Source organism: Eubacterium sp. OM08-24, assembly GCF_003438075.1.
Taxonomy (GTDB): domain Bacteria; phylum Bacillota; class Clostridia; order Oscillospirales; family Acutalibacteraceae; genus Ruminococcoides.
On the sequence record NZ_QSTA01000003.1, the window covers coordinates 1 to 57,671 of the forward strand.

A 57,671-nucleotide genomic window follows, 5' to 3' on the forward strand; every position below is an offset into this window, starting at 1 on the left:
AAAGCGTAGCAGCTAAAAGCCACTACGCTTTCAAGTCTAACTTTTGGGGGTCACCACAAAGTAAAGGGTGCGTGTTGTTTTAACTATAAATTACATACTTTCTGCGCCGGCGGTAATAGCCATCTGCAAGTGGGTAACATCTGTTACCATAACAAGTCCGTCGCCGTCCAAATCAGCCGAAAGCACCTTTAAATCCGAAAATTTATGTCCGCCTGAAATAAACATCTGCAAAATCGTAACATCGTTTACATCTATTTTATTATCATTGTTAAAATCACCGAATACAGCTTTTGTTGTGTCAAGCTCATAACTGCCCGTTGCGTTGTCGGCGCTAACATAGGCAACATATTATGTGCCGGCTGAAATATAGAATTTATCGGCAAACTTTCCTGTATGACAGCTTTCGTCCACATACTTATGCCCTGTTGCGTCATAAAACTGTATTCCGTATTTTTCAAGCGCAACGCCGACTGTAAATTCAAAATCACCCGATATGCCGATTCCGAACTTGTATTCTATTGATTGTCCCTGTCCTTCTATTTCTCCGTCATAATGCCGGCTTACAGTGCCCTCAACCGCTGCGGCAGGCACAACAGCCGCAACTGCTGTAAATACCGAAAGTACAGCTGCAAGCACAATGCTGATAATTTTCTTTTCGTAAATATTCCCCTCTTACGCTTTGTCTATATTGGTTTTTATCTGTTCAAATGTAACACCGTATTTCTTTGCAATATCTCTTGCATAGCTGCTGCCCTGCGGCGGCGAAATATAAACTCTAAACGAGCGCTCGCCATGGTCAACTCCCGTAACAAGGCTCTGCACAATGCTTTTTCCCTCGGTTTCGGTATTCATTTCATCAAGGTTTTTGGCAAGGTCGTGCATATGCGTATTGAACACAGAGCGCACACCGAGGTAGCGCATTGCACGCACAACATCTTTTGCGATAAACAAACCCTCAGAAACATTTGTGGTAGCAAGGCTTTCGTTAAGCAAAAGCATACTGTTTTCGGTTGCAACATCAAAAATCTCTGCAAGTCTTTTACTCTCCTCGCCAAGTCTGCCAAGGTCAACGGTATCGTTTTCGTCTGCCGGAAAGTGTGTAAAAATATTATCACATGGACTGAGTTTAAATTCACCGCAAGGTGCGTAAATGCCATTTTGAGCAAGCAGCACCGCAAGTCCAACTGCCTGAGTAAATGTGGTTTTACCGCCTCTGTTCGGACCTGTAAGAATATAAATTCTGCCCGACTTATCGTCAAAATCAATATCATTTGCCACAATATTAAATTCTTCGCCGTTTACACGCTTAATGCCTAACTTGAGGTTATAAACGCCCTTTGCAAAAATCTCTCGGCTTTCAGACGGCAAAATTTCAGGCTTGCACATATCAAGTCCCTTTGCCCTTATCTTATCAACAAGCTCTGCCCACCTAATGTAGAAAACAATTTCAGGCATAAGCGCCGAGAGTGTGTATCCGCTGATATTCACATACTTTGTAAGCACACTCTGAATATCACGCACTGTCTTTCTCATAATATCCGTTACCGCTTTTTTAAGACTGTCGGAAAGCGGATCTGCACCCGTAAGTCCGCTTGCGGTCACATGAGGATTTCCGTTTGTGGGAACTGCATCAAGCGTGCCGATTCCAATATCGTTTTCTTTGAATTTTGGACTTGACGGGTGGAACTTTTTAATATCGGATATATCCGTACCGAAATGAATTTCATCGTCGTTATTTGTAAATTTCAAAAAATGCTGCATAAGTCCCGACGAGGCAAAAGCCTTGTCATTCAGCGAAAGAATACCTGCGCTCTTTGGTCTTAGCAAATCATCAAGATTTACACCGATAGTAATGCTCTTTACCCTCTGCACCTTGGCAAAGGTTTCGGTAATATCCTTTTTAAGCTGCGGAAAGCCGCTGTTTGCGTAAATATCCGTTACCTCTTTTTTTAGCGTGAGCAAACCCTCAGATTTAATATCAAGACTTTCAAGGCACTCCTTGATTTTTGTAATGCAATTTACATAGCCGTCAATCTCACGCAAGCGATTGATTAACTTCCACAAAGATGACGCCTCGGTATCCTTTTGAAATCTTGAAATATCTCGCAAATCATTAAGCTCCTCAAGCAGCTCGGCAAGGGACTCCCTCAGCTTTGGAAATCTTAAAAAATCATCAAAAATATCACCCCTGTACCTAACAGTATCTGCGTCATCTGTAATCTCTGTCATAATTTTCATTATAACATTTTGTTCGTATTCACTTTTTGTAAGTGCCTTGCAAATAAAGTCGAGCGAAAGGTCATTTATACTTTCTTTTGTCAGGCTCTTAAACACCGCTTTAGAATTTTGCGGATTTAGCAAACTGATTTCAGCCATATAGTAACCACCTTTTATAAAAAATATCTATATCTTGGTAGCTTAAATTTTAATATATTGTTAAACTATTACTATATATAAAATAACATTATTTTTTGCAAATGTCAAAGATTTTTTGTGGCAGATTGCAGGATAATTGTATCTTCAAAAATATAATAAAATTATTGTGGTTTATTTGTTTGTTTTATCAGCTCGCAACCTTGCACTATTATGTTTGATTTGATATAATAAAACTTATAATCAGAATTAAAGGAGCTTTATAAATGAAGGGTATTCGATTTTTTGCGGCTCTTTACGCTGCAAAACTTGCTACTGTTGCACTCTCGGTAATGCACCGCAACGGCACTCATATGCCCGGTGTGCTTGCTATGAAAATTTGTCCCGATTTTTTGGGCAGAATGGATAAGCCGAAAACAATTATCGGCATAACAGGAACTAACGGCAAAACCACAACAGCAAATATGATTAATGATATTCTTGCCGACAACGGATATTCACCTGTAAATAATCGTGCAGGAAGTAATATTCTCGGCGGTGTGGCAACTACATTGATTTCTGCCGTTAATTTAAGAGGCAAAACAGTAAAAGACCTTGCCGTACTTGAGCTTGACGAACGCAGCTCAAGACTTATTTATCCGTATGTGCACCCTACATACCTACTCTGCACAAACCTTTTCAGAGATTCCTATAAGCGAAATGCACACTCTGAATTTATATTTGACATTCTCGACAAGCATATTCCAAAGCAGACAAAGCTTGTTTTGAACGCTGATGACCTTGTAAGTGCAAGACTGGCAAAAAGCAATGACAGAGTTTATTTTGGCATTGAAAAGCAGAGTGACGAGGTTCTTAATGAGGATACCATTATAATAGACACACCGCTTTGTCCTAAATGTGGCAGCCGACTTGAATATGACTTCCGCCGCTACCACCACATTGGCTCGGCTCACTGCACAAAATGCAGTTTCCGCTCGCCAAAGGCTGACTATGATGTTACAAAGGTAAACGAAGGTACAGGCAGAATTACAATGTCGCTCAAGGGCAAAACCGCCGACTTTAAAATGGTGGGCACTTCTGTTACAGACACCTACAACCTTGCAGGCGCAATCGCCGTTCTTTCGGAGTTCGGACTTAGCGCAGAGCAGCTCAGAAAATCGGTTGAAAAGCTCGAAATTGTAAAGAGCCGTTATGACGAGGAAAAAATCGGCGACAAGCAGGTTATTATGAGTGTGGCAAAGGGACAGAATCCTGTTGCCTGCTCAAGAGTATTTTCTTCTATTAAAAATCACAGCGGCAAAAAGTCTGTTGTACTTATGCTCGATGACCTCGGTGACGCAGAGGAAACAAGCGAAAACACAGCTTGGATATATGACACAGACTTTGAATTTTTGAATGACAACTCAATTGAGCAGGTTATTTGCAGCGGAGTTCGCCGTATGGATTATAAGGTAAGATTGCTTCTTGCAGGTGTTCCCGAGGAAAAAATCACTTGTGTTGAAAAGGAATCTGATGCAGCAATGGCGGTGGACCTTGACAAGGCAGACACAATCTTCTTTCTTTATGATGTTTACACAACCTTGTACGCTACAATTTCTAAGAACACAATCGGCAACAGAATGGCTGAAAGGAGTGCAAAGTAATGAAAATAGAAATTCTATTCCCCGAAATATGCAATCTTTTCGGCGATATGGGCAATATAAAATATCTTAAAAAATGTCTGCCGAACGCTGAGTTCGTTTCAACTGCTTTTGGCGACAAACCGTTATTCACAGACGAAGAGCCAGATTTAATTTACCTCGCACCGTCAAACGAAAAGAATCAGGAGCTTATAATAAAGGCGCTTTTACCCTATCGTGACAGAATAAATCAGCTTATTGAGGACGGCACTCCAATGCTTTTTACAGGCAATTCGGGTGAAGTGCTTTTCAATGAAATTGAGGACTATGACGGCAGAAAAATCCCTGCACTCGGCATTTTGCCATTTACCGCAAAAAGAGCGCAGTACACACGATTTAACGGTCTTAATCATGGCACAATGGCAGACGGAACAGAAATTCTCGGTTTCAGAAGTCAGTTTACATATTGGTTTGGAGACAACTCGGATTGCTGCTTTGTCAAGTGCATTAAGGGCATTGGCATTAACAAAGACTCCGACAAAGAGGGCATTATGGTAAACAACTTAGTCGCTACCGCTCAGCTCGGGCCGATACTTGTAAACAACCCCGATTTTACAAAAAGGCTTTTAAAGCTGATGGGTGCGGATAAGCCTACTCTCGCCTTTGAAGATGATGTAAAAAAAGCCTTTGAAATTCGCAAAGCAGAGTTTGAAAATCCAAAGACTAAATTTATTCTTTGATTTATATTACCGTCAATTTATATGCTGTCTTTTTCAGTGCATAAATTTTATGATGTGCAATGTGCATCAATGTAATTTACATAACTTTTTATATACAGTTTTTTTATTTGCTATATAAAAGTTTATACATAGACCTTGATACACCTTGTCATTGACGCAATTTACTAAGCTAAACTTTGTGTGATAACTGTAATTTAATACCGACACCACAAAAAGTAGGTCAACACATTTTAATGTTGACCTACTTTTTAAGTTATATAAACAATCATTTCCAATTAAATGTAATCAAGCCGTAAACATAAATAAATCCTATAAACAGAGGTACAACATATTTAAAAATGGGTTTCATCCACGACTTAATCTTAAGTCCTTTGCCCTCGTTAGCCTCTTTGATAAAGTTATCCCAGCCCCAGCCGAATTTATTGCAACAGAAAAGAGCAAGAACAAGCGAACCGAGAGGCAGAACATTTGTTGAAACCACAAAGTCCCAAAAATCGAGCCATGTTGTGCCGTCAGAGAATGGTTGAAAATGAAGTACACTGAATCCGAGTGCGGTTGTGAGTGCGAGAATAAACACTGCAATTCCGCAAATCAAACTTCCTTTGCGGCGTGACCAACCCGTTAAATCTCTAATCATTGCAAGAATATTTTCACACACACCGAGAACGGTTGACAAAGCCGCAAAAACCATAAACAGGAAAAAGAGAGTTCCCCATATGCGGCCGCCTGCCATATTATTAAACACAGTTGCCATAGTGTCAAATAAAAGGCTCGGGCCTGAATTTACTTCAACACCATAAGTAAAGCAAGCAGGAAAAATTATTACACCTGCAAGAATGGCAACAAGAGTATCCAAAGAAATTATATTAACAGCCTCGCCCATAAGGGAATGGTCTTTGCCTATGTAACTTCCGAAAATAGCCATTCCGCCCATACCTGTTGACAATGTAAAGAATGCCTGATTCATTGCCGCCACTATAACCGAGCCGTCAATCTTTGAAAAATCGGGTTTGAGGTAAAACGACATTCCCTCTCCTGCGCCTTTCAGCAACAGACTGTTTACCGCCAAAACTACCATCAGCACAAGCAATGCGCACATCATATATTTTGTTACTTTTTCAAGTCCGCTCTGAATATTGAACGAGAGAATTACAAAAGCAATAACTACCGTAACCAGCAGAAAAATAACATTTACAGACGGCTGAGAAATCATAGAACTAAAGCCGAGGTCGGCATTATTCCCTATAAGAAAATTGACAAAATAGTAGATAATCCATCCGCACACAACTGTGTAAAACGCCATCAGCGCAAGATTGCCCACAAGGCACACCCAACCAAAGCCGCCCCACTTTTGTCCCGGTTTTTCTAATTTTTTATACATATGTATCGGACTTGTCTGCGCCGCCCTGCCCATTGCAAATTCCATAATCAAAGACGGAATACCAAGCACAATAAGACATATTATGTAAACAAGCATAAAACTTCCGCCGCCATTTTGACCGCACATCCACGGAAATTTCCAAACATTTCCGCATCCGATAGCGCATCCGGCAGAAAGCATAATAAATCCAAGGCGACTGCCAAGCTGCTCACGCTTCATTAATAAAATCCCCTTTAAAACTAAACATAATGCAAATATTATTATATCAAATATTGTATCATTTGTAAAATTGATAATAATATGTTATAATAACGAAAATATCGTTTGTAAAGGAATAAAAAGCTATGGATACAAATGTACTGAAAACCTTTGTTGCGGTTTGCGAATATTCGGGATTTTCTGCCGCCGCCGAAAAGCTCGGCTACACGCAATCGACAGTATCTTCACAAATAAAACAGCTTGAAAGCGAGCTGAACACTGTACTTTTTGACCGATTTTATCATAGAATCAGCCTAACGGCAGACGGAATTATAGTGTTACAGCACGCACGAAACATTCTTGAATCGCGCGAAAAAATGCTTGAGGATTTGCGTACACCCGAAACTGTTGAGGGAAATATCCGCCTTGCTATGTCAAGCTCTGTATGCAGCCGCTATTTCAAAGATGATTTTTTGAAATTCCGCAGACTTTTTCCGAATATCCACCTTGTGGTATTTGAGAGCGGAACAGAAAAAATGTTTGATATGCTGAGGAAAAACGAGGTTGACCTTATATTCACGCTCGACAGCCATATTTACGATTCTGAATTTATCATATGTGCCGAGCACGAGGAGGCTGTGCATTTTTTTGCAGCAGCGGAGCACCCTCTTTTTCAGCAGAAAAAAATCACACTCAGCAGACTTTGCGAGGAAGACTTTGTATTGACAGAAAGCAATATGAGCTACCGAAAACTGCTTAACAACGAGCTTGCATTGCAATCGTTGGAAATTCACCCAATACTCGAAATCGGCAATCCACTGCAAATATGTTCACTTATAAAAGACAGCCGTATGGTGTCATTCCTGCCCGATTTCATAACTGAGGATTACTACCGTTCGGGCGAAATAAAGCACCTGCCGATTATGAATTTCAGCGTTTCAGTGTGGACTCAATTACTGATACACAAAAACAAATGGCGCTCCCCCGCTCTGAATGCCTTTATAGATTTTTACAGAGAGGTTATTGGGAGATAATCAGTAAATTTTAAATTGGATTTTAACTTAGTTTCAGTCAGACGATAAAGTAAAACAAATGCTAAACTTTGCGCTTTAAACACTCATCTCATCCTTTAAAAGCTCGCACTTTTCCACATCAAACACGCCTTTTGTGGTTATTCTCAATGACGGGATGACGGGCAGGCTCAGAAATGACAAGGTCATAAACGGGTCAATGCTTTTATCTGCACCAAGGCGGTATGCCTCGGCTTTTGCTTTTTCGAGTTTTTCGTTTACTGTTTCCAACTTTTCTTCCGACATAAGACCTGCAACGGGGAGTTCGAGCAAAGCCTTGACCTCTCCGTTTTCAACAACGGCTATTCCGCCCTTTGCTTTTCTAATGGCATTAACCGCAACGGCTATGTCGGTATCACTGCACCCTATGGTTATAATATTATGCGAATCGTGTGCAACAGAGGTTGCGACTGCACCCGATTTCAGCGAGTATCCTTTTACATATCCTACGCCTATATGGTTCGTGTTCTTATGGCGCTCAACGCAGGCAATCTTTAAAATATCATTTTCTACATCTGTTTTATCCGCAAAGCCAAGGTTGCGTGTGAGCAATTCACCGCCTACAAGCCCGATAAGTCCGAGCTTTCCGTCAACTTTAAAGCTATTCGGCGTAACCTCGTCAAGGTTAAAGGTATTGTGGCATTTTTCAACAAGTGTTTCATCAACAGACGGAGCGTCAAATTCCTTTACCTCGCCGTCAAATATCAGCTTTCCCCTTTTGAATACCATTTCAACATTAAAATCAGCAAAATTATCTGCCACTACAATATCGGCAAGGTAGCCGGGAGCTATTGCACCCTTGTTATTGAGCAAAAAATATCTTGCCGCATTATGCGTTGCCGCTTTGAGGGTAACTATTGGGTCTGCGCCGTTTTTCAGCGCCTGCTTTACTATGTAATCAATATGTCCGCCGTTAAGCAAATCGCTTGGGTGCTTGTCATCTGTTGCAAACATACATCGGTCGCTATACTGCTTTGTCAACAGCGGCATAAGTGCGCTGAGGTTATGCGCCGCCGTACCCTCTCTTATCATAATAAACTGACCTTTTCTCAGCTTTTCGAGTGCGTTTTCAAAAGTGGAACATTCGTGATCGGAATACACACCTGCCGCAATGTAAGCGTTTAGGTCGTTTCCCGAAAGCTCGGGAGCATGTCCGTCAATTTTCTTGTGGTGCGCCTGCGATGCAATTATTTTAGATACCACATCGCCGTCACCGTTTATCACTCCCACATAGTTCATCATCTCGGCAAGTCCGAGAACTTTTTTATGCTCAAAATACGAATCAATATCTTTGTAGCCAAGCCCTGCACCGCTTTCGTCAAAGGCGGTGGCAGGCACGCAAGACGGCAACATAAAATAAACATCAACAGGCAGATTTTGAGTGCTCTCTATCATATAATCAATGCCGTTAAGTCCCATAACATTTGCTATTTCGTGTGGGTCGGTAATAACCGTTGTAGTGCCATGAGAAATAACAGCCTTTGCAAATTCACTCGGAGTTACCATTGCACTTTCAAGGTGAATATGCGCATCAATAAATCCCGGAAGTACAATTTTTCCGTTCACATCAATTTCTTTTTCTCCCTCGTATTCGCCTATGCCTGCTATAAGACCGTTTGCAACGGCAATATCACCCTGCAAAAACTCATTTGAAAATACATTAAGATATGTTGCGTTTTTAATTACAAGGTCAGCCTTTTCCCTGCCTGCGGCAACCTCAATAATTCTTTGCTTAACCTTTAATCTTCTGTTTATTTTTTCCTCATAAGTTTCTTTCATAAAAGCACCACCTTTTAAATTTATAATAATTATTTACAGATAATTATATCATATTTATTTTATAATAAAAGCTATTTGAACTATTATTTAAGTATTTATTTCAAGAATTATATTTAAAAAAGCAAAATAATCTCATATCCTTGAAAATTTCAAAATCTGGGTTATAATAGTAGTTATGCAAATGTCAAAATAAAAAAATGTGTGGGGATTATTGATGGAAAAAGATAAATCCGAGCGACTGTCTTACATAGATGTAGCAAGAGGATTTGTGATTATTTTAATGCTTATCGGTCACGCAAACGCACCTGTCCCGCTTGTTAAAGCAATTTTCGGATTTCATATGCCGTTCTTTTTTATATTGTCGGGATTTCTGTATAACAAAGAAAAGTGGAGCAAGCTCGGTTTTAAAAATCTTATAGTTACAAAATTCAAATCGTACATTGTGCCGTATTTTATTCTTGCGTTTTTCAATCTGCTTATAAACATTCCGCTTGAACAGATAAGGGGACTTAGCGGGCAAGAGTTGTTTAACTCTACAATTAATCATCTGCAATGGATATTTTACTCGTGGGGTTCTATTGACAAAATGCCGAACTGCACACCGCTATGGTTTTTGCCCTGTATGTTCATCTGCTGTATTTGCTTTTATTTCCTCAATAAAATTAAAAGTGCAGGAATACAAACCGCAATCTGTTTATTATCCGTAATATTAGACTACATTTTATATCTTACGGTAAAAATTCAACTGCCTTGGCACATTAACATTGCGCTTATCGGTACGGTATTTATGTTCATAGGCTTAAAAATAAAAGAAAACAACACGCTTGAAAAAATCAATCACGGCATTTCGTTTGTTGTTTCTATGGTTGCCCTCGGCGCATTTTGCATAATAACTAACCCGAGAGTTGACCTCTGCAACAACACTTTAAACAACACTTTCCTTACATTTTTAGGGTCAATTACGGTTTCCTCTGCAATACTCTTTATCTGCTACAAATATGTGAATAATTTTAAATTTTTATCTTTTTTAGGTAAGAACACCATAATTATTATGGCGCTCAATTATGCAGTAAACAGCTATTCTAACCACATTTGGAGCAGTATTCCTGTATTGCAAAACATAAGCTACTGCTGGTGGATTATGACAATAGTTGACATTCTCGCCTGCTCGGGTTTTATACTTCTTTGGTGCAAGCTAAAGAAATTTTTTCCGGTACTCAAACATCTTCATATATAAAAAGCAGCTCCCGACACCGCATTAATCAGCAGTGCCGGGAGTAATTTTATACAATTAAATCGCCAAATTTTCTGTGTATTGCACAAAGCCCTCTGCCCATTACACAAACGCAACTCTTCCATAGTATAGTCAATTTTACCATTTAGCTAAACTTTTACCATTGAAAAAATTGTTGCTGAAAATACATTGTGCAATTAAAAGTTTTATTGTATTCTTATAGCACAACAAAGCTGCTATGCCGGCAAAGCGGTGCGTTGAATAATTTTTTCAAGGTGATTTTTATGCCAGATATGTTTAAAATTTTATGTGTGTCAAAGTGCGAAATTCCTGCGTTGTTATCAAAATTTGAAGCAGAACTTTATAAAGAGCTGGAAACAAACCTTTTCCCTTACAATGAAAATGCAAATGATAAAATTGTTTCGTTTAAATACAAAGGTATTAATACCCATGACAGCTTATACTTTATTCGAGATTTTAGTGAGCCATGTGCAACAGTAACATGGAAAGAAACCGGCAATGTGGTAGATGACTTTACCCTTTGTGTAGTTTTCAACGCATATACAAGTCAGCTTAACTGGTGTTCTGATTATACAGAATATTCTGCTGAATTCGCTGAAGATTTTACATCTTTCAAACGAGTAGAGCAGGCAGATATTATTGCAGAGCACTTTGATGAAAAAACTTTTTCTGATTATATCAGGGCTATTCCTTATGATGAGGATGAGCAAATGGCTTGGCTTCCGGTTGTGTTCAGGTTTGGTAACGATGAGGTTATTGAACAGGCTATAAACTTTATTTTTGATAATGAGGAATTGATTTTCCATGGCTTTACAAAAGAAGAATTTGTGGGTGCTTTGCTTTCTCTCGAAAACGAATGCCCTTTTTGGAAGCTCACCTCTGAAAAACCTTGATTTTACGGGGTTTTTCGGCTATCATTGAAAAGTAAATATCCCTTAGTTCTCTCCATCAGTTCTCTCCTTTTTCCGAGATGTTTTTGAGGGCTGATGTGAAGATAAATACACGGAGAGATGTCCGAGTGGTCGAAGGTGCGACTCTCGAAAAGTCGTGTTCCTAACGGAACCGTGGGTTCGAATCCCACTCTCTCCGCCAGAATGTTCAGTCTGCAAGCGGTTTTTACCGTTTGCAGGCTTTTTCTTTTTCTCCACTCTGGAAAGATTTTTCCGTAAGTTCTCTCCGTGATTTGAACTTAGGATATGTAGTTGGCGTATCCTTAGTGAAGCGATACGCCGCAGAAGTTATGAAATAGCCTCTAATGCGCCACTCAGACCGTTTACCATTGCGTCAGCCGATGACAGCTTGGAATTGTAATCCAAATGGGCATATACATTTGCCGTAGTTGAAAAATCGCTGTGTCCGAGCCATTCCTGTATCTGTTTCATAGGAACACCGTTCGCAAGAAGCAGCGAAGCACAACTATGGCGCAGGTCGTGGAAACGAATGTGGCGCAAATTGTTCTTTTCAAGTAGCTTTGGAAATGATGATGTGAGATAGTGCGGAGAAATCAATGTCCCCATCTCATCTACACAGATATATTCCAAATACTTTTTGTTGTAGCATCGTCCGCATACTCGTTTGTATTCTTCCTGCTGTTCCTTGAGCTTTAGCAACTTCTCTTTGAACGCAGGAACAAGGGGCAGCGTTCTCATACTCGACTTGGTTTTGGTCGTATCCTGTGCTATCTGGATATGCTTGCCATCAAGATTGCAGGAAGTAACGGTGTGTCTAATGGTAATCGTATTGTTTTGAAAATCAATAGCGTCCCATTTTAAGCCGAGGGCTTCACTTCGCCTTAGTCCATAAAACGCACCGAGAAAAATCGGTATTTCAATCAGCGTTCCTTTGGCGGCTTCAAATAGTGCCTGTACCTCGTTGCTGTCATAGAAGCTGCCGATGAACTTATCAGCTTTAGGGCGTTCCACTTTATCCGCAGGATTGACAGAAATAAGGTCAATCTTTACGGCATATTTCAAAGCCCTGTGAATAACAGCGTGATAGTGAATAACCGAATTAGCTTTTACTCGTTTCAACTGCTTCATATAGAAAGCCTGAATGTCTGTTGCCTTCAGTTCGGAAAGCGTGATTTCTCTTTCCTTGAAATACGGAATGATAACGCTCTTTGCCATACCTGAGTATGATGCGTATGTGGTAAGTGCGATAGTCGGCTTTGCGATTTCCAACCATTGAAGCAGAAAATCCGAAAACAGCATATCGTCCTTTATGGGTTTGCACTCAGGAACAAAGGTCTGCCTTGTTTCCATCAACATCTTTTCCGCTTTCTTTTTATTGCCCTTGACAGGCAATCCTGTCGGCAACCATTTCGTTTTTCTTTTTCCCGCAGCATCGGGATAGCTCAAAACCATATAAAAATAGCCTTTTTTCTCTTGCAGATGTCCTGCTACCATAAATATAACCTCCTTTGCGTAGCACCGACTTCTGCTGTTGACCATATACATTGTAGCAACTTAAGCCAAAGAAGTCGAATGTGCAAATTCTTTAATTTTCCGCATTTCGCAGACCTAACCTCAAATAAGAAAGAAGATGGGCTTTCGGTACTTTGTACGCTCTGCCCACCTTCAAGTGTTCTATTTTGTTTTCACGAAGTAATTGATAACCTGTTTTTGTGCTGACACCAAGAGCCTTGCTCATTTCATCAACGGTTAAAATGTCTGGGTATTCTTTTAAGACTAACGCATATATATCTCCAAAGTTCATAAGCTCCTCCTTTTTTCAACTCCGATACTGATGAGGAGAGGAAATTCAAGCGATTTCAAATACTGCTCATCAAGGTGTGTGAGATGTTCTTTCAAGCGGCTTTTATCAATCGTGCGTAACTGCTCAAAGAGAATGATTGAATTTGCAGGAAGCCCCTCAATTTGCCCCAAATACAAGTGTGTAGGTAATTTCTTCTTTTTGCGTACACGACTTGTTATGGCGGCAATAATGACCGTAGGACTGTGCTTGTTTCCTATATCATTGGAGATAACAAGTACAGGTCGTGTCCCACCTTGCTCCGAGCCGACAACAGGGTTTAAGTCTGCGTAGTATATGTCACCACGCTTAATTGTTTTATCCATTAGTTTGACCTCCTATCTGGATATAAGCAGGTAAGCTCTGCCTATGTAATCAGCCAAACACAAGGAAGTTTTTAAGGTCGGGAGAGCATAAACAATTCTCTGTTCCATAGACCGCCTTGTATTTGGCTTTATGATAGAAGCATCTCTATTTGTCCTCGACACCCCAAGATGCCAATGCGTTTCACGCTGGGAAGTCGCCAAACGGTCAGCAGCGAACTGACACCACGGGAGTTTCACCCCAACTGACGGTCTGCCAGAGCCGCCCTCATTGCCTGCGACGGTTTTATCACGCTCGGACTGTGACTGGACGGGAGTATCATTATCCTCTTTGTGGGTTACGGCGAAATCGGGAGCTGCCCGATATTTTGAGTAGGTAGTTATCGCTCTCCGCCTTGCGGCAGGTCGTGGCGTACCTCTCGACACGCTTATGCTTATCACAATCACAAAGAGAAGGTATTTGGCGAATGATTATTCGATTGACAAGGAACAATCCTGTTTTCGCCACACAAAGGAAAACAGGTGAAAGGGTTTTGATACCCCTTCACCTGTTTGCTCACTAAAAAAGGATTGGTGTAGTGTTAATCTTAAAAAATCCCAAAATCTTTTTTCAGCTTTTCAATAGCAATATCAACACTAAACTTGACTGCTCTTTTCGTACAGCCCTCTAAGGCTGCAATCTGCTCATAGGTCATCTCACCGAAAAAGTACAGTAACAGCCTACGCCGTTGTATTTCGGGTAGTTTTGCGATTGCCTTATGTAACAGTTCGTATTCTATATTCCTTGATACTTTTTCCTCAATGCTTTCTGGCTTACAGAATACACGGTCATTTAATGACGCTTCTGTCAGCTCCGAATGTTCAATATGCCTGCTTAGCTTGTTGAGATATGATATATCCTCAAGCTCAAAGCGGTTAAACAAACCGTACAGTATCTCGTCAATCTCAATGGTCTGCAATTCACCTCGACTGTCCTTAAAAGAAAGGTAATAACGCCCGTCTGATATAATCAAGGTGTATGGATTGTACTTGTCTTTTTTACGATTTGGATGCTTTTCACCCATTGTCTATTCCTCCTATCAATCTGAAATTTGAAAAATCCAGACTGATAGGGGCGGCGAACGGCAACCTACGCCAGATATAGGCTTGTCCTTTATTCCGACAAATAACGACAAACAAAAAACCGCAAAGGGTGTCATACCTTTGCGGTTATAAGCAATATAAACTCTATTATGTAGATATATGGCTTCTACTTTAGGGGCGTAATAGTACCACGAATAACTTAGGATTTTTTTAACAGGTTATCCTCACTTATTCGTGATGCTATGTAGGTAACTGCTGCTTCTGATAAGCAGCAAGGCGCTCAGGGCAGACCAGCGCATAAAAAATCCCTCCAAACTCAAAACGGGTTTAGAGGGCTGTGATATTTTATTCGGGCGTGACAGAGCAGCCCACCAAAGCACCGTTTTTTTTATTTGGTGGGCTTGCCATATTGATTATTTAAAAGTATCTTTAATTGCCGTTTGCTAAAATGTCATTAGCTTGCTCTTGCGTAATAACGCCACATTCAACCATTCGTGATAGAACAATTTTCATACGGCTATATGCTAAGTCAGGATTTGTATTCAGCGAATAGGCAGATGGGGCGTTAGGCAAGCCAGCTAACATTATGGCTTCATAATCACTTAATTCAGAAGGGAGTTTTCCATAATAACCTTTTGCAGCATCATAAATCCCGTAATATCCATTACCAAAATAAATTGTGTTTACATACAACTCAAATATTTCTTGTTTTGAACAATACTGTTCTAACTCAATAGCCGTAAATATTTCTGCAAATTTCCTTTCGAGCTTTTTTTCTTGTGTAAAGTATTGATTTTTAGCAATTTGCTGAGTAATTGTGCTTCCGCCTTCCACAAAAGACATTGCCTTAATATCGTTTACAACCGCACGACTAATTGCAATTAAGTCCACACCGCAATGGGTTTCAAATCTTTTATCTTCAGCCGAAATTACAGCGTCTATATAAATTGTCGGCAACTCATCGTATTCGACAAAGTTCTCTCTATTTTGGATTGATGATACCATTTGAGAAATGGGATATGCTTTTACAGCTTCTTGATACATAAAGTATCCTTTTACTCCAAATACAAGGAAAATGATAGTGGTAATGAAAAACAGGACTGCAAACAAATAAAGTACAAATTTTCTTATAAGACTTCTTGGCTTCTTTTTCATTTGACAGCTCCTTTCGCACTATTTTTGATGATTTCATTTATTCAGCTCTTTCAATGTATTTGAATATTCAATCAAAAAATCAGTTGCTTCCTTTTTGGAAAATCCGAGCCTTATCATATTGCTTAAATATAAGCAGCTTAGCTCCTTCGCTTTTTCTTCTCTCTTTTGAAAGATATACTGTTCATTTGCAATTACTGAATAATGTCTATTTGTTGGCGAAACAACCAGTTCCAAATGCTTTAGATGTGTATATGCCTTCATTACGGTGTTGGGACTAATATGTAACAATTTTGCCATTTCACGAACAGAAGGTAGTTTTTCTCCAGCAGAAAGTTGTTTGCTTAAAATTGCGTACTCGATTTTTTGAATAAGTTGCAAATAGATTGGCTCCACATCGTGGAATGCCCATTCACTAAAATTCATCTCTTTCTCCTTTTTCACACCAATAAATGATACGGTCTGTAACAGACCAAATCAAATAGATTAGTGTTGCAAGTATGCCGATGGGTATCAGCAGCAAACATATAAAAGCCAAGCTGATACCCAATACTGCATACCGAAAATAAATCTTTATTTTTTTAATTCTGCACATCTTTAACTGTTAATTCGAGGTTTCCGTTGAAATCATCACCTCTCAGCACAATATAGTTATCTCCTGAGCTGAGAGTAAATTTGTAAGTGTCGTCTGCGCTTTCTTCGCAAATGATATGTTCTTCTCCAGAACTCAGCCAATAGAGAGTGGCTTCTCCAGATGTAATTGTCAACGAATAAGTTGCTTCCAGATTGCTTCCATTGTCCCTCTCTAAAGCAGTGCCACCGAAAATAAACTCCTCGCCGTTAAAGCCGTCATACGAAGCTGTGTAACTACCTGTGTATTGGTCAATGTCATTTTCCCTTTCACCTTGAAGATTTTTATCTTTCGTAACGGCGTGTTTACTGAATGATTCCAACCAATTATTAAATCCGTTCACCAGATTGTCTTTCAGATTTCCTTCATCGTGATTAGAGCTACAACCTGCAAAACAAAGCACCATACAAAGTGCCAAAGATACAGCGACAAGCGATTTTATTTTTTTCACTTGAAATCCCTCCCATTAAGAAAACTTGGTAACTGCCATCAGAATAAAGGCACAGACACCAAATATGGCATAAAGGCTATTTACTACCAAATCAACTTTCATCAAATTGTTCTGCACTTTTGCTTTTGCATAAGAAACAATGGTAAAAATCCCGCTGAAAATCATAAATGCGGCATAGCAGGAAATCATTATTTCTGCAACAGGCGACTCTAAAGCCCAATCGAAAGTTCGCAAAGGTAAAATAGTCCACGGAACAAAAAGCATAATGGTACTGATAGCGGTCAAAATCTTGTTTTTCATAATAGTTTTATCTCCTTTCTGCCTGCCCAAAACGGAAGCAGGAAATGCACAAACAAACAATAGTGATGGCGATTGCTACGGGTATCCACGGGAAAAACTCTACCTGTGAAGTTGTGAGGTTTGTTGCAAGTTTTCCGTATTCTGAAGTAATAACGAAAAACGGATACGACATTGGGTACGCAAACCACGCTTTTGTGTTAATCATCAGAACTGACGGCACAATGGAAGCTAATCCGATGCCGATGGAAAAAATCGGAGTTTGAATACATACTGCAAGCAACCAGAAAAACGCCAACATTGGTATGGTTGAAACGGCTATAAAACCAACCTCTTTAAAAACGAATAGCGGGGACAAAATAAAATTGTAATCCTGCGTTCCTGTTACGATGGCAGCACTAATGTAGTACATTCCGACCATCATCAAAATCTGCGATGCGGCTAAAGCAAGCAACACGACAAATTTTGCCAAACAAAGTTTTACCGTGCTGATAGGCAAAGCAAGCATTTTTAAGATACCCTTATTTGTTCTTTCTGTTTGGCTTAAAAGAACAGTACCGACTACCATACTTGCAGGAAACATAAACCAAGCCATTCCCATAAAGCCCTGAATGAAAAAATTATTTTCTGGAGAAATCCCCTCGGCTTGCATATTAAAATTCATTTCAGCATTGAGGATTGACGGTATCCAAAGAATAACCGTTGCAACAAACAATATGAGGAATATCTTTGAGCGTTTTATTTTCTTGAATTCAACGCCGACGAGAGATAAAAAACTCATTCAAACGACCTCCTAACCTTTATAAATACAAGCTCTGCAATGCCGATAACAACGATTTCAATAATCGCCGCATAAACATAGTGCATTACCTGTGCCATTTCCGTATTCACAAAGACTTGAAATGGAGTGGCAAAGGGGAAAAGAGAAAGAACGAAGTTATCCGTTGGCAGCATTGTTGCAGTAAACACGCATACAACGCCAATTCCCAGAGATACCCACATATTTTTACAAGCCGATGAAATCAACAAAGATAACAGCACACAAGGTAGCATCAGCAAAAACGAATATCCGAAGCTTTTACCTAATTCCAGCCAAAAATCATTTCCAATTTCAAACCAGTATGAAACGCAAAACGCAATCGAAGCTGCTTCAATGGCAAGTACAACTACGCTCATAATCGAGGTTAAAAGAAATTTCCCAAAGAAAACTGAGCTTTCTCTGGTTGGAAGTGACTTCATTTTCTGCATTGCGTTATCAGCAAACTCTGTATGATACAACAGGCAGCTTCCCGCAACAATAAGCAAAATATTAAGCATAGCCATCATTTGCCAATTTGCTCCCATTAGGATTTGCATCGGGGAGTTTTGCTGTCCGACATACATTTCAGAACGGACTGCCATATTGACAATCGGCACAGCCGCCGCCAAAATACCGCCGCATAAAAATGCGGGGATAAATCCTGTTCGCTTTGCTTTTTTACATTCCAGAGATAGGCTCATTTTGCTGCTCCTCTCTGGCGGTTGTCTGCGTCAATCAAAGCAAGGAATGTATCTTCCAAGTTATCGGTAGGATACCCTTGTGCGGCGGCACCGTTTCTGAGCTGTTCAAGCGTTCCCTCAAACAGCAAACGCCCGTGATTTAAGATGCCGACTGTATCCGCCATCAGCTCAACTTCCGACAGCAGATGTGACGATACAAACACCGTACAATTAAATTTTTCAGGCAGAGAACGGATAAGCGTTCTTATCTCGTGAATGCCCACAGGGTCAAGTCCATTGGTCGGCTCGTCCAAAATCAAAATCGGCGGTTGACCGATTAAAGCGCTTGCAAGTCCTAACCTCTGCTTCATTCCGAGGGAATATTTTTTTGCAAGACGCTTTTTGAACTGCGTAAGCCCCACAATTTCAAGCGCTTCGGAAACGGCAGACTTTGGCAGTCCTAATATCTTACGGATAATTTCCAAGTTTTCTTCACCGCTTAAATTTCCGTAAAAAGCAGGGGCTTCAATGAATGAGCCAACTTCTTTCAAAATTTCTACTCTTGCTTCAGGGTACTTTTTTCCATCAATGGTAAATGAGCCGCTTGTGGGTTTTGTGAGTCCCAAAAACATTTTCATTGTAGTGGATTTTCCCGCACCATTCGGGCCGAGGAAGCCATATACAGCTCCTTTTGGAATATGCAGATTGACATTTGACACGGCTGTAAAATCAGCGTATGATTTTGTCAAGTTTTGAGTTTCAATGATATTCATAGTTTTTTTGCTCCTTTCTCATCATTGCAAGTTTATTCTAACTTGCCGACCTTGTGATAACCTTCTCCCCACCTTACATTTACCTTACTTTTCATTCGCACATTATAAAAAGACATATTTATATGCTATAATAAAAAGCACAAAGGGGGTGTAAAAATGGATTTTGACTTTTTAAAGCAAAAACGCATTTTGCTCGTCGATGATGAGCAGGAGCTTTTAGATATGGTTTCCTCTATCTTTGCAGACGAAGGGTTTTGCGACCTCAAAACAGCCAAAACGGTTAAAGAAGCGCTTAATATAGCGGAAGCGTTTCAGCCAGAGCTTGCAATTCTTGATGTAATGTTGCCTGACGGTAATGGTTTTGACCTTATGGAACAATTAAAAAGTAAGTCCGATTACCCTGTTCTGTTTTTGACAGCTCGTGGCGAGGACGATGACAAATTTCGTGGATTTGGACTTGGGGCTGACGATTATATTGTGAAACCATTTTTACCAAAGGAGCTTATCTATCGTGTAAACGCCATTCTCCGCAGAAGCTATAAAGGCGAAAGTCCGATTGTTAAGTTGTCGGGCAGCGAAATAGATTTTGACCGTGCTGAAGTGATTAAAAAAGGAGAGCATATTGCTCTCACAGCAAAAGAACACGATATACTTGCCGCATTATATCGAAATGCAGGACGAATTGTTACGATTGATGCTTTATGTGAAGCTGCTTGGGGCGACAATCCATATGGGTATGAAAATTCTCTAATGGCGCATATTCGCCGCATTCGTGAAAAAATTGAAATCAACCCTTCGCAGCCTGTTTCTCTGATAACGATTAAGGGATTGGGATATAAGCTCATCGTGGGAGATAAATAATATGAAAAGCGTACCAAAGTTAATTAAACGCTTTGTTGGCATTTTGATGTTAAGCTCTCTTGTTATTCTTTTTATGAATTTTATTATTTTAGCCATCATAGCTGCCACACAAGCGCCGAACGGCTCTCCGTGGAAAACGGCGGAGCAAGCCGCAGAAAGTATAAATAAAACAGAACAAGGCTATGTGATGCCCGATACAATGATTGAGGAACTGAATGCTCAAAATGTATGGGCTGTTTATATTGATAACGCAACGGGAGAATGCGTCTGGCGTTCGGACAATCTTCCCGATACCGTTCCTTTGGAATATACAGTTTCCGATATAGCTAATCTTACCCGTGGATATATTGACGGATACCCGACTTTTACGGGAGAAGGCGAAAACGGGCTGATGGTTCTTGGCTATCCCAAAGATAGCTACTGGAAGCATATGTGGCCGAGTTGGGATTATCAATTTATTGCCAACTTGCCCAAAACCGTCCTTATCGTTTTAGCTATAAATATTTTTATTGTTTTTCTCATTTATATGGCAGCAAACACCAAACTACTGAAATCTATTAAACCAATTACGGACGGTATTCAAGCATTGCACACAGGACAGCCGATTGTGCTTAAGGAAAAAGGTGTACTCTCAGAAATAGCTGCGAACATCAATCGAACTTCCGAAGTATTGCAAAGTCAAAATTATCAGCTCAGGAAAAAAGAAACAGCAAGAGCAAATTGGATTGCAGGAGTATCGCACGACATACGCACACCTCTTTCAATGGTTATGGGTTATGCAAGCCAGTTGGAAAGCAACAAACAGTTGCCAGAAGATGAACGAAAAAAGGCTGCGGTTATCGTTAAGCAGAGTCAGCGAATGAAAAATCTCATAAACGACCTTAACCTTGCTTCAAAGTTGGAATATAATATGCAGCCAACACATATTGAGCAGGTGAATGTTATTTCTGCCGTTCGGCAAGTGGTTGTAGATTTCATCAATTTGGATATTGGCGGTAAATATCCCATTGAATGGCTCACCGACAGCGACTTAAATACCCTTATCATAAATGCCGATAAAGATTTGATAAAAAGAGCTGTCAGCAATTTGATACAAAACAGCATTAACCATAATGAAAACGGTTGTACTATTTATGTTGCTGTCAAGGAAGAATACAGTAAAATCTGTAAAATAGTTGTTTCAGATAATGGCGTTGGAGCTACGGACGAACAAATCGACAAACTAAACAATTCGCCTCACTATATGGTCTGTGATGAAAACACATCAGAACAACGCCACGGCTTAGGCTTGCTGATTGTGAAACAAATTGCTGCTGCTCACAAAGGTACAGTAGAAATAAGGCACAGCGAATACGGTGGGCTTGAAGTTGAAATATGCTTACCCTTATAATTAATCCGAAGTTAAATTAACCATATAAAGAGCCGATGACTGTGATTGCTCACAAATTCATCGGCTCTGCGTCTGTGCGTCTGGCTCTTTGATGACGGTTATATGTAGTTCCTTTGCATTTATCAAAGTTTCCTGTTTACATTTCGGGCAGTAGAGAGGATAGTTCTTCAACAATGTATCCTCTCTAAGTCTGTCACGAGTTTTGCTGCCACAAACAGGGCATAATATCCATTTATTTTTCGGCATCTTTTCTTCCTAATACGATATTGTGTAATCTTATATCGGTTATAAATTTCTTCCTTCTGGGGTCACCTTCTGCACGATAAATCATTAAATTTGACAAATCAAATATAGAACTCCATACTGTTTCAAAGTCTGGCTCATCATCGTATTGACACATAAAACCATATTCACCTTTTAGCAGTTTTTGAGTTTCAACAACAGGGTCAGCGTTTTTTACATTTTTAATGCAATTATCCATAACAACAGAGTATCTTGTATAAGAATGATAATCATCCCCTTTAGCAAAGTCATAAGGCTTAAGTTCGTCCGAAATAAAACTATTAACCGTACATACCAAGTAACCATCGTCAACGCTTTTTGCTTCACGGATTTTCTTTATATTCGGTGTGCATTCAACTACCACCATTTTACCGCTTTTGTCTGCAATCAAAATATTATAATTTGACGCAATAGGTAACTGCATTAAAAGATTAAGTGCCTGCTCTGTGGTATTTGCTTTTTCAAGCAAATACCTAACCGTAAAACAAGAGTTAAAACCTGCTTTAATTTTTCCAAGTTCAGTCAGAACAAAAGTCATAGCAACAGCTAAACCGTGTTCGTTCAAACCTTCTTCACCATTGATAAAAGAAGAAGTTGTTAAATTAAATCTATTCCCGTTTTCTGGAGCATAAATTTCGCTGCTGCTACCATTTTTTAAATATGGTGGCAAATCATTATTTCTGCCATATATTACTCTATTGTCTTTAGAATATGCGAATGCCGTACACCCTCTAATTTCAACAGGAACATTTTCCTCCAAGTTGTACATACAGCACCCCATACACAGCATCCAAGAAACAAACTCAATGTAATCTACACCTATTGTTTCACTTAAACCTCGGATTTCCTCACATACCTCTGGAAAGAATTTATTTAATATTTTTTCGCTTTCCTTACCGTGTTTCATCTGAAACTCATCTAAATGCAGCGGAAAGGTTATGCCGCCTTTTTTGAATATATTTCCTCTCTTAACCCCCATCTGATAGTGATTACCTTTTAGTCTTAAATGATACATTTTTTAACTCTCCTTTGTCTTTTTTATTGCAATCCAAACTTCAGAATGCCCTTTGGTTGGTCGCCCTTCGGAAATAGGATATATCTCAATGTCTGGAAGTCCAGCGTATTCATATCCAGAAAACGGAAGAAACTCTGTTAAGAAGCGATGAAATACACTTTGTACATCTTCTTTGAATAAACCATCGTTCTCAAATACTACCCACATAGCTTCTGGAATAACAAACTCTGTTATGTCATCAAATATAGGAACATCACTTGCAACTGCTATATAATAGTAAATATCTTGTGGGTTTGTATAAACACTTACTCCCATTATTCCAGTTGGCTTTCCATTGGATAATTTCGAAAGTTTAGAAATCTGATTATTGTCTAATGCCTGTTCCCAAAACATTGGGACAATACGCATATTTTCTTCTAAATCTTCCGTTAAAGGTGTCTTAATTCCCACAATACGGATATTCTCTTTTTTCTCAATGTGATACGACATTTCTTCTCCTCCTGTTACTTTAATTGAAAATTTGATTGGTGGATATGCACTTAGTGTGCAGCCCATATTTTTAGCCAACATAGGTGTTATTCCGTGAACATTTTGAAATGCACGATTAAATGAAGTAGGAGAAGAGTACCCGTATTTCAAAGCAATATCAATTACTTTACTTTCTGTTCTTTGAAGTTCAAATGCTGCCTGCGTCATTTTACGACGGCGCACATACTCAGATAGCGTAATCCCAGAAATATACGAAAAAATACGCTGAAAATAATATGGTGAACAACACGCAATACGGGCTGCTTCCTCATAAGATAAATCTTTGTCTAAATTTGTTTCTATATAATCAATGGCTGCACTGATTTTTCTCAACCATTCCATTAACTCGCCCTCCCTTTATGTTATAGTAATCTGTTTCTATTGGTATTTCCTCTCTTTTTCTGCTCACTTTTGTAAACTTGTATATAGTGTATCTGAATAAAAAATATGTTTCAATCTTCAAATTACAATATTTAATATGAATTTTTGCTTCTGTTTATAAGAAGTGAAATATCTTATAGTCGGCATTTTCACATCGTTTAACAAGAAGCCACAAATCCATACAATATAATAAGATAATTATATTGGTACAAGGTGGTGAGCTTATGGACGAGAGAAACAACGATTTTGATTTCGATTTTATGCCGATAGGACAGGCGATTAAGAAAGCCCGTGAAGCAAGAGGAATGACGAGAGAGCAGCTTTCTGGGATAATCGGCTATGCCCCCAGACACATTCAATCTATCGAAAACGAGGGAAAATATCCAAGCATCGAGCTGTTTATTCAGCTTATTACAATGTTCGATGTTTCGGTTGATGAGTATATATTTCCTAACAAAGAAGTCAAAAAGAGTTCCGTCCGCAGACGCTTAGACGCACAGCTCGACAATTTAGATGATAAAGAACTATCAGTTATAGAAGCAACTGTAAACGGACTATGTAAAGCAAAAGAGCCAGAGGAATAAAATCCTCTGGTTTTCTTTTGCCCATTTTTAATAAGCAGGGATACCGTAGCCGTAGATAACGCTGCTGCCGATAGAGTAGCTGTTCTGTCGGCAAGCATCACCTGAGTTACCTTCAACGGTATAGACCGTTCCGTTCTCCACACGCTCTACAATACCCACATGGTCTGTAAGACCGTCACCTTCCCAATCGAAGAAGATAATGTGTCCTGCTTCTGGCGTAAAGCTGCCGTCCTGCCATTGTCCTCTTTCCTTAAACCACTCAGAGCCTTGTATGCAGCCTGCAAACTTCGGGATAATCCCGTTCTCGATATAGCCGCATTCGTTCGCACACCACGAAACAAAGCAAGCGCACCATTCCACACGAGAGTTGAAGCCATACCACGACCAATAGGGTTGACCGCCTGTATTGCCGACCTGAGACAGAGCCACGGTCACGATTTCGCCGTCGCCTACGGATATGCCGTAAAGCACCTGCGACCATAGCGAATTGTTTTCATCGGCAAGTAATTCGGACAACATCTGCCGCTGCTCGTCATCAAAACCGTATTGGTCTGCCATTTCTTCGGCGGTTTTGTGACTGACTGTAATATACAGGTAAGTCCGTGTTTGGGTAGTTTCGGTCTGAACAATATTTCCGTGACCGTCATCTGTTTCGGTTATCACGGTTTCGGTCTTGCTTTCCGTTCTGGAGCTTATTTCGTTCATTTCCCAGAATATGTCCGTCAGAAGCTGCTTTTTATTATCGTCCATTGTCGCTACTTCCTGCGGATTATCTGGGTCGGTAGTAGTCTTGACCGAGTAAACCGCAAGCACCTCTTTCCAGACGGCACGGCTTCCCGACATTTCCAAAACATCATAAGCCGTATCGCTTTTGATTTCATCAAGGCGGGTGTCATATTCGGTATTGATTTCTCTAACCACGGTCTGCATTGTCATTCCGTTTCCTGAGTCCTCGCCCGAAAAGAAAATACCAAATACCGAGCTTACGAGCAGACCGATAAGGCAAATAACCAAAATGACAACAACCGCAACCCAACCGCCCGCCGCAATCGCCGCAATTAACGCTTTTGTTCCTGCAATAATCGCCTTAACTGCCGCAATCGTAGCTTTGACCGCCGCTTTCACGGCAAAAATCGTAGCCTTCGCCGTGGCTCTTGCTGCCTGTGCAGCTCTCTGAGCCGCTTTTACGGAAGCCTTCGCCGCCGCCTGTGTTGCTTTGGCGGTATGCTCGGCAGTTTTTATCGCTGCCTTTGAGGTTGCCTGTGCGGTTTTTACGGATTTTTGCGTAGTCTTTACCGTACCTTTGGCGGCTGTTTTAATCGTCTTTTTACCGCTTCGGGCAGTCTGCTTTATGTTTTTTTCCGTTTGCTGTGCGCCTTTGACCGCCTTATCTGCGGAACGGCTTACGGTACTGCGATAGGTCTGCACGCTGTTTCCAGACATACGCTGCTCGGCGGCTTTGGCGGCTCGCTTTTGCTTAAACTCAGATATTTTATCCTTTGCCTTAACCACATTGTCCTTTGTGGTTTTTACTCCTTTTTGACCTTGCTTGTTGAACTGATGAACGCCCTCGTCCGTGATGCGCTCCGAAGCTGCTGAAACTTTATCGGCGGCATATTCGGTGGCGGAGTTTTCATCGGCGTAATAGCCTTGTTCAGCCTTACTTTTTATCTTGGAATAAGCAGACTTCATACGCTCAGAAGCTACCGCAGCCTTGTCAATGGTCTTAATCGTTCCTTTGACTGCATCTCTGGTCTTTATATCAGCCATAGATAACCTCCTTTCCAAGAATACAGAGTATTCTTTAAGATTTTGCGGTCAAAATCAAGCTGTCTTTTTTGCGACCACCACAAGCCTGCCGTTCTGCGCTGAGTATTCGCAGGTAGAGAGCGTAATGAGCCTGTCGCCGTATTTTGCATTTACGCCTGTTTCGTATAATGCAAGCTCTTTGCATTTTTGAATATAGGCGTTGAACTCGTCCTCGCTTTCCGCATCGACAAAATCATAGTAGCGGAAGCCCTGAGAGCTGTACGCCACGGTCTTAAAAACAGCGATAATTTCATATTCGCCACGCTGCGTAAGGGTATCAAACTGAATGGTCTTGTGTTCCTCATAGAAGCTCTGGGACTTGTAATTCTCCAAAGCCCCGAACATTTTGCCGCCCTTAATGTGATGACCGTAAATAACAAGGTTATCGCTGCTCGTAAGGTCGCAGTTTTCCTGAATATAAGGTGTACCCAAGTCGCTGTATTCCTTTTCAAAATTGCGCTTCAAATAGTAGTTAGGCTCATTCGGTGTCTGCATCACGGGATAATTGAGGGTCGTGCCGGCTATGGAAAGCCAGCCGACCATATCCGTGTTTTTCAAATACAGTTCGCCGTATTCCGTGAGGATATTTTCTTCCTCTGTCAAGGGAACTTCTGGGGCGTTGCCGTCCTCTGCCTGTGCCTGCTCTACAATTTCGGCAATATTCTCAAAGGCTTCGGTCTGTTCGGCTTCGTCGGCATAATGGTCGTAAATGTGATAGCCGCAAAAAGCCGCCGTACCTAAAAGGCACACGGCGGCAATCAGACAAATATACTTTTTCATTTTCATACGGTTACACCTCTCCAAACTTGGTAGTCATCAGCTTGTAAAGCTCGGTATTGCGTGGGAACTTGTTGACGAACGGAACAAGGGAGCTGCCGACTTTGAGCAAGCCCTGACCTGCACCGACATTCGTGATATAACTCATCTGAAGGTCGGAGATATTAAGCAATTTGGCAAGCTCAATCCTATCGGTAGACGCTTGATTTAACATAATGATAAATTCACTATTGGCAAGCATCGTCCTCGCCGTATGGCTCTGCAAAAGGTCGTCCACATTCTGCGTAATACCCGTACAGTACGCACCGTACTTACGCACACGCTTCCAGAGAGTAAAGAGGAAGTTTGCCGAGTATTCGTGTTGGAACAGCAAATAGATTTCGTCAATGAAAATGAATGTGTTTCTGCCTTTTGCTCTGTTCTGGGTAATACGGTTTAAGATACTGTCGAGAACGACAAGCATACCGATGGGCTGTAACTGCTTGCCTAAATCCAGAATGTCATAACAGATAAGGCGGCTGTGCGTATCCACATTGGTATGCTTTGCAAAGGTATTCAGAGAGCCGTCCGTAAACAGCTCGATAGCAAGGGCGATTTCTTTCGCTTCTGGCTCGTCCTGCTTTAACAGTTCCTCACGGAAGTCCTGCAAGGTGGGCGGTACTCCCTGATAATTGCCTTGCTGATAGTGGCGGTACACGCTTGCCGTACAACGGTCAATAATCGACTTTTGTTTTGCACCCAGACTTGCGCCACCGATGAGCTGCTCGCACAAAGATAAAATAAACTCCGATTTCAAAATGACGGGGTTTGCACCGTCACCGTAATCGGAGTTCATATCCATAGCGTTGATATGGTTTTCGCTCGTTGCCGAGATGTGAATGACCTCACCCTGCATAGCCTTTACAAGCGGCGAATATTCTCGCTCAGGGTCAATGATAATGACATCGGCATTAGGGTCTGTGAGAATAATATTTGTCATTTCTTCTTTCGCCGTAAAGGATTTTCCTGCTCCAGACACACCGAGAATAAAAGAGTTGCCGTTGAGCAAATAGCGGCGGTTAGCGATAATCATATTTTTGCTGATAACATTTTGACCGTAGTAAACGCCGTTTTCGTGATGAATTTCCTGTACTCTGAAAGGAATAAATACCGCAAGACTTTCCGTTGTAAGAGTACGCATTGCATTGATTTTGCGAACACCAAACGGCAAGGCGGTATTCAGTCCGTCCATCTGCTGATATTTCAGCACCGCAAACTGACACAGGTGCTTTCTGGCAGTTGTGAGCAAGGCTTCGGTGTCATTGTCAAGCTGTTCCTTTGTTTCAGCCGTATGCACCATTGTCAAAACCGCAAACATCATTCTTTGGTCACGGGTTGTCAAATCGTCCAAGAACTCCTTGCTTTCTTTGCGCTGCTGTTCAAGGTCGTAAGGAATGACCGCCGAAAAATTGTTGTTCTGATTTTGTTTACGCTGCCAATTCGTGATATTGGTTTCCACACCGAGCAGTCTGTTTTCGACCTCACGCACGGCTTCGTCTGTGGGTACGGGGATAATGTCAACGGACATCATCATATTGCGGTTAAGCTCGCAAAGCTCCGCCACCATACTGTCCTTAATATATGCTGCATATTCACGCAGGAAAATCACACGCCCATATCTATCGCCAATGCGGAAATAGTCTTTTTCAAACTCAAAAGTATCGGGACAAATGAAATCCTTAAAATCGTGACCTTTACGCATTGTCTGCTTCAGGTCAAAATGGAACGCCGTTTCCTCGCCTGTGCGGTAGAAGTCGTGGAAGATACGGAGTTTTTCTTCCGCTTCAAGCTCCACGCATTTTGAGCCGAGCCGTGCGAAATGGGAAATCAAATCAGCTCCCACACGGGCAAAATAGTTCCTTGCTTCCTCGATATTCTTTTTGCAGACGGAAACCGTTACATATTTATCCTGTACGATAGAATTAGCCCCCGTTACTTTATCAAGCAGCATCTTGTTGTATTCTTTACGGTAATTATCCAATCCGTCCTCTGCCATAGGAATTAAAATGGTCTGTTCAAAGTCCGTTTTATTAAGGCGGCGGTTGTTGACCGTAATTTTTGTGGTCGCTCCGCTGTCGAGAGCGTTTAACAGCTCTGAGTATTCAAGAAACATCGCCTCTTTGTCCTCACGGCTTGCCACGGAATAGTTTATATCCTCAAACTTAAAGGTCTTTGCGTATTTGTTGTTGCCGACAAGAAAAATGCCGTCCTCCCAGATAGTCTTAATCGGAATAATCGCCTGTACCGATTTGGGAATGACAAACTTTTCCTTATCTTGCTTAAACAGAGTTTTAAGAGTTTTCAGCATTCTTTACCTCCTTGCTGCGCTTTGCTTTTTTGATTTTTTCGCCACGGGACAAATGCCTTTTTCGTGGTTTTGAATTGTGGTTTTCAGCGTTTCATAGTAGAGATTGTCGGGATTAAACATCAGCTTTTTCGGCATCAAAAACTCCGACTTAATCCACGCCCATACAAATTGCTCTGCGGTCATACCGTTGTACTTAACAAAGCCCATTACCGCAAAGGGAGCAGCACCGAGAATGCACACCCAACTGAGGGTTTCTGTCCCGAAGTACGGGCGGAGAATAAAATACAGCCCTACCGCCACACCGCAGGCAAGTAAAGAAAAAATGAACTGTCTGAGCGATAGTCCAAAAAACATACTCTCCGTGTAATTACGGATTTCCTTGTTTATCTTGACTTCCAAAAGTTACACCTCCTTATAAGCCCATCATTTCTCTTACAACACGGTCTGCCATTTTGACCGCACCGACCAAGACGAGCATATTAAATACCAGCTCACCGATATAGCTCCACACCATAGATACCGCCGCAGCGTTCGGGTCAACAGCAGGGGGCGAAGCCGCAAAGAGTGAGAAGATGATACAGGCAAGCACAATGATTGCACCCTCCAGACAGACGGCGGCATAAGACTTGATAAAGCTCTTGCCGACACTCTGGCTCGGCTCTCCCGCAAAAGTGGAAAGAGGAACGGGAGCGATTGCGGTATAGAGATACAGGCGGAAAAATCTTCCGTACACCGACATAATCATAATGAATGACAATATCGTGATGAAAAGCCCACCGATGAGCGTAACAGCCCACAATGGAATACTCTCAAAAAAGCCGCAGTCCTCAACAGCCGTAACAATCTCCTGCGGCAATACCGTCTGTGCAGCCGAGCCGAAACCTGCGGCGTTCATAATGGTTGATATTAAACCCTGCACAATGTTGAACAGAGCCATCATCAGTTCCAAACCATAGGTCACAACACCTTTTGCAAGGGCAAAGCGAATAAACAGCTTCAGAGCGTGTTCGGGCTTTTTAACCTCGGCAAAGCTGCCGCAGGTTTTCATTACACCGATTACAAAAAACAGCACGAGCAAGGCAAGTCCGATAGCCTGTACTGCGCCGTGAATATCTACAATGACATTCCAAATCGACCCGCCTTTGAACTGTTCTGGAGATTGGGTAATGAGCTGCCATATTTCCGATAGCTTATCGTTCCAAGTCTTGAGTGCGTTCTCCAAGTTTTGCACAATCCAATTATCCGACATTTGACCACCTCCTTAGATAATTGGATAACGGGAGTAAATCCGCAAAGCGGATCTGCTCCCGTTATCTTGTCTTGTGTCAGTTCCTCATCAGCCTGTAATGAGGGTAAGGATTTCTTTTGCAAAAGTAATGACAACGCCGCCTGCAAGGGTCAAGAAGCCGTTAGCTCTCTGGGACGGGTCGTGGGATTTAAGGGACAGACCAATCTGCACAATACCAAAGCCAAGCAAAATCATACCGACGGCACGAATTAGACCGAAAATAAAGTCGGACAGATTATTGACTACGGTAAGAGGGTCGCTTGCTGCAAAGGCGGTCACAGATGTGCCGACTACCAAAGCCGTTGCCATAACTGCCACACAGTAAAAGCGGAAGCCCTTTTTTACCTTGCCAGACATCGGCAGCTTTACGGTTTCCTTGCTTTCGTTTTTCTTAAAAAGTTTCATAAATAAAAATCCTCCTTTAGATATTAAAGATTTCTTCCAAGTCCTCATTGGAGAGAAGTTCATAGGAAGTGCTGACAGCTTTTACGCTTACGGCGTTCTTCGGAATATCGCTGTCAAACACAAGGGTTGCGACAGCCTGTGTCGGCTCACCGTGGATATACGGCGGTTTACCTCCGTCGGTTGTCAACCTTACATTGGGGTGCTTCATAATGTCGTACTTAAAGTCCATTACAGGGCGTTCCCCACGAACGAAAAGAAGTGCGTAGCGGTTATCAAGCATACGCACTTCATCGGGCGTCATCAGTTCACGCCCAGATATTTGATAGTTGGTTGAGTAGCTGCCGCTTCGACCCTCGCTCTTTCCGTAAGTGTTTGTATCAATCGTTTCCTTGCCTAAAAGCTCCGACACATATTTGTGGGTGCTTTGTTCGTTGCCGCCCAAATACAGAAAAGTATCGCAGTTGCCGACAATGCTTTCCCATTGCTTTTCAAAAAGAGCTTTGAGCTGCGCCAGATTTTGCAGGATAATACTGACCGACACGCCTCTGGAACGCATAACGCTCAAAATCTTATCGAAATCATCAGGCAGGCTCACATTGGCAAATTCGTCCATTATGAAATGGCAATGCACAGGCAGGCTTCCTCCGTATTTGTGGTCTGCCAGATAGAAAAGCTGCTGAAATAACTGCGTATAAAGGATACTCACCAGAAAATTAAAGCTCGTGTCGTTATCGGGAATGAGAGCGAACAGAGCAACTTTCTTTTCGCCCAAAGAGGGCAGGTCAAGCTCATCGGTGGCGGTAAGCCCCGCAAGGCTTTCAAGGTTGAACTTTTCAAGCCTTGCGGCAAGGGTAATCTGGATACTCTTTAAGGTCTTAGCCGAGCCTGAGTGATAGTCCCTGTAATACTTCAGGGCAATATGCTCTGGGTTTACCATTTCCAGACGGTCAAACAGTTCGTCCAGAGGGCTTACATAGCTGTCATCGTCCTCACGGACTTCACCCGCACGAAGCAGCTCCATTACCATCGGGAAGTTTTGCTCATCGGGCGGTGCTTCATATTTCAGATAGAACACCAACGCCAACAGAAGCATACTTGCCGCCGTATCCCAGAATGGGTCTTGAGACTGTGAGCCTTTCGGAGTGGTCGCCTTGAACAGATTGGTCACAAGCCTTTGCACATCATTGTCATTCCGCAGATAAACAAAGGGATTGTAACAATGGCTGCGGTGCATATTGATAAGGTCAAGGACACGCACCTCATAGCCTTTCTTTTCAAGCAGTCCGCCCACATCTCGCACGATTTCGCCTTTCGGGTCTAAAATTACCATTGAGGTGTTGCATTGCATTGCGTTCGGCTTACAAAAAAACCTCGTCTTTCCTGCTCCAGAGCCGCCGCACACAAGGATATTCAGATTTCGGCGGTGCTTTTTCCCGTCTAAGCCTATGCGGACATTCTGGGTGAGCAGCTTATTTGCGGACGGGTCTTTATCACGGTATTTCTTGTTCAAAGTCCCCGCATCGCCCCATTTAGCCGAGCCGTGTTCCTCACGCCTGCGGTAGTTCCTGCGTGTAGAGAAATAAATGCCGATACCCATAGCGTAGGCAAGCAAAAAAATAAGGACAGTCTTTACGCTGTCCTCACACACCGTTATTTGAAACGGATTGCCCATTGCCACAGGCAGACCTCGGATTATTTCAACTAAACCTCCACCCACATAGGGTGCTGTCATCAAGGCAAGCCATATAACAGGAACAATACCGCAGACAGAAAGGATTAAGCCCGTTTTTTTGTCATCGTTCCTCATTGCACCTGCACGGAACAACCTTGACCTTTCTGGTCGGTGCGTTGGCTACCTTGTCAATCAGCTCATCAACAGGCTCGGTGGGGCGTTCCTCCTGTATCTGCCGATTTCTCAGGTTGTTGAGCGCATTGATAACGATATTTTTATCGTACTTATCAAGTGCGATATGGTATCGTTCTTCTTTCATAAGCTGCACCTCCGATTAGCGTTCCTGCTCTTTATTCCTTGCAGGCTTGTTTTTCTCCATACTCTTATACATATCATTCTGGATTTCACCCAGAACATCACGCATTGTACCAAGTTCTCCCTTAAATACCTGCGTATCCATTCCGTCATACTCTCTGGGCAGTCTGGAAAAATCAAAGCCTTTGGTATCCACTCCGTAACGGGAGCTTACCATATAGGCAACGCAAAAGGATTTGAAATCGGAAGTATCACGGCTCTCATTGTACTTAAAGTCATAAACCGCCGCAGATACTTCCTTTGCCATACTGATAAACAGCACTTCCTCAGAGAGTCCCTTTTTGACAAAGATAGTCTGCTGAGAGCTGTCATAGTAGGCAGGCAGTTCCAAGTCATCAACAGGAACGCAAGGCACGGGGCTTGCGTCAATCAAAGCCGATACAAGCTCACGCATAGATTTCTGCTCCTGCGGCTGCATTCTTTCTTTTGCCGATGTTTCGGAAATGTCATATACCACTTTGGCGTTATAGGAAATACCTTTTGTACCGTCATCACGGGTATATTCCTTGCTCGGCTCAAGGATAACAACTTTCTGTGCGTCCTTGTTCACATAGACACGGCTCTGCTTCCAAGTGTTGTAGTCTTTAAGCTGTGTCGCTTCGGGCATCTGTGCCGATACCAAAATAGCGTTTGCAACCGAGTAACGGTCAAAACGCCCCTGCACATCAAGATACTGACGGAAGCTGTCGCCGCTTATCATCATTTCAGCGCAGGTGTTGTCAATCAGCTCATAGGCTTCTTTGCGCTGCGCCTGTTTCTGGGCTGCCCATTCCGCTTTATCAAACGGTTTGCTGCTGCCGTTAAACACATCATAAATGCTCATACTGTTTTACCTCGTTTCTTTAGATTTGGGTTTCTTTTTCTTTCTCTGGGGCTGCTTATGCTCGGTCTTGCCTGCGGGCTGCTTCTTCACCCTGTCAGAAGCAGAGCTTTTTTCCAAAGCAGAAGAAGTATCCGCTTCCTGTTCCTTTCGGCTCTCCTTGATTTTCCGCAGTTCCTCTCTGACAGACGGTTTTTCTTCCTTAGTCATAGTAGCCCCCTCTGCGGACTTCTTTGGCTGCTCTGAGATAGGCTCGGACTGAGGGGATTTTTCGGTCTTTGCCAATGAGGGGTTTTGAGCATTTTCCTCCTTTTGGATAGGCTTACCCATAAGCTCATCGAGCAGCTTGTCTTTCTCGGCTTTTTCCTGTACGCCGATGTCGGGCTCTGGCTGACCTGTTTTTTCATCTTTGGATTTCTCGGTTTCTGTCACAATAGAAGCGGTGGTTTCCGACGCCAATTTGAAGCGTTCCGCAATACGGCTGATTTTCGATGCGTCCTCCGCACGGGCAATCACATCGACCTCCGCATTGGGGTCTTTGTTTCCTCTGTCCGCAAGGACGCAGTAAAGTACGCCGTACTTTTTAGCTTCCTGCGTAAACTTTTTCAGGTCGCCGTTCTTTACGGTAAAGACTTTCAGTTCCTTGCCAGAACGGAGCATATTGGTAAGCCTTGCTTTGCCCTTTGTTTTCTTTTCCTCTTTCAGAATGGAATAGAGGAGAACGGCGATGTTCTTCGCACCTGCGCCTGTGATTTTGGCTGCGACCTCAAATCCTTCCAAGCTCATTCGGACGATTTGTTCTGCCGCTTCGCCGCTTGTATTCATTCGTCATCAGCTCCTTTCGTTGTTGTTCTTCATCTGCCCGTATGGTGGATAACTTTTCTTTGAGAGCAGCGTTACGGGCTTCGATACTCTCGCACAGCTTGACCTCCTTTCGTATAACGCTCAGGCGTTTGGATAAATCGGAAAGCTGTGACCGTATTGCTTCCTTTTCTTCGCCGCCTGTTTTGCGGGAGATAGAATAAAGTTCCTTACGCTTTTGAAGCAGGTCGGTTTTTTCCGTTTCCAAAGAGCCTTTATATGACAAGAGCTGCTCTACCGTATCAATGCGATTACGGCATAGCAGCCTTGTTTCCTGTGTGATAGCTTCCATTTTCATTAAGTCGTCTTTCAAAAGATAATGAAGCCTTGCGTAATTCTGTTTTTTATTTTTAGGCAGGATACCGAGCTTGTAACAGTAGTGCAGATACAGCCCCCGCAATCCACCGATTTTTTTAGCCCCCGTTAGAGAGCCTTTGACACGGAATACCTTGACCGTCCTTTGCGGCTCGGTAAATCTGGAGAACTTTACGGCGTAGGAGTTTTCTGTGATACGCTCCATAATCCTCTCGTTGGTATATTCTTCTCCGAGCTTATACAGCCGCTTCGGGCGTTTCCACCCCTTACCGATGACCGTCCAATATTTGCGGTTTGGGTCAAAGCTCACACGGTATCCCATTTCAGCCATAATGCGGTCAAAGTCTTTCAGCGTGAATGACTTGCTGATAGCTTCGTCCACCGCCTGCCGTGTAACATTATCCCTCGTGGGCATACCGTTTTTCTCAGCCTGATACAAAGCGTATGGCTTTTTCCTTCCGCTTGGGTGTTCAATGACGGACAGGGCATATTCACGGCAAAGCTCATCGGAACGCTGTCGTAAAAGCCGCAGGTTTGCTTTGTTGTCGTGGTAATGCTTGCCGTCCGTAAAGGATACGGAGTTTACGACAAAGTGGTTATGCAGACAGTCGGTATTTAGGTGAGTGGCAACGATAACCTGAAATCTGTCGCCCCACATCTTTTGGGCAAGTTTTACACCGACCTCGTGCGCCTGCTCTGGCGTAACCTCACCGTGCTTAAAGCTCTGGAAACCGTGATAGCAGACAATCTCGCTTTCATCGTTCCATTGCGCTTTTGCAATCATCATTTCATCTCTGGCGGTGGTCGGGTCGCAGTTTACGCCTGTGACAAAATAACGCTGCTCGGTCTTATCCTTGTTGGTGGCATATTCCATTACATCGACCATAGCCTGCAAATCCGCTTCGGTGTATTTGGGGTTAGCTGTCTTTTCAGGATTTTCCGCATAATCTATGGGGTGGTCGAGCCTGCCACGCACATCCCATATTTCACAGACTGCCATTACGGTGCTTTTCTTGGAAGCAGATATTTTTTTCGGACAGCGATTTGAAACTCGTGCCACCTTTGCGCTTCCTCTTTCAGCATCGGAGCGTCCACAAAGTTCAGAGCATTGGCTTTTGCCGCAAGCTGATTGATACGGTTGCCGATGGCAGACAGCTCACGCATCATTTTATAAAACTCTGGGTCAGGCTTTTCGCAGAGCCGATAGCCTTTTACCATTCCTCTCAGGAACGCTTCTTTTGAGCAGCCTGATTTTTTAACGAGAGAGTAGAGCTGTTCGGCTTCTTCCTCAGTCAAGCGGAAAAGTATCTGCACATTTCGTTTTCGCATTTTGCTGCACCTCTCTTTCTGCTGCGGGGTATTAGGGGTTGCCCCCTAACAAGCGAATTTGGATAACCAAATTCAGTGCTTGGTAAGACATTACTCGTCGCACTCGTCCTCATACATACATTCTCCGCACACGGGACAGAAGTACGGACAGTCCGAACAACATTCGTCCTCGTTCGCTTCTTCTTCGTCGGTATCTTCAGCACCGTCCTCGCAAGACTCGTTGATTTTGGCTTCACCGCAGATAAAATCCTCATCGGTAAAGTTGATAAGGTCGGTATCGAACAGGATAATTTCGGTCTTTGCCTTTGCCTGTTCTGCGCTTTCAGCACAAACAGAAATGGTCTTTTCATAATGGGCAGTCAGGGTTACATCATACTTTTTCAATGGTTATTTCCTCGCTTTCAACATTTAATTTTTTTGTTTGTCGTGTTATTCTTCAGGTCAAAATCTGCGGACAATCAACGGGCATCACTCCTTTCACGGCTTGAAATCGGTCTTGCAATCCCCAGATAGGATAATAAAAAATCGTTGAAGTCCTTACCGACAGGCGGCGGCTCATCAACGATTTTGTAGTATTTCTGCAAAAGTTCTTTGAGGGCGGCGGTACAAAGCCTGCCCGTTCTGTCATTGTCCAGATGCAGAAAAATAGTCTTGATATGGGGATTTGCTTTCAAAAAGGTGGTTAGGGCTATGGGGATTTTGCTGTCTTTTATCTCTTTTTTTGGCTGATACACACCCGAAAGAGAGAGCAGATTTTCCGATTTATAGTCCTTTCCCTCACACTTTAGATGGGTGGCGTAGGACAGTAAATCAATGGCGGCTTCAAATAAATGCACGGTATCACTCGGTTTGTCTGCCAGAAGTCGGAACGAATACCGCTTGTCGCTGCCCGATGCGTCCCCCTTAAAAGAACTGCTCATTGTGCCACGGTAGGCGGCATACTTGGGTGTTCCGCTTTCGTCCTTTCCGATAAACACGACATTGTGATACTTGGAGCTTTCAAAAATTGTACCGTCCGCAATACAGTCCTGTATGATTGAAAGGTCAATCCCACGCCCGAAAAGGTACTCGGTCACTCGGTTACAGTCCTTATTCTTCGGTGGTAAAAGCAGTTCCTTCGGCTCGTCTTTTGAAACAAGGACAGGCGGCGGCTTCCAATCCGCCGTGATACCCGTAAGCAGTTCTACGGCTTCCACAAAGCTGTATTCCTTAACCTTGATGAGATAATCAAGGGCAGAAACGCCGCCGAAACCTCTCGACCACCAATACCATTTGCCGTTGGAAATCTTCAAGCTGTCGTGTTCTTTGGTACAATACACATTGCTTGCCACACGCTTTAGATTGTTCGGCTCATACCGTTGCAGATAGGATAGCAAGTCCATTTGCCGTGCCTGCTCAATCACGGCAGGGTCAAGCTGCACATAGGGTCGGTTACTTCTCATTCAATAAAATCACCTCCAGAAATAGAAAAAGCCGAGGGATTTTCCGTTAAGAAAACCTCTCGGCTATGTAAAAGCGGCATCAGCTTCACGCCAATGCCGCAATGGGTTAGAGAATACTTAGCTTTTTAAGGTAGCTGACGCAATCAATACAGCCTTTGAAATAAACCTCTTTCAGCTCTAAGTTTGCTATTTCGTTTTTGCATTTCAGCACTTCACTCAAAGCGGTACATTCTTCCGCAGACAGCTCGCAGGGTCTATCTACATCAAGGACTTTCCGCACATTAGGATATTGTTCATAGAGTGTTTTAATCTTTTCCGTCAGCTCTTTATACCTCGTTTCGGAATGACAAGCTGTGCTTGTTTTGCTGAGATAATCGAAAAAGTCAGTATCGTATTCATCAAGAAATGTGCTGAAGCTCAAATCCTTTGCCATCTAACCACCTCCGAATTTCATTTCACAGCCCTATTATACATCTCGAAAAAGAGCTTAACAAATGTGGAAATCTGATTATCTCTCACGATTTGCACATTTTCTTTCGGGCTGTTCCCCGGCTTCTTCTGGCTCTGCGTCAAGCACGGCAGGGTCTTTTTTATCCAGATTTAGCTCAATGTTGAGAGCGTTCAGCCGTTCCGACTTTTCTTTCAGTTCTTCCTCAAAGGTGAAAGGCTTTTGTACCTCGACTTTTGCGGTTTCAAGCTGTTCGATAGTTTCCGTCAGTTTAATCTGTGCGGCTTCCAACCGTGCGGGGAGCTTGGCAAGCTCGTTTTCAATTCGGGTCAGGTTTCCCAGAGGGTCAGAGCCTAATTCCACCTTGTATTTTGCTTGCCCGCAGAGGTTAAGGCAGTAATGAGTACCCACCGTATCATAGAAAATCTCCATTTTGAAGCCACGATAAGAGCCGATTTCGATAGGTGCGGACAAGGGATATTCCTTGCAAATCGCAAGGAGCATTTCACCTGCGGCGGCTTTTTCGGTGTAGCTAATACCACGCAATGTCATCGGACAGAACTTTTCCTCACCCTGCGGTCTGTGCTGTTCGGCAAGAGCTGTGTCGGCTTCGTAGCAGACAATACGCTGTTCATACTCCGCAATGGTCTGAGGGAAGTGTTTGAGTATCCTGTCCTCAAGGTCGTAATGCTCGGATAGATAGCTTTGTTTCAGCACCTTGAGCTTGGAAACCTGAATGTCTAAGTCCATTTTTTCCTTAAAACGCTCGTCGCCTGTAGCAAGCATTTTGACCTCCGCAAAGGACAAAGCAACCTCGTCCACATCTTCGGCAGAACGGACAGGGCTTTTGCTCGTCATTATCTGGGATATGAATTTCTGTTTGCTTTCTACCAACTGATAGAGATAAGCGTCAAAGGTCTGCTCGGTTACATAGCGGTAAACCTCAACCTCTGGGAACATATTTCCCTGTCTTTCAATACGCCCTTGTCGTTGTTCAAGGTCGCTCGGTCGCCACGGACAGTCCAAATTGTGAATGGCTATGAGCCTGTCCTGAACATTCGTGCCTGCGCCCATTTTTGGGGTAGAGCCTAACAATACACGAACTTCGCCGCTTCGTACCTTTGCGAACAGTTCTTTTTTCTGTGCGTCTGAGGTCGCTTCGTGGATAAATCGTATCTGCTCGGCAGGGATACCACGGGCAACCAATTTCTCACGCACATCATCGTAGATGTTAAATGTGCCGTTATTCTTCGGAGTGGAGAGGTCGCAAAACACAAGCTGCGTAGCTTTTGTGTCGGCGTATTCCTCCCAGATACGGTACACATTGTCGATACAGGCGTTGACCTTGCTGTTCGGGTCATCTGGCAGCATCGGGTCAATCATTCTCTGGTCAAGAGCAAGGTTGCGCCCGTCATTCGTGATTTTGAGCATATTATCAACATTCGGCTCTACAAGCCTTGCCCTGACTTTCTCTGCTCGGCTTGCAAGAGCAGCTACCATTTCGGTCTGTATCTCGCTCGGCTTGGTCTTGATATTATGGTAATTTACTTTCGGCACGGGGAGTTTTAACATATCGGCGGTCTGTATATCCGCCACCTCACGGAACATCAACATCAGCTCTGGCAGATTAAAAAACTTGGCAAAGCGTGTCTTAGCTCGGTAGTTTGTACCCTCTGGGGCAAGCTCCAGAGCAGTCACGGTTTCTCCAAAGGTAGACGCCCAACTGTCAAAATGCTGCAAGCCGTTTCGCAGTAAGGTATCATACTGCAAATACCGTTGAACAGAATACAGCTCTACCATTGAATTGCTGATAGGCGTACCCGTTGCGAATATTGTCCCTCGGTTGCCTGTGATTTCGTCCAGATAACGGCATTTCATAAACAGGTCGCTTGATTTTTGAGCTTCGGTCTGGGCAATTCCGCCGACATTCCGCATTTTCGTGTAGAGATACAAGTTCTTGTAAAAATGGCTCTCATCAATAAAGAGCCTGTCAATGCCGAGCTGTTCAAAGTCGATTACCGTGTCCTTGCGCTTGGTATCGTTGAGCTTGTCGAGCTTTGCTTTTATCCCTTTTCGGGTTTTCATAAGCTGCTTGACCGTGAACTGTTCTCCTTTGCTTGCCTGCACATCATCAATACCACGCTCAATATCATCGAGCTGCTGTTCGAGCTGTTCCCGTTGCCGTTCAATGCTCATCGGGATTTTTTCAAACTGACTATGCCCGATAATGACCGCATCATAATCGCCTGTGGCAATGCGGGAACAGAACTTTTTGCGGTTTCCCGTTTCAAAATCCTGCTTTCGTGTCACAAGGATATTGGCGCTCGGATACAGACGCAGATACTCAGAAGCCCATTGACCGACAAGATGATTTGGAACAACGAACATCGCTTTATTGCAAAGTCCGAGCCGCTTGCTTTCCTGTGCGGCGGCTACCATTTCAAAGGTCTTTCCCGCACCCACCTTATGGGCAAGGAGAGTATTGCCGCCATAGAGGATATGAGCGATAGCGTTTACTTGGTGCGGTCTTAGGGTGATTTCTGGGCTGATGCCGCCGAAAGTAATATGACTTCCATCGTACTCACGGGGACGGACGGAATTAAAAGTGTCATTGTAATACCTGACAAGGCGGTTTCTCCGTTCTGGGTCTTTCCATATCCAATCCTGAAACGCCTGTTTGATTGCTTCCTGTTTTGCCTGTGCCGCCGTGGTTTCCTTTGCGTTGAATACGGCTTTTTTGTTTCCGTTCTCGTCATACACATAATCAAAAATACGGGTATCACGGAGATTTAGAGTATCCTCAATAATACGATAGGCGGAAGCCCTCTTTGTACCGTAGGTGCTGTCCGCCTTTACATTTCCGTAATCGGAACTCTTATTCTCAATAAACCAATCGCCGTTAATCGGGGTATATCTTACCCTGATACGGCTTTGTGCATAGCTTGACGGAGTTAAAAGCTCCATTACAAACCTTTGAATATCCTCCTGCGGTATCCAAGTCGTACCCAGACGGACAGAGATTTCAGCCGCCGACAGGTCTTGCGGTATGACCTGCTTTAAGGCTTGTGCGTTGACCGCAAACTCTGGATTTTCTTTTGCTGCGGCTTCGGCGGTTATGAGTTTGGCTCTTACATTGCCAGACAAATACTCATCGGCAGTTACATACTGAGCAGGCTCGGTTGCGGGGATACGGAAGATAACGCCTTGCAAGTCCTTAATGATTTTTTCTTTCGGTTTGCCTGTAAGCTGTTCCATATAGGGCAGGTCAACACGGGCTTTTTCACCGATAGACAAGGCAAGAGCTTCGCTTGCAGTTTCAACGGAAGTGATTTCACGGTGAGGCTTTATCGTCCTTTTCGTGAACATATCCGCTTTTCTTTTGAAATTACCCTCATCGTCAAGCACCTCCAGAGAACACAAAAGGAAGTAACTCTCGTCCGATGCAAAAGCGAGATAGTTTCCTCGGTTGTTGATTAGTCCGTACTGCTTCGTAAAGCTGTCATACAAACGGTTTAGGTTTTCCTGTTCGGTGTGTATCAAATCATCTGGGTAATCCTCGGTCTGATACTCTATGAGCTTTCTCACGCAATCACGGATTTGGATAAGTCCCTTGATACGGTTTTCTGCGGTAACAGACGCCGCCGCAGGGGTCATACGGTCATCTTCTCTGAAATAAACCTTGCCGTCCACCAACGCATACGAGAAGTTTCGCACATTCGGGTCGGCGGGAATAGAAGCGTCCTGCCCGTCAGAGATTTCATCAAGCTCGTTTTCGTACTCTGGGATTTCTCCCTGAATGTTCTGAACAGCGTTATGAAGCAGCTCCGACAAAGGTATATCCTGATAGGCTTTGCAGGCGGAGTCAAAACCAAAGCGTGTGCTTTCCATTTTCATCTCGCCTAAAATCATCTCTGGGTGCTGCACAAAATAGCTGTTCATCGTAATACCGTTCTCATCGGTATCAAGGTGTACCCAATCTGGCTCTGCGTCAATCACTCGGTCACGCTTCTGCAAAAAGAGAATGTCGCTCGTAACCTCTGTGCCTGCGTTTGCTCGGAAAGTGTTATCAGGCAGTCGGATAGCTCCGAGCAGCTCGGCTCTCTGCGCAATATACTTGCGTATTTCGGGGCTTGCCTTATCCATTGTTCCCTTAGAGGTAATGAACGCAATAACACCGCCTGCACGAACTTTATCAAGAGCCTTTGCGAAAAAATAATCGTGAATAAGGAACTTCTGGGCGTTGTAACGGCTGTCGTTGACCTTAAAATCGCCAAACGGCACATTGCCGATAACCACATCAAAGTGGTCGTCTGGGAGCTTTGTTTCTTCAAAACCCTGCACGGCAATATTGGCTTTCTGATAGAGCTGCTTTGCGATTTTTCCCGTAAGAGGGTCGATTTCTACACCGTGGAGCTTTGAGCCTGCCATCGTATCGGGGAGCAGTCCGAAGAAATTGCCCGTTCCGCAGGACGGCTCTAAAATACTGCCCTCGGAAAATCCCAAACGCTCAAGAGCTTCATACATACCTTTGATTACAACAGGCGGCGTATAAAATGCTGTCAGGGTGGACTCCATTGCCGCACGGTATTCTTCTGGGGAAAGACTTGCATACAGCTCTTTGAACTCATCAGCCCACGCCGCATTGTTTTCATCAAATGCCATAGACAGACCGCCCCAACCGACATACTTTGAAAGGATTTCCTGTTCTTCGGGTGTGGCAAGTCGGTTTTCAAGCTCCAACTCGTGCAAGAGATTGATAGCCGCCATATTATTACGGAACTTTTCTTTTGCGCCGCCGACACCCAAAGTATCCTCGGTAATGCGGTAATTGTGCCGTGGCTCTGAAGGAGCAGGGACAGGAGATACAGCCTTTTCGGGTTGTTTTTCTTCCTGTGCCTTACTGAGCAGACTGCGGATATAGCCGATTTTCTCAACACGGTTTATGGGAAAGCCTACGGCATTTGCAAAGGTCATATCCCGCATTGACACATCGCCGCTTATTTCGCTGATACTTTCAATGACATAGCGGCGGTTATCAATAAGGATTTCCTTACCGATGAGGTCAGAGTTATCCTGTATATCGGGCTGTTCCTGCTGGCTTCGTTCCTCATCTTTCTGAGCGAACAGCTTGACGATATTTTCGGCACTATTCAAGGTGTCGGCATATTCCTGTGCTTCTTCCTCGGTTTCAAAGGTCTGGTAAATACCGTCCACATCGTAATATTGCCCGTCCTCTCCGTATGGTACGGTGTTATCCCGTATGATAAACGGGTCGGCAAAGGCATCGGAAGTCAGTTCTACGGTATAATGCGGAGTTTGCTTTTCCTCTGTTATATCTATGGCTGTCGGGCGGTGAGCGTATAAGGTTTGCTCGGCTTCTTCAAAGGTATCAAAGCCGCCTGCCGCAGAAGCAAAGTTGTTGCTGTCCTCATCGTAGCCGTAGTGATTAAAATATTTTCCGTTGGAAGCCTGCACAATGACAATATTTTCGTCATCGGATTTATAATAAGCGACAATCTGCGGCTGCAAATCAGAAGCCTGCTGTTTATCCTCAACAGGGACAAACCAATCGCTTTCCGTTGCCATAATCTCCGCATAGAGCTTTTCGTCCTCTGGGGTGAGCGTTTTATGCTGCTCCAGATATGGTACAAACACATCTCGTCCCCATTGCAGGCTTTCTATTTGTTCACGGTAATAATCCTCGCCCTGTTTCTTCCATTCGGGAATAAACGGGCAATTCGGGGACAGAGAGTATCCGTAAAAGTTTTTGATATGGGAGATAAGGTCGCCCTCGCCGTCGCCAATATCAAACCGTCCTTCATAATGGAAATCTTCGCCGCCGATAGTAGCGGTAATCTCAAAATCGGTCTTATGATACCAACCGACATTATCCTTGCTTTCACGCTCTCGATGCTGCCTTTCGTCCAGAACGCCGAGAAGATAGTTACCCAGAGCAAAGCTCAAATCGGTATATCGGTCATTAAACTGCCTGTCATAAAAGGCGGGGTGTTCCGAAAATCCGATAGAGAACTTTATGCCGTCTGGCTTTTCTTCGGACGGTGTCTGAACACTCTGCTTTTCGGTAACGACTACTTTCAAGTGGTCGTTAGCAGGGTTTTCCTTTAACTTTTCCTCAAAATCAGCTCGGCTGAGTTCCTTTCCGAACAATGGAAAGTCAGGATTACGCAGAGAAACAGCGTTTTCGTCAAACGCCGCAATCTCATATTTGTCTGCCCCGATATATACAACATCGTCCTCGTGATAGACATAGCGGAGAGGATACAGCTCCATAAGTTCCTGTGAAAACCGCCACGCATTGCTGCGGCTGTAAACATCGGCGGTCTTTCCCTGTACCAAAGCAAGAAAATCAATGAGCTGCTGGACAGTAGCGGGGTCGCCTAAATGCTGTTCCATTTGTTCGGCGGTCACATCTGCAAGGTCGGTACGCTCCACATTTTCAAGCAGGTCTTTCTCATAACCGTCTAAATCACGGATAAAATCGGACAGCCGCAAAGCAAGGGTATCTCTCTTATCGGCAGGCGGAAGGTCACGGTTTGCGTCAATGAAACGCTGCCTTGCCATTTTCCTTTGCGTGTCGATTTCGTACTGCGGAGCTTCCTCGCTTTCGAGATAATCGGCGTAATGGTCTTTTTCCTTTTCATTCAGGTAGCGGTCATTCTTTATCAGCTCACGCAGCCGTTTTTCTACCTTTGCCCAAGAAAGAACAAGGTCGGGGTTTGCAGATGAGCCGTACTTTTCAATCGCAATGCCTTTCCCGTCGTGCCAAGTGTGTCCCTGCATACCGTCTGGGAAATAGTGCGTACCGCCGCCTGTGCCGTACTCTTTTTTGAGAAAATCAATATTGCCTTTGCTGTCCTCATTCTTTTGAAACTGACGGTAGATACGGTATTTACCATTCTGAAATCCGCTTCCTCTTTGGAGAACAGAGTTAATATCTTCCTGAGAAATAACAAAAGCAGAGGATTTTTCGTCCTCTGCTTCAGCTAACATTTCAATCTGTTCTTCTACGGTGGGGAGATTAACTGTGACCTGCTGTTCATCAGCGACATTTAGCTGTAAATCAGCTCGTTCAGTATCGTTTCCTCCGCTTGACTGCGGATATTGTTCATCAGCCCGACCCATTGCATCGGTGCTTTTTCCTTCAGTTCCTCCGTCACGCCCTGCTCCTTGCAAAGCTGTTTTGTCAGAAGCTCCAACCTCGTGAGAGCCGTCTGTTCCACCTCGTAAAGATGTTTGTTCAGCTCGCCCGATGTCAGCAGGTTGAGGTAGGTCACTCGTTTGTGCTGCTCCAGATAATCCCTGTGCATCAAAGCGTATCTGCCAAGCTGAATTTCTGGCTCTGTCGGTAATGTTAGGTCGGGAATAAGATAATCCCCTTGTTTGGTGTATGTGATTTCGCTCATTATGATTACTCCTTTCGGCTTGTTCTCTGCCTACATCATAGCGTGTTTGAGATTGCGGCGCAAAGGTGCGATTTTGACTTTTCTCCGCAATTTGCACATCTCGGATAGTCTGAGAGATTTCTCTGAGTGCCATTTCAGAAATATCGCTTGTAGCAATACCGAGAGCGTTGATAGTGGCAGGAGTATTAAAGTTAATGATTTCCGCAAAATCCTCACGCTCAAATACCGCTTCGGTATCAACACCGCAACGGCTCATCAGCATATATGCTACGCTGTTGACCGCAAGCTGTCGGTAAATGACCTCGATATTATATTCGTCAAGACCCTCTAACAAACTATCCTGCGTACAGGATTTGAGCTGCGGCATATAATCCTGCAAATTATCCTCAACTGCGTTTTTTGCCGTTTCCATCAGCACCGAAGCAAGGTCGGTGCTTTCCACATCGCCAAATCTGTCGGAAAGCCGTTCAATAACTGCCTGCTCGTATCGCTCACTCATCTGCCATATCGGAACAGGGCGGCTGCCGTAATAACCCTCGTGCGTATCGGATATATCAAAATAGTATTTCAGCGTGTTCCTACGACCTTTCGGGTCGAACACCGCAATGCCTTTGCTGTCTTTATTTACCCAACGCTTAAACTGCTTGTTCCAAGTTTCAAGCTGTGCTACCGCAACAGCGTCAGGGCGTTGAGCGTAAATCAAGAGCTGTTCATCAAATCGGCATTTATAGTTGCGGCAAGCGGCAGACAAAAAGCTCTGCCACGCCTGCGGATTTTTAGCAACCGCCACGCCTGTGCGCCGATACAGCTCTGTAATTAGCTGATACTTCGCAGCCATTCTTTACACACCTCCTTATCGTTCTAAATCTCGGTTTTTGTGTTTGCGGTCATACTCGCCGCATCGCTCGGCAATCTCAGCATACATTTTGTTACGCATTTCACGCTCAAAGGCTCGATATTCCTTTGCCTTTTCTGTCGGCTTGTACCATACGCTGTCCTTATCTGCTTTGTCCATCTGTTCGTATTTGTCGTCAATTTGGTCGGTATATTTTTTATAGATGGCGTGAGCAGCAGGACTTTCAATCGCATAGCGATAACGGTCAAGGCTTTTATGACTGCCACGGAGCTGTGCGTATTCATACAGCATACAAACGATTTCTCGGTCAAGTCCTGCCTGTCCCTCGGCGGCATAGATTTCCGAAAGGCTTTTACACCGCCAAGAGTGAAAGGGGGCGGTATCATTTGAACTGTGTGAGGACAGATATACACCGTCTTTCTTTACTGTAATACGGTTGATAAGCTCTGTACTCATTCAGCATTACCCCCGAAAAAGGAAATGACCTTATTTGCCTTGATACTCTTTTGCAGCTCATTGATAATACCGATGTCGGCTATGGTGATACCCTGTATCGCAAGAATATCGTCCATTGTCATAGCGGCAATCGACTTTTCATCAGTAAAGCCTGCTTCAAAGACCTTACCAAGCACCTTGATTGCCTTTTGGTTGAGTGCCATTTTCAAAACCTCCTATCGTTCTAAATCTTTATGCTTTGGGGCTTTTGTTACCGTCTGCGGCTCTGTGGGCTTTGGCTCATAGGTCGCTCCGTTTTGTTCCATACGCTCGGCAAACTCGCAGATATGGAAAATGTTATTTCCAATCTCGGTATGATACTCGTCAATAAAACGGCAGGGGCGTTCGGTTTTTTCTCCCCACGATGATGTGATGATGATTTTGCCGCCGTCTGGGATACGAAACAGCTCTTTGTAATTTGGGTCGATAAATCGGATACCCTGTTCAGCTTTTTGGATATGCTTATCAAGCCATTCTTTCACAAAGCAATAGCAGTAAAAATTGTAATCGCCCTTAGTCGGATTGCACCGAAACAGAAAGGCGTGTTTTTCCGTATCCACACGGAAACCGTACTCGGTGCAATAGCTTCCTGCAAATGCGCTTTCGGGATAATGCTTTGCAAACGCACTCATATCATAGCGGTTGTGCAAAAGTCCCTTGTCCTCACGAAGCGAATTGATAACCTCGTCAAGCTCTTTCTTAAACTCGTCCGTTTTCCATTGCGGTCTTGTATCAAACCAAGTAGTGTAAAAGCCATATCCAGAAGATGCAAAATCTCCACGCAAGTGTCCGATATTACTTGTCTGTCCCTCAAGCTGCATACTTTGAGCGTAGGTGTATTTCTGTTCGGCAGGGGTTAAGGCTCGTATCTCCATATCAGCGTTCCTCCCGATTTTTCTGTTTTTTCTCTTTCTGCTGCTCCTTGATTTTTGCAAGAGCTTCCTTTGCCCAATCAGGCATACATTCGGGCTTGATTTCTCCTAACACATCGTACCGTTCCCATCTGGATTTTTCGCCTGTGGCAAGGCAAGTACCAAAGACAGCGTTACCTCTGCCGCCTGTTGCTCCATTGCCGCCGTCCGCCAAAACGAGCTGAAAAGCAGGGTGCTGATATTCATACCGTTTCGGCTCTGCATTGATAACGACAACCTTGCCGACAATACTGCTGCTGCGTTTGTCGGGAATACAATGGTCTTTCGTGAACACGGTATTGTCAAAAGCGAATTTGGATAATTCGGATTTGGTTTGCTCTATCTGGGACTGTACTCGCTGAATGAAAATCCCCATAGCTTCCAGATAATCGTCACAACCAACGCTTTCTGTTGCCCACGGCACACCAAACGGATTATGGTAGTCGCAGTAGCTTACAAGGAAAGGGTATTTATCGCTTTTATCTACACCGAAAACAACCTCTTTGTCGCCAATATAAATGCTGTTCACGACCTCATAATTGCCGAGCATTCGTTTTTCTTCACTCATTCGATTGCTCCTTTCGTTTCTTTTCCTCTTTCTGCTCGTCTAAAATCCTGCGGATACAGACATCGCAGAAAATAACAGACCCGTCCTTATATCGGGGATAAGGACAGGTCGTGCAGTCATATTTTCGTTTATCGCTCACGGTCATCACGGCTTTTCTGTTTTTTATCGGGCTGGTTGTAGGGCATACAGCACTCTCTTTGGTAGCGTTCATTCAGCTTTTCCCTCGCTTCCGATAACTGATTGCAGTAATATCCCCAAAAATAATCCGAGCCGTCCTTGCAGTACCAACACACATACGGGTTGGGGGCTTTGGCGTTATGACCGATGACAAGCTCGTTGTTCCCGATAGTACAGCTTTCGATGATTTCATAACCGCCGTTTATGCGTTTTTCTTCCATTTCACACCTCATTCCTTAGCGTATTTGCGGTATGCCTTTTCGCCTTCGGCACGGAGCCGCCTTACACGGGCGTTCCCCGCAAGCTCTGGATATTTTGCTTGCAGCTTACGGCGTGTTCTTCCCACGCTCTCAAAGCTCGGCAGACCGAGATATTTATACTGTTCCATTACTTCCGCAAAGGGCATTGCACCTGCACCTTTCAAGTAGGTGTTGCACACAATCAGATAGAGGGTCATATCATCGTTTCTTGCGTCCTCGTTCTTTTGCAGAATAGCCTTTACCTTAGCTTCAATGGTTTTCAGATTTTTCATAGATTGCCTCCATATATGGAAAGAGGGCGGCTTATCAACATAAGCCGCCCTCTTTCCTGTCATATCGGGTTATTTCTTCTTTCTGTTTCGGATATTAAGCCATATTGCCGCACCGACGATAAACACTACAAGCACAATGGCGATAATGGTTTTAGCGTCCATAAATCAGTCCTCCTTTTTCTTTTTCTTGAAGCCGACAAAGCCGAGAACGCCTGCACCGATAACGGAAGCAGCCGCAAGGCTTACCCACAAGCCCAGATTAAAGTCATCGCCTGTTTTTGGCGTATCCCTGAACTCGTTGTGCATTTCAACAATCGTAGTAGAGTCTGTTTTGACGGTTGCCTGTTTGTCGGCAGGAAGGATATATCCTGCGGAAGCCGAGTCGCTGACTTCGGACACGGTGTATTCACCGATACGCAAGCCCTCAATAAAGATTTCTCCATTCTTGTCTGTCTTAAAATTCTGGTCGTAGCCGTCAGCACTTGTCACACGGAAAGAGAAGCCCTCAACTTTACCGTCAGAGGAAGTCTTTACGATTTTGAGAGAGCCTTTCTGTGCGTCATTGATAAAGCCAACGCCTGCTTTGTTTTCTACGGTATAGGTCTTGCCGTTTTCCTCGATGGAAACTCCGTACACGCCATCATCAAGCACAAAGCCGTCTGGAGCTGTTTTTTCACGGACGAAATACTTGCCGTAGCGCAGCTCGGTCATTTGATAAACGCCGCCCTCAAGCTCAGTCATTTCGCCGCACAGCTTATCGTCTTTATCAAATTCGCCGTTGCCGTTTGTATCGGCATACACCTCAAAGACCGCACCTGTGAGCTTATTGTCGGGATAATCTGCGTCAACCTTAGTCAGTTCAATATTCCCCTTGATAAAGTAGTTCACAAGCTCGATTTCCACGACCTCATCAACTTTGCCGACAGTTACGGCGATTTCTTCCTCGGAGAGTACAAAACCTGTGGGACTTTCAATTTCACGAATTACCCAAGTGCCATACGGTACTTTTTCAAAAGAAAAACTACCATCATCGGCTGATGTGGTAGTCTGGATAGCATTTTCTTTCGTAAACTCCTCTGTACCTGTCTTAAAGATACCGATGACCGCACCGCCCAGAGCCTTTCCGTCCTCATCGGATTTCAGACCGCTTACCGAGCCGTAAATGATTTCATTCTCAATGGCTTCGCCGTCATTTGCGGAAAGATGAACAACCGCCGTGTCCTGACCTGCGTACTCAAAATGGACAGGGTATTTCTGCTCATTCAGCACATAAGCGGAATTGGTTGACAGCTCTTTTACATAGTAGCTGCCGAACGGAAGGTCACTATTGACCGTGCCTTTGCCGTTTTCGTCCAGAGAAATAATCTCAATCAGACCATCGGCGGGGATAACCGTACCGTCTGCGGCGGTAAGGTCTGTTTCTGCATACAATCCAAAGGTTACATCAAAGATTTCGCCATTATTGCCAACACCATAGGCTTCGTCTGTTTCAAGGCTCTTTACAAGGTCAATTTCCACACGCTGCCTTTCATTGTAAAAGCTCGTTTCGGTTTCGGTAACAGCAATATTCTGACCTGCATACACAAGCTCGACAGCGTGAATTTCGTCATTCAGCACCATTCCGTAAGGAGCTGTGATTTCCTTGACCTCATATTTGCCCAGATACAGCTCTTTGGATTTTGCAGTTCCGTCCGTGCCTGTGGTAATAGTGTCAACAACCTCTCCCTTAGAAGCTCTCAGCGTTCCGTCCAGAGTATAAATATCCTCGGCGGCGGTAATCTCATAAACCGCACCTTCAAGCCCCTGTACTGCAAATACGGGCTGATACATTCCATTATTCTCAGAAACGGAAGTGAACACCTCACCAGACTTAGAAACGGTAATTGTGCCTTTCTGCGCCATATTGGAGCGAACTACCTCAATGACCGTAATGCCGCTTTCTTCGGCAGAGCCGTCCTGCGTTACATCAAAATAGACAGGCTCGGAGTTCAGAACATAGCCATACGGAGCCTGCACTTCCACGATTGAGTATCCTGTGCCGTATTCCAAAGTCTGCGGCGTAATGAGATAACCGTCTGCTGTGGTATAAAAGGTGTCAATGGTCGTCACTTCGGGATAAGTGAAAGTCATTGTCACAAGCTCACCGTTGGGGTCGTAAATCTGGAAGCCTGCGCCTGCATACGGAATGGTAGCACCTGTTTCCGCATCTTTCTTTACGATTTTGATATAGCTTTCAAAATTAGCGTTATTGATAAGATAGCGGTAGGTCTGACCGTCCTTGCTGATAAATACCTCAAAAGGCTTCATCAGCTCTCGACCTTCCCACCCAGAGGTCTGCTCCACGACATAAACACCGTAAGGCATATCCTTTGTTTGAGCAAAGCCGTTTTCATCACAGGTGAGTATATCTCGCTCGGTTTCCTTTGCGGCGTCATAGCTGCCTGCGGCTTTCAAATAGACCTCAAAGGTTGCTCCCGTTTCGGGTGTTTCAATCTGGGTTTCTCCGTCATCGGTGTGCTTGATAATGGCGATATTGCCCTTGATAATCTGCTCAGTCACATCGTTTGCGGTACTGTTGCGCTCTACGGTATAAAGCTCTGGCTCTGCGCCGATATGATGAATTGTAGTATCGAGCAGATAACCCTCAGACGGGCTGATTTCTCGGATAGTCCAATCATCATCACAGATATAATAGTCTGTTGTAAACTGCCCGTTCTCGTCCGTAGTGTAGGTGTCAATCAGTTCTTCGCCTTTATAAATGCCGTAAACTGCACCTGCAAGAGAAGCGTCGCCCTGTGCCGTGCCTGTTTCCGCATCGGATTTCGTCACGGTCACATTGAACTTTTTGAGAATGTTCGTAAAGCTGCGGCTTGTAACCTTTTCCCATTCAATAGGAGCTGTCTGGCTTTCGGGAACAACATAGCGAATAGCCGTATCTACTTCCTCTACGGTGTAAGGTGTTTCGCCGCTGATTAGGACATTTTCAAATCTTGCCACACCGTTTTCATCGGTAACAGCATACTCATCAACGGGCAAGCCGCTAAGAGATGTGCCATAAAGGTGGAACTTCACACCCTCCACAAGATTGTCCTCAGAGTTTTTGATAATCTCCAGACTGCCACGCTTCAAGGTGTTGTTAAAGGTTACGGTAGCAGTATGACCGCTTACAATCGTTACCCTTTGAACGCTCTGCGGCTCGTATCGGTCAATGGACTGCTCTGTGACGGTGTAAACCCCCGGCATTAGCTGAACATCTACCGTACCGTCTGCGCCTGTGATAACGGTTTTATTTACACCGTTTCCAGAAATATTGAAGCTAATGCCAGACACAACACCGTCCTCAGAGGTCTTTTTAATCTGCCCTGTGCCGTAGGTTTCTGTGTCGATTTTAAGATAGAAATATACGGGGTCGGAAGCTCCAGAAACCATTGTCTGTTTACCAACACAGCCCCAGATAAGCATTTCTCCGCAATCGAGATTGACATTTTTCTGTGCCGATACTGTTACGGGAGAAGTAATCATCTTATCGCTCGTAAAAGTATATTTGTTGCCGCTTCTTGTTACGGAAATACCGCTTGCGGAAAACTTAATATCGGACAATGTGTTGTTGGTATCCTCAAGCGTCAGGCTGTATTTCTTTGTATCGGGATTGTATTTGAGAGTGTAGGTGTCCGCATTGCTCTGGCTTCTTGCTGCAAAGCTCGGAATGGTATAGTGTTTTGACATCTGCGACAAAATCCAGTTGTAGCATTTCTCGGCGGGTCTGCCTTTCAGGGAATAGTAGTAAGTGTCCCCGTCAATCCCGTTTGCACTCTGGCGGTTTGAGGGGCTTGTGCGGAGCTGCTGCTGATATTCCCAGATAATTGTCTGGGTCGCAAAAGCATAATCATCTACATTTGTGCCTGCAACGGGAGAGGATTTACCCTCGTGCCAGCCGTACATCAAAGCCATCATAATACCGAACTGAGCGTCAGTCGGCAGGTTTTGAAAATACGAGCTGTTCTTTCCGCTTTTGGACACATAGGAATTGCCCGTGTTGAAATCAACGCCAGACTCCACGCAGTAAACCTGATGTGTTCCGCTATTATCTGTCATCAGATATTTTCGCTTGGCATTACCTGCGTTAATGCTTTGCACGGTAATGTTGCCTTTACTGTCATAAACGATAAAGGAATAGGTCGCTTTGCTTCGGTAATACTCGCCGTCAGAGCCGACATAGTAATCGCCAAAGGAAGATGTGCAGCTTTTACCTTCCTCGCTCGTCCACGCAAAGGCGGACATCGGCAGAGCTGTTATCATCATCAGCAAGCAGAGAGCCGCCGACAGGATACGCCTGCCTTTCTTTGTAAACTTAGTTTTCATAGGCTGTTAAACCGTCCTTTCTTGATTTTGGGCATAAAAAAATCCCTCTGTCTTTGAACAGAGGGAAAAGCCTGATAGCTGCTCACGCAAAGAGGAAATAAATCGAGTAGCTGCCGTTTCCTCTTGCTTCGCAATAAATATTAAAAGTTGTGATTTCATCAATTCCGTATGCGCCGAGATTTTCGACAGTATGGAATGTGATATAGCGTTCAAGGCTCTGCTTTAATGCTTCGCCCTGATTGTTCTGTGATGCCGTTACAGGTTTCCACCAAGTAGAATTACTCGGAGTGAGTGAGCTGTCTAAGGCAAGCCCCATATCCAGACCAATGCCGATACAATCTTCCTTGACCGTTTCAATGTCAAATTCATAATCATAGGCGGTTTTAGGCTTTGTATCTTCGGGAACTGTCTGCGGTGGTATCTCCGCAGGCGGCTCTGTTTTCTCTGGCTTTTCGACAGGAGCAGAGCTGCTTTCCGTTACCGCAGGTTTTGTTTCAGATACTTGATTTTTTCCTTGCGATACAGGCTCGTTCTGTTTTGAAGTTTCGCTTTCAACAGGCTCATACTCTGTAACTTTGGCATTGCTTTCAAGCTCAGTATCCGTTTTGGCACTTTCACTTTCTTTACTTTCCGAGAAAAAACTGCTTTCTGTGCTTTCTGTTTCGGCGGCGGCTTCTGTTTCCGCTACAAACTCATAATTATCACTTTCTTCGGGAGCTGTTGAAACATCAGCACAGCCGCTTAATGTCAATATCAGCACAAATAGCATTGCAATCATCTTTTTTCGCATAGCATAGACCTCCTTTGCGGCTTCATTATACGAAAAACCTCAGAAGCTCTCAAAGGTAGAAAATCTTTCAAACAAAGAGTTTTGCATATATTCCTTTTTCGGATAGTCTTGGTAGTAAAAAAGGGGGTGAGGTGTGGAGAGGGGGAAGCCGAAAAAGCGGCTATCCACGAAAACGGGCAGACCTCGCCCTCGGTGTGCGGCTATCGTTCCTGAGCTTTGTTTCGCTGCAAGTGTCGGTTGTAAAACTCCAACGCTTTTACAACAAAATCCGCTTCCTGTCCTTTGGGAACAGATTTAGGAATGAGTTTGGTTATCCTCTCGTCACGGAAAGCAGGCTTTTCCCTTTGATTGGGTTTTTCTTCCTCCATAATGCTCTGGATAACCTCGCCTGTCAGCTTACCCTCCTGCATAAACTTCTTCATTTTGATAGCCTGTGCAAGCGACGGGGTAGCGTCGTTGTAGCTCATAGCTTCAAGCAAGGTGTATTGCTGTTCTTCGGTCAGATAAGAGATTTCAACGGCAGGACGAAAAGCAATCTGCCTTTCATCTACCATTTGCAGGATTTCGGGAACAAGCTCGGTCAGACGGATAAAACGGCGGATTTGGTCTTGACTTTCTCCGACAAGTTCTCCTAATTTTTCACGAGAAGTCTTTTTTTCGGACTTCTGTGCCATTGGCACAGAAGTTAAATCATTCCTTTGTCCTTGCCTGTTCATCGCTTCAAGCCGCATTTTATAGGCAAAGGCTTTCTCACTCGGTAAAATCGTTGACCTCTGTAAATTGCTTTCTACCATTACAATAATGGCTTCATCACGGGTCAGCTCTTTAACCTCACATTTCAGCGTTTCAAGCCCCGCAAGCTCGCAAGCCTTTTTTCTTCTGTGTCCGCTTACAAGCTCATACCGTCCGTCCTCTTTAAGCCGAACGGTAGCAGGGGTCATTACGCCGTTTCGCTTAATGCTCTCGACAAGCTGCTGCATATCCTCGTCCATTAAAACCTTGAACGGGTGGTCTGGAAACTCGTCAATCTGCGATAAGGGAATATCTCTGATTTTACTCAGCTTTGCTTCTGCACGGCTTTCATCTGTCTGAAAAAGGTCATCGTAAGCGGTCAGTTCGATTTTGGTTTCTCTGCTTCTCGCCAATCTCTGCCACCTCCTTTCCGAACTGCTCATAAGCTGCGGCAACCTTACCGCTTTTGTCGTAAGCAAAAATGCTCTTGCCCTCTGCGGTAGCTTCCACCGCACGGATAGAATGCGGTATCTCAGTATCAAACACCTTGATTTTTTGACCGTAGGCACTTTTTACCGTTGCCGTGATTTCCTTAGAAATGTTGGTACGGGGCATTACCATAGTCATTAAAATACCGTCTATCCGCAGCTTGGGATTGATTTGTCGTTTTACCATTGACACAGAGCGAAGCAACAGCTCCAAACCTTTCGCTGAAAGGTAGTGCGGCTGTGTTGGGATAATCACGCTGTCTGCCGCCGCCAGAGCATTTATCGTTATCATACCGAGAGAGGGCATACAGTCGATAAGCACATAATCGTAATTCTTCTTAACCTCATTTACATAGGTTTTCAGAACACGCTCACGGCTCATAGCATTGATAAGCCTTACTTCAAAGCCTGATAACTCAATGTTGGACGGAAGCAGGTCAACGCCCTCGCTATGGTGTATGATACCTTGCGAAACATCAAGAGATTTATCGTCTATGATGTTCTGCATTACGGTGGAGAGCGTTATGGGTATATCGTCAGGTCTGTTGTAGCCGAGTGCCATTGTGAGATTTGCCTGTGCATCAGCATCAATGAGCAGAACTTTCTTTCCTTGCTGTACCAGACCTACGCCCAGATTGACCGCCGTGGTCGTTTTACCGACACCGCCTTTCTGATTGGTCAGAGCAATCACTTTGCAATTTGACATTTGTGCGTCCTCCTTTCGCATAAATTTAGCCGCTTTGTCAAGGCGGCTATGTAAAAGAGTGAGAGAACGCAAAAAAGCCGCTTACTCTTAGGTGAATAAGAATAAGCGGCTATGTGTGATATGCCTTAGATATGTTCAATTTTCATTTTCTTAACAGGAGCATTGACAACCTTGAAAATCAGCTCGTCAACGCAGTCCGTGTATCTACCTTCCTGTATCAGTCTGTTTTTCAGCTCTACAAGGCTATGTATTACCAACTGTCGCTCGTGGCTATCCAGATATGCGTGGTAGGTTTTATCTTTCATAACGAATACCTCCGTTTCATTTTTCATTATAGATATGTTTAAGAAATTACGCCATTGTGCCATCGCTGCCTGTACGCAATTTTCGTATTTGCTCATTAAACCTCTGGTGCTTGACAGACTTCACGGCAATTCCTATGAAATATCTGCTTACAAGGAAATCCAATAGATACTCTTTAGGGATTTGATAACGCTGTTTGATATAAAAGCATTTCAGCTCTTTTTTACCGCACCAGCGACTAACCGAATTTTTATTGTAGCCCGTAAACTGAGCTACCTGCTCAACCGACATAACATCTGGGTTGTTTTTTAGCAGTCGTTCATAATACTGCCGCATACGGATTAAATCCTCTTGTGTGAACACCTCATCAAAGGACGGAGCTTTTTTATCTCCGCCTTTTCCTTTGTAAAAGCCGTCTGGAGCTTTGAATAGCTCTGGGTAATCATCTCTGTCTTTCAAATACTGAATAACATCAACCGTCTTGATTTTGAAGCGGCGTGTTTTTTTGCCGCTATCTATGTTCGGCACAAGACCGCTTTCCAATAAAAACAAGCAGGTCTTTTTGCTGATATGACAGATACGGTACATTTGGTCTTTGGTTATGTATTCGGGGTATTGCTGCAAAATCTCGTTGCAATATTTTTCTGTAATCATCACTTACACCTCTTTGCGCTTTTTGGTCAACAGCAGAAGAAAGGTGTAAAAGTTCTCTCCAATAGTATTTTGAGAGTGCCTGAAAAGTAGGTGGGAAAAGGGGTTTTGTTCTCTCCTGAGTTCTCTCCGTTCTCTCCAAGTTCTCTCTTTTTTGCTTTTTTTGAGCCATTTTTGAAACCCATTCGAACTCACGGTTTTTTGCCGCTTTTCGCCGCTTTTGGCTCGGATTTTACCTGTAAATAAAGTAGTTTTTCTTGCATTATTTTCTGCTCCTTTCTAACACTTTCCATATCACATAACACATTCGAAATCGAATGACCTTTTTAGTTGCCGTATTCCTCAAAACCATTGATTTTACGGGCTTTTTCGGTTATTATGTTTGATAGCAG

At 43.6% G+C, this 57,671-nt stretch carries 56 protein-coding genes, 1 tRNA gene and 1 pseudogene; 9 read left to right on the forward strand and 49 right to left on the reverse strand.

The features are described from left to right. Positions 1–90: 90 nt before the first annotated feature. The 3 genes and pseudogenes from DXC23_RS12440 to DXC23_RS06640 all read right to left on the reverse strand — a co-directional run. Positions 91–267, reverse strand: a pseudogene (locus tag DXC23_RS12440) (hypothetical protein); the annotation flags it as partial. Between the two features lie 81 nt (positions 268–348). Beyond that, positions 349–636: a hypothetical protein gene (locus DXC23_RS06635; protein ID WP_117705370.1), complete on the reverse strand. Its 288-nt coding sequence runs from the start codon at positions 634–636 to the stop codon at positions 349–351. Positions 637–672: 36 nt separating this feature from the next. Beyond that, the gene (locus DXC23_RS06640; protein WP_117705371.1) at positions 673–2,376 is read right to left on the reverse strand and encodes a DNA mismatch repair protein; all 1,704 of its coding nucleotides are present in this window, start codon (positions 2,374–2,376) and stop codon (positions 673–675) included. 263 nt (positions 2,377–2,639) lie between these two features. Between DXC23_RS06640 and DXC23_RS06645 the strand changes: the two genes are divergently transcribed. Beyond that, entirely contained in the window at positions 2,640–4,016 is a 1,377-nt protein-coding gene (locus DXC23_RS06645; RefSeq protein WP_117705372.1) for a Mur ligase family protein, read from the forward strand. Beyond that, entirely contained in the window at positions 4,016–4,732 is a 717-nt protein-coding gene (locus DXC23_RS06650; protein WP_117705373.1) for a hypothetical protein, read from the forward strand. The genes DXC23_RS06645 and DXC23_RS06650 overlap by 1 nt, the downstream gene beginning before the upstream one ends. Before the next feature lie 265 nt (positions 4,733–4,997). Here DXC23_RS06650 and DXC23_RS06655 read toward each other — a convergent pair whose 3' ends face one another. Beyond that, positions 4,998–6,332: a sodium-dependent transporter gene (locus DXC23_RS06655; protein WP_117705374.1), complete on the reverse strand. Its 1,335-nt coding sequence runs from the start codon at positions 6,330–6,332 to the stop codon at positions 4,998–5,000. A gap of 125 nt (positions 6,333–6,457) precedes the next feature. Between DXC23_RS06655 and DXC23_RS06660 the strand changes: the two genes are divergently transcribed. After that, complete coding sequence (locus tag DXC23_RS06660) at positions 6,458–7,345, forward strand: LysR family transcriptional regulator (protein WP_117705375.1); 888 nt, start codon at positions 6,458–6,460, stop codon at positions 7,343–7,345. 75 nt (positions 7,346–7,420) lie between these two features. Here the strand turns inward: DXC23_RS06660 and ade are convergent, their stop codons facing one another. Further along, the gene (ade, locus tag DXC23_RS06665; protein WP_117705376.1) at positions 7,421–9,160 is read right to left on the reverse strand and encodes an adenine deaminase; all 1,740 of its coding nucleotides are present in this window, start codon (positions 9,158–9,160) and stop codon (positions 7,421–7,423) included. Between the two features lie 214 nt (positions 9,161–9,374). Between ade and DXC23_RS06670 the strand changes: the two genes are divergently transcribed. From DXC23_RS06670 to DXC23_RS06680, 3 genes are all read left to right on the forward strand, one after another. Further along, entirely contained in the window at positions 9,375–10,397 is a 1,023-nt protein-coding gene (locus tag DXC23_RS06670) for an acyltransferase family protein (RefSeq protein ID WP_117705377.1), read from the forward strand. A gap of 281 nt (positions 10,398–10,678) precedes the next feature. After that, positions 10,679–11,308, forward strand: a complete 630-nt coding sequence (locus DXC23_RS06675; protein ID WP_117705378.1) for a hypothetical protein — start codon at positions 10,679–10,681, stop codon at positions 11,306–11,308. Between the two features lie 111 nt (positions 11,309–11,419). Further along, a tRNA-Ser gene (locus DXC23_RS06680) sits at positions 11,420–11,507 on the forward strand. 146 nt (positions 11,508–11,653) lie between these two features. On the opposite strand, the gene DXC23_RS06685 is transcribed toward DXC23_RS06680, so the two are convergent. The 12 genes from DXC23_RS06685 to DXC23_RS06745 all read right to left on the reverse strand — a co-directional run bounded on the left by DXC23_RS06685 (position 11,654) and on the right by DXC23_RS06745 (position 19,355). Next, positions 11,654–12,820, reverse strand: coding sequence for a site-specific integrase (locus DXC23_RS06685; protein ID WP_117705379.1), 1,167 nt, complete (start codon positions 12,818–12,820; stop codon positions 11,654–11,656). A 91-nt stretch (positions 12,821–12,911) separates the two neighbouring features. Then, a complete protein-coding gene (locus DXC23_RS06690; protein WP_087375964.1) occupies positions 12,912–13,130 on the reverse strand; it encodes a helix-turn-helix domain-containing protein in 219 nt (72 codons plus the stop codon). Then, positions 13,127–13,492 (reverse strand): type II toxin-antitoxin system PemK/MazF family toxin, encoded by a 366-nt coding sequence (locus DXC23_RS06695; protein ID WP_117705380.1) that lies wholly within the window; start codon positions 13,490–13,492, stop codon positions 13,127–13,129. Before DXC23_RS06695 ends, DXC23_RS06690 begins: the two co-directional genes overlap by 4 nt. A 12-nt stretch (positions 13,493–13,504) precedes the next feature. Further along, positions 13,505–13,930, reverse strand: a complete 426-nt coding sequence (locus DXC23_RS12655; protein ID WP_242997438.1) for a hypothetical protein — start codon at positions 13,928–13,930, stop codon at positions 13,505–13,507. Between the two features lie 146 nt (positions 13,931–14,076). Beyond that, on the reverse strand, positions 14,077–14,553 hold the full coding sequence (locus tag DXC23_RS06705; RefSeq protein WP_117705381.1) for a sigma-70 family RNA polymerase sigma factor: 477 nt from the start codon (positions 14,551–14,553) through the stop codon (positions 14,077–14,079). Between the two features lie 448 nt (positions 14,554–15,001). Further along, a complete protein-coding gene (locus DXC23_RS06710; protein ID WP_117705382.1) occupies positions 15,002–15,727 on the reverse strand; it encodes a biosynthetic peptidoglycan transglycosylase in 726 nt (241 codons plus the stop codon). A 33-nt stretch (positions 15,728–15,760) separates the two neighbouring features. Next, the gene (locus DXC23_RS06715) at positions 15,761–16,150 is read right to left on the reverse strand and encodes a GntR family transcriptional regulator (protein ID WP_117705383.1); all 390 of its coding nucleotides are present in this window, start codon (positions 16,148–16,150) and stop codon (positions 15,761–15,763) included. A gap of 155 nt (positions 16,151–16,305) precedes the next feature. Continuing rightward, a complete protein-coding gene (locus tag DXC23_RS06725) occupies positions 16,306–16,806 on the reverse strand; it encodes a hypothetical protein (RefSeq protein ID WP_117705385.1) in 501 nt (166 codons plus the stop codon). 15 nt (positions 16,807–16,821) lie between these two features. Beyond that, positions 16,822–17,106 carry a hypothetical protein gene (locus DXC23_RS06730; RefSeq protein ID WP_117705386.1) on the reverse strand — a complete coding sequence of 95 codons (285 nt, stop codon included), beginning with the start codon at positions 17,104–17,106 and terminating at the stop codon, positions 16,822–16,824. A 7-nt stretch (positions 17,107–17,113) separates the two neighbouring features. After that, the gene (locus DXC23_RS06735; RefSeq protein WP_117705387.1) at positions 17,114–17,884 is read right to left on the reverse strand and encodes an ABC transporter permease; all 771 of its coding nucleotides are present in this window, start codon (positions 17,882–17,884) and stop codon (positions 17,114–17,116) included. Continuing rightward, a complete protein-coding gene (locus DXC23_RS06740; RefSeq protein WP_117705388.1) occupies positions 17,881–18,603 on the reverse strand; it encodes an ABC transporter permease in 723 nt (240 codons plus the stop codon). The genes DXC23_RS06735 and DXC23_RS06740 overlap by 4 nt, the downstream gene beginning before the upstream one ends. Then, on the reverse strand, positions 18,600–19,355 hold the full coding sequence (locus DXC23_RS06745; RefSeq protein ID WP_117705389.1) for an ABC transporter ATP-binding protein: 756 nt from the start codon (positions 19,353–19,355) through the stop codon (positions 18,600–18,602). Before DXC23_RS06745 ends, DXC23_RS06740 begins: the two co-directional genes overlap by 4 nt. A 156-nt stretch (positions 19,356–19,511) precedes the next feature. Between DXC23_RS06745 and DXC23_RS06750 the strand changes: the two genes are divergently transcribed. Together DXC23_RS06750 and DXC23_RS06755 are read left to right on the forward strand one after the other, a co-directional pair. Further along, complete coding sequence (locus DXC23_RS06750) at positions 19,512–20,216, forward strand: response regulator transcription factor (RefSeq protein WP_117705390.1); 705 nt, start codon at positions 19,512–19,514, stop codon at positions 20,214–20,216. Position 20,217: 1 nt separating this feature from the next. Then, the gene (locus DXC23_RS06755) at positions 20,218–21,606 is read left to right on the forward strand and encodes a HAMP domain-containing sensor histidine kinase (RefSeq protein WP_117705391.1); all 1,389 of its coding nucleotides are present in this window, start codon (positions 20,218–20,220) and stop codon (positions 21,604–21,606) included. Between the two features lie 57 nt (positions 21,607–21,663). Here the strand turns inward: DXC23_RS06755 and DXC23_RS06760 are convergent, their stop codons facing one another. Genes DXC23_RS06760 through DXC23_RS06770 form a run of 3 tightly spaced genes read right to left on the reverse strand, consistent with a single transcriptional unit; the run spans position 21,664 to position 23,773 of the window. Further along, on the reverse strand, positions 21,664–21,852 hold the full coding sequence (locus tag DXC23_RS06760; RefSeq protein WP_117705392.1) for a cysteine-rich KTR domain-containing protein: 189 nt from the start codon (positions 21,850–21,852) through the stop codon (positions 21,664–21,666). Continuing rightward, positions 21,839–22,903, reverse strand: coding sequence for a C45 family peptidase (locus DXC23_RS06765; protein WP_199523054.1), 1,065 nt, complete (start codon positions 22,901–22,903; stop codon positions 21,839–21,841). The genes DXC23_RS06760 and DXC23_RS06765 overlap by 14 nt, the downstream gene beginning before the upstream one ends. A gap of 3 nt (positions 22,904–22,906) precedes the next feature. Further along, positions 22,907–23,773, reverse strand: a complete 867-nt coding sequence (locus DXC23_RS06770) for an AraC family transcriptional regulator (RefSeq protein WP_117705393.1) — start codon at positions 23,771–23,773, stop codon at positions 22,907–22,909. A gap of 263 nt (positions 23,774–24,036) precedes the next feature. On the opposite strand from DXC23_RS06770, the gene DXC23_RS06775 reads away from it, so the two are divergent. Continuing rightward, positions 24,037–24,396, forward strand: a complete 360-nt coding sequence (locus DXC23_RS06775; protein WP_021425648.1) for a helix-turn-helix transcriptional regulator — start codon at positions 24,037–24,039, stop codon at positions 24,394–24,396. A gap of 27 nt (positions 24,397–24,423) precedes the next feature. Here the strand turns inward: DXC23_RS06775 and DXC23_RS06780 are convergent, their stop codons facing one another. From DXC23_RS06780 to DXC23_RS06915, 29 genes are all read right to left on the reverse strand, one after another. After that, positions 24,424–26,166, reverse strand: coding sequence for a CHAP domain-containing protein (locus tag DXC23_RS06780; RefSeq protein ID WP_117705394.1), 1,743 nt, complete (start codon positions 26,164–26,166; stop codon positions 24,424–24,426). A gap of 54 nt (positions 26,167–26,220) precedes the next feature. Further along, a complete protein-coding gene (gene srtB / locus DXC23_RS06785; RefSeq protein WP_117705563.1) occupies positions 26,221–26,985 on the reverse strand; it encodes a class B sortase in 765 nt (254 codons plus the stop codon). A gap of 10 nt (positions 26,986–26,995) precedes the next feature. Next, positions 26,996–29,329 carry a VirB4-like conjugal transfer ATPase, CD1110 family gene (locus DXC23_RS06790; RefSeq protein ID WP_021425631.1) on the reverse strand — a complete coding sequence of 778 codons (2,334 nt, stop codon included), beginning with the start codon at positions 29,327–29,329 and terminating at the stop codon, positions 26,996–26,998. 3 nt (positions 29,330–29,332) lie between these two features. Next, entirely contained in the window at positions 29,333–29,728 is a 396-nt protein-coding gene (locus DXC23_RS06795) for a PrgI family protein (RefSeq protein ID WP_117705395.1), read from the reverse strand. A 13-nt stretch (positions 29,729–29,741) separates the two neighbouring features. Further along, positions 29,742–30,578 (reverse strand): hypothetical protein, encoded by an 837-nt coding sequence (locus DXC23_RS06800; protein WP_117705396.1) that lies wholly within the window; start codon positions 30,576–30,578, stop codon positions 29,742–29,744. Positions 30,579–30,665: 87 nt separating this feature from the next. After that, positions 30,666–31,022, reverse strand: a complete 357-nt coding sequence (locus tag DXC23_RS06805) for a glutamyl-tRNA amidotransferase (RefSeq protein WP_117705397.1) — start codon at positions 31,020–31,022, stop codon at positions 30,666–30,668. Positions 31,023–31,038: 16 nt separating this feature from the next. Further along, positions 31,039–32,829 carry a VirD4-like conjugal transfer protein, CD1115 family gene (locus DXC23_RS06810; protein ID WP_021425625.1) on the reverse strand — a complete coding sequence of 597 codons (1,791 nt, stop codon included), beginning with the start codon at positions 32,827–32,829 and terminating at the stop codon, positions 31,039–31,041. Next, positions 32,816–33,013 carry a hypothetical protein gene (locus DXC23_RS06815; protein ID WP_032521084.1) on the reverse strand — a complete coding sequence of 66 codons (198 nt, stop codon included), beginning with the start codon at positions 33,011–33,013 and terminating at the stop codon, positions 32,816–32,818. Before DXC23_RS06815 ends, DXC23_RS06810 begins: the two co-directional genes overlap by 14 nt. 15 nt (positions 33,014–33,028) lie before the next feature. Then, positions 33,029–33,892, reverse strand: coding sequence for a hypothetical protein (locus DXC23_RS06820; RefSeq protein ID WP_117705398.1), 864 nt, complete (start codon positions 33,890–33,892; stop codon positions 33,029–33,031). A 6-nt stretch (positions 33,893–33,898) separates the two neighbouring features. Beyond that, positions 33,899–34,714: a PcfB family protein gene (locus DXC23_RS06825; RefSeq protein WP_117705399.1), complete on the reverse strand. Its 816-nt coding sequence runs from the start codon at positions 34,712–34,714 to the stop codon at positions 33,899–33,901. After that, positions 34,656–36,065, reverse strand: coding sequence for a relaxase/mobilization nuclease domain-containing protein (locus DXC23_RS06830; RefSeq protein WP_117705400.1), 1,410 nt, complete (start codon positions 36,063–36,065; stop codon positions 34,656–34,658). Before DXC23_RS06830 ends, DXC23_RS06825 begins: the two co-directional genes overlap by 59 nt. Continuing rightward, positions 36,065–36,394: a plasmid mobilization relaxosome protein MobC gene (locus DXC23_RS06835; protein WP_117705401.1), complete on the reverse strand. Its 330-nt coding sequence runs from the start codon at positions 36,392–36,394 to the stop codon at positions 36,065–36,067. The genes DXC23_RS06830 and DXC23_RS06835 overlap by 1 nt, the downstream gene beginning before the upstream one ends. Before the next feature lie 90 nt (positions 36,395–36,484). Continuing rightward, on the reverse strand, positions 36,485–36,778 hold the full coding sequence (locus DXC23_RS06840) for a hypothetical protein (RefSeq protein ID WP_117602805.1): 294 nt from the start codon (positions 36,776–36,778) through the stop codon (positions 36,485–36,487). 74 nt (positions 36,779–36,852) lie between these two features. Then, the gene (locus DXC23_RS06845; RefSeq protein ID WP_117705402.1) at positions 36,853–37,836 is read right to left on the reverse strand and encodes a DUF3991 and TOPRIM domain-containing protein; all 984 of its coding nucleotides are present in this window, start codon (positions 37,834–37,836) and stop codon (positions 36,853–36,855) included. 106 nt (positions 37,837–37,942) lie between these two features. After that, the gene (locus DXC23_RS06850; protein WP_117705403.1) at positions 37,943–38,269 is read right to left on the reverse strand and encodes a DUF6664 family protein; all 327 of its coding nucleotides are present in this window, start codon (positions 38,267–38,269) and stop codon (positions 37,943–37,945) included. Positions 38,270–38,344: 75 nt separating this feature from the next. Further along, entirely contained in the window at positions 38,345–45,427 is a 7,083-nt protein-coding gene (locus DXC23_RS06855) for an LPD25 domain-containing protein (RefSeq protein ID WP_316521824.1), read from the reverse strand. Beyond that, positions 45,355–45,708 (reverse strand): TnpV protein, encoded by a 354-nt coding sequence (locus DXC23_RS12660; protein ID WP_087375893.1) that lies wholly within the window; start codon positions 45,706–45,708, stop codon positions 45,355–45,357. Before DXC23_RS12660 ends, DXC23_RS06855 begins: the two co-directional genes overlap by 73 nt. 853 nt (positions 45,709–46,561) lie before the next feature. Beyond that, a complete protein-coding gene (locus DXC23_RS06860) occupies positions 46,562–47,020 on the reverse strand; it encodes a hypothetical protein (RefSeq protein WP_117705405.1) in 459 nt (152 codons plus the stop codon). Then, a complete protein-coding gene (locus DXC23_RS06865; protein WP_032521093.1) occupies positions 47,017–47,223 on the reverse strand; it encodes a hypothetical protein in 207 nt (68 codons plus the stop codon). The genes DXC23_RS06860 and DXC23_RS06865 overlap by 4 nt, the downstream gene beginning before the upstream one ends. A gap of 12 nt (positions 47,224–47,235) precedes the next feature. Next, positions 47,236–47,934, reverse strand: coding sequence for a hypothetical protein (locus DXC23_RS06870; protein ID WP_117705406.1), 699 nt, complete (start codon positions 47,932–47,934; stop codon positions 47,236–47,238). A gap of 1 nt (position 47,935) precedes the next feature. After that, the gene (locus DXC23_RS06875; protein ID WP_117705407.1) at positions 47,936–48,538 is read right to left on the reverse strand and encodes a hypothetical protein; all 603 of its coding nucleotides are present in this window, start codon (positions 48,536–48,538) and stop codon (positions 47,936–47,938) included. Between the two features lie 128 nt (positions 48,539–48,666). Then, a complete protein-coding gene (locus tag DXC23_RS06880; protein WP_079275717.1) occupies positions 48,667–48,936 on the reverse strand; it encodes a hypothetical protein in 270 nt (89 codons plus the stop codon). A gap of 8 nt (positions 48,937–48,944) precedes the next feature. Next, on the reverse strand, positions 48,945–49,247 hold the full coding sequence (locus DXC23_RS06885; protein WP_032521095.1) for a hypothetical protein: 303 nt from the start codon (positions 49,245–49,247) through the stop codon (positions 48,945–48,947). Between the two features lie 165 nt (positions 49,248–49,412). Beyond that, the gene (locus DXC23_RS06890) at positions 49,413–53,609 is read right to left on the reverse strand and encodes a SpaA isopeptide-forming pilin-related protein (RefSeq protein ID WP_117705408.1); all 4,197 of its coding nucleotides are present in this window, start codon (positions 53,607–53,609) and stop codon (positions 49,413–49,415) included. Between the two features lie 82 nt (positions 53,610–53,691). Then, positions 53,692–54,399 carry a hypothetical protein gene (locus DXC23_RS06895; RefSeq protein WP_117705409.1) on the reverse strand — a complete coding sequence of 236 codons (708 nt, stop codon included), beginning with the start codon at positions 54,397–54,399 and terminating at the stop codon, positions 53,692–53,694. Positions 54,400–54,599: 200 nt separating this feature from the next. Then, entirely contained in the window at positions 54,600–55,544 is a 945-nt protein-coding gene (locus DXC23_RS06900; protein ID WP_117705410.1) for a ParB/RepB/Spo0J family partition protein, read from the reverse strand. Continuing rightward, positions 55,498–56,325 carry an AAA family ATPase gene (locus DXC23_RS06905; RefSeq protein ID WP_347474785.1) on the reverse strand — a complete coding sequence of 276 codons (828 nt, stop codon included), beginning with the start codon at positions 56,323–56,325 and terminating at the stop codon, positions 55,498–55,500. Before DXC23_RS06905 ends, DXC23_RS06900 begins: the two co-directional genes overlap by 47 nt. A 125-nt stretch (positions 56,326–56,450) precedes the next feature. Continuing rightward, the gene (locus DXC23_RS06910) at positions 56,451–56,630 is read right to left on the reverse strand and encodes a hypothetical protein (RefSeq protein WP_087375883.1); all 180 of its coding nucleotides are present in this window, start codon (positions 56,628–56,630) and stop codon (positions 56,451–56,453) included. 46 nt (positions 56,631–56,676) lie between these two features. Beyond that, on the reverse strand, positions 56,677–57,282 hold the full coding sequence (locus DXC23_RS06915; RefSeq protein ID WP_087375882.1) for a helix-turn-helix domain-containing protein: 606 nt from the start codon (positions 57,280–57,282) through the stop codon (positions 56,677–56,679). Positions 57,283–57,671 lie beyond the last annotated feature (389 nt).

Bases quoted from the DNA above. Each gene is read 5' to 3' on its own strand.
- DXC23_RS06640 (WP_117705371.1), bottom strand. From the start codon at position 2,376: ATGGCTGAAATCAGTTTGCTAAATCCGCAAAATTCTAAAGCGGTGTTT.
- DXC23_RS06645 (WP_117705372.1), top strand. From the start codon at position 2,640: ATGAAGGGTATTCGATTTTTTGCGGCTCTTTACGCTGCAAAACTTGCT.
- DXC23_RS06650 (WP_117705373.1), top strand. From the start codon at position 4,016: ATGAAAATAGAAATTCTATTCCCCGAAATATGCAATCTTTTCGGCGAT.
- DXC23_RS06655 (WP_117705374.1), bottom strand. From the start codon at position 6,332: ATGAAGCGTGAGCAGCTTGGCAGTCGCCTTGGATTTATTATGCTTTCT.
- DXC23_RS06660 (WP_117705375.1), top strand. From the start codon at position 6,458: ATGGATACAAATGTACTGAAAACCTTTGTTGCGGTTTGCGAATATTCG.
- ade (WP_117705376.1), bottom strand. From the start codon at position 9,160: ATGAAAGAAACTTATGAGGAAAAAATAAACAGAAGATTAAAGGTTAAG.
- DXC23_RS06670 (WP_117705377.1), top strand. From the start codon at position 9,375: ATGGAAAAAGATAAATCCGAGCGACTGTCTTACATAGATGTAGCAAGA.
- DXC23_RS06675 (WP_117705378.1), top strand. From the start codon at position 10,679: ATGCCAGATATGTTTAAAATTTTATGTGTGTCAAAGTGCGAAATTCCT.
- DXC23_RS06685 (WP_117705379.1), bottom strand. From the start codon at position 12,820: ATGGTAGCAGGACATCTGCAAGAGAAAAAAGGCTATTTTTATATGGTT.
- DXC23_RS06690 (WP_087375964.1), bottom strand. From the start codon at position 13,130: ATGAACTTTGGAGATATATATGCGTTAGTCTTAAAAGAATACCCAGAC.
- DXC23_RS06695 (WP_117705380.1), bottom strand. From the start codon at position 13,492: ATGGATAAAACAATTAAGCGTGGTGACATATACTACGCAGACTTAAAC.
- DXC23_RS06705 (WP_117705381.1), bottom strand. From the start codon at position 14,553: ATGGGTGAAAAGCATCCAAATCGTAAAAAAGACAAGTACAATCCATAC.
- DXC23_RS06710 (WP_117705382.1), bottom strand. From the start codon at position 15,727: ATGAAAAAGAAGCCAAGAAGTCTTATAAGAAAATTTGTACTTTATTTG.
- DXC23_RS06715 (WP_117705383.1), bottom strand. From the start codon at position 16,150: ATGAATTTTAGTGAATGGGCATTCCACGATGTGGAGCCAATCTATTTG.
- DXC23_RS06730 (WP_117705386.1), bottom strand. From the start codon at position 17,106: ATGAAAAACAAGATTTTGACCGCTATCAGTACCATTATGCTTTTTGTT.
- DXC23_RS06735 (WP_117705387.1), bottom strand. From the start codon at position 17,884: ATGAGTTTTTTATCTCTCGTCGGCGTTGAATTCAAGAAAATAAAACGC.
- DXC23_RS06740 (WP_117705388.1), bottom strand. From the start codon at position 18,603: ATGAGCCTATCTCTGGAATGTAAAAAAGCAAAGCGAACAGGATTTATC.
- DXC23_RS06745 (WP_117705389.1), bottom strand. From the start codon at position 19,355: ATGAATATCATTGAAACTCAAAACTTGACAAAATCATACGCTGATTTT.
- DXC23_RS06750 (WP_117705390.1), top strand. From the start codon at position 19,512: ATGGATTTTGACTTTTTAAAGCAAAAACGCATTTTGCTCGTCGATGAT.
- DXC23_RS06755 (WP_117705391.1), top strand. From the start codon at position 20,218: ATGAAAAGCGTACCAAAGTTAATTAAACGCTTTGTTGGCATTTTGATG.
- DXC23_RS06760 (WP_117705392.1), bottom strand. From the start codon at position 21,852: ATGCCGAAAAATAAATGGATATTATGCCCTGTTTGTGGCAGCAAAACT.
- DXC23_RS06765 (WP_199523054.1), bottom strand. From the start codon at position 22,903: ATGTATCATTTAAGACTAAAAGGTAATCACTATCAGATGGGGGTTAAG.
- DXC23_RS06770 (WP_117705393.1), bottom strand. From the start codon at position 23,773: ATGGAATGGTTGAGAAAAATCAGTGCAGCCATTGATTATATAGAAACA.
- DXC23_RS06775 (WP_021425648.1), top strand. From the start codon at position 24,037: ATGGACGAGAGAAACAACGATTTTGATTTCGATTTTATGCCGATAGGA.
- DXC23_RS06780 (WP_117705394.1), bottom strand. From the start codon at position 26,166: ATGGCTGATATAAAGACCAGAGATGCAGTCAAAGGAACGATTAAGACC.
- srtB (WP_117705563.1), bottom strand. From the start codon at position 26,985: ATGAAAAAGTATATTTGTCTGATTGCCGCCGTGTGCCTTTTAGGTACG.
- DXC23_RS06790 (WP_021425631.1), bottom strand. From the start codon at position 29,329: ATGCTGAAAACTCTTAAAACTCTGTTTAAGCAAGATAAGGAAAAGTTT.
- DXC23_RS06800 (WP_117705396.1), bottom strand. From the start codon at position 30,578: ATGTCGGATAATTGGATTGTGCAAAACTTGGAGAACGCACTCAAGACT.
- DXC23_RS06805 (WP_117705397.1), bottom strand. From the start codon at position 31,022: ATGAAACTTTTTAAGAAAAACGAAAGCAAGGAAACCGTAAAGCTGCCG.
- DXC23_RS06810 (WP_021425625.1), bottom strand. From the start codon at position 32,829: ATGAGGAACGATGACAAAAAAACGGGCTTAATCCTTTCTGTCTGCGGT.
- DXC23_RS06815 (WP_032521084.1), bottom strand. From the start codon at position 33,013: ATGAAAGAAGAACGATACCATATCGCACTTGATAAGTACGATAAAAAT.
- DXC23_RS06820 (WP_117705398.1), bottom strand. From the start codon at position 33,892: ATGAGCATTTATGATGTGTTTAACGGCAGCAGCAAACCGTTTGATAAA.
- DXC23_RS06825 (WP_117705399.1), bottom strand. From the start codon at position 34,714: ATGAATACAAGCGGCGAAGCGGCAGAACAAATCGTCCGAATGAGCTTG.
- DXC23_RS06830 (WP_117705400.1), bottom strand. From the start codon at position 36,065: ATGGCAGTCTGTGAAATATGGGATGTGCGTGGCAGGCTCGACCACCCC.
- DXC23_RS06835 (WP_117705401.1), bottom strand. From the start codon at position 36,394: ATGCGAAAACGAAATGTGCAGATACTTTTCCGCTTGACTGAGGAAGAA.
- DXC23_RS06845 (WP_117705402.1), bottom strand. From the start codon at position 37,836: ATGAGAAGTAACCGACCCTATGTGCAGCTTGACCCTGCCGTGATTGAG.
- DXC23_RS06850 (WP_117705403.1), bottom strand. From the start codon at position 38,269: ATGGCAAAGGATTTGAGCTTCAGCACATTTCTTGATGAATACGATACT.
- DXC23_RS06855 (WP_316521824.1), bottom strand. From the start codon at position 45,427: ATGGGTCGGGCTGATGAACAATATCCGCAGTCAAGCGGAGGAAACGAT.
- DXC23_RS12660 (WP_087375893.1), bottom strand. From the start codon at position 45,708: ATGAGCGAAATCACATACACCAAACAAGGGGATTATCTTATTCCCGAC.
- DXC23_RS06860 (WP_117705405.1), bottom strand. From the start codon at position 47,020: ATGAGTACAGAGCTTATCAACCGTATTACAGTAAAGAAAGACGGTGTA.
- DXC23_RS06865 (WP_032521093.1), bottom strand. From the start codon at position 47,223: ATGGCACTCAACCAAAAGGCAATCAAGGTGCTTGGTAAGGTCTTTGAA.
- DXC23_RS06870 (WP_117705406.1), bottom strand. From the start codon at position 47,934: ATGGAGATACGAGCCTTAACCCCTGCCGAACAGAAATACACCTACGCT.
- DXC23_RS06875 (WP_117705407.1), bottom strand. From the start codon at position 48,538: ATGAGTGAAGAAAAACGAATGCTCGGCAATTATGAGGTCGTGAACAGC.
- DXC23_RS06880 (WP_079275717.1), bottom strand. From the start codon at position 48,936: ATGGAAGAAAAACGCATAAACGGCGGTTATGAAATCATCGAAAGCTGT.
- DXC23_RS06885 (WP_032521095.1), bottom strand. From the start codon at position 49,247: ATGAAAAATCTGAAAACCATTGAAGCTAAGGTAAAGGCTATTCTGCAA.
- DXC23_RS06890 (WP_117705408.1), bottom strand. From the start codon at position 53,609: ATGAAAACTAAGTTTACAAAGAAAGGCAGGCGTATCCTGTCGGCGGCT.
- DXC23_RS06895 (WP_117705409.1), bottom strand. From the start codon at position 54,399: ATGCGAAAAAAGATGATTGCAATGCTATTTGTGCTGATATTGACATTA.
- DXC23_RS06905 (WP_347474785.1), bottom strand. From the start codon at position 56,325: ATGTCAAATTGCAAAGTGATTGCTCTGACCAATCAGAAAGGCGGTGTC.
- DXC23_RS06910 (WP_087375883.1), bottom strand. From the start codon at position 56,630: ATGAAAGATAAAACCTACCACGCATATCTGGATAGCCACGAGCGACAG.
- DXC23_RS06915 (WP_087375882.1), bottom strand. From the start codon at position 57,282: ATGATTACAGAAAAATATTGCAACGAGATTTTGCAGCAATACCCCGAA.